The organism is Streptomyces sp. NPDC002490, assembly GCF_040296045.1.
GTDB lineage: Bacteria > Actinomycetota > Actinomycetes > Streptomycetales > Streptomycetaceae > Streptomyces.
This window is the reverse complement of record NZ_JBEOWM010000048.1, coordinates 1-43,079: the sequence shown is the minus strand read 5'-3', so window position 1 is coordinate 43,079 and position 43,079 is coordinate 1. Positions and strand designations below refer to the sequence as shown.

Here is a 43,079-nt window from a genome sequence, read left to right as displayed (position 1 = left end):
GCATTCACGATCATGCCCAACCACCTCCGTACCTACGTACACCTTGCGTTGGATTGCCTGCTTATGTTCAGCGAGTAGACACCCCGCCCGGCGACGCCCCACATGGACGCTTGTCTGAGGGGTGGTCCGTCATCACCGGGAAGGGGGCGGTACGGAGTCCCCGACCGTTCGCGTCAGGGACCCACCAGACGGTTCACCAGGTCGCCGATGCCCTCGACGCTGACCTGGATCTCGTCACCGGCGCGCAGGAACACCGGGGGTTTGCGGGCCACTCCGACTCCGGCGGGCGAACCGGTGCTCATGACGTCACCCGGCGCGAAGCTGAAGAACTGCGACAGGTACGCGATGAGTTCGGGGATGCTGGTGAGCATGTCCGAGGTGTGGCCGCGCTGCATCACCTTCCCGTTCAGGGTGGTCGTGATCGCGAGGTCACCCGGATCGGCGATCTCGTCCGCCGTGACGACGACGGGACCCATCGGGCAGAAGCTGGGGTACTGCTTGCCGAGCAGCATCGTGGTCCAGGCCCAACGGCCCTCTTCGGGAGTGGTGGCTGCGGCGAGCTTCGGAATGTCGTCACGGGCGGACACGTCGTTGATGATCGTGTACCCGCCGACGTAGTCCATGGCCTCCTCGGCCGTGACCGCGTGGCATTCGCGGCCGAAGACGACGCAGAACTCGCCTTCGAAGTCGACCTTGTCCGGCGCGGAGGCGGGGATGACGATGGAGGCACCGGTTCCGGTCGGCATCGGGGACTTCACGAACCAGGCGGGCTTCTCGGGCGGTTCCTCACCCATCTCCTCCAGGTGGGAACGGTAGTTCGCTCCTGCGGCAACGGTCTGGACTCGCTCGCCGAGGGGCGCCAGCAGGGTGATCGGCTCGCGCACCACCCATCCCCGGTCCGCCGCGTGCTGGGGCTCGGCGCCGACGCGCACCAGCACGGCACGCACGGAATCCTGGTAGTCGCTCCCGCGGCGGAAGAGGTCGGCGACGGAGGAGGGCACAGCGACACCGTGCGCGTCCAGGACGCGGGACAGGTCGACCACACCGAGGCCCTGGACCTCGGCACCGGGAGCAGAGCGGCCGAAGGGGTCCAGATAACTGACGAGACGCATGAGTGTTTCTCCAGGATGAACGGGGTGGCACGGACCGTGCCGTGGACTGAACGCGGGCGGGCTCGACTACGGCGTGTTCGAAGGGGGGTGGGGAACGGGCGGGAGAACGGGCAGTGGACAGCAGCGGATGCGGCGCGGTAGCCGAGGCGGTGCGCCGCGATCCGCCGGTGCCTGGGTGAGCGGCCCTGGGTTCCCACTGGTCTTCCGGGGCTCCCGCTTCAGCGGAAGCTCTCCGGCGGGAAGCTGCCCCATTCGTCGGCCGCACGGGGGTCGCCGCCCGACCAACGCAGGGGGAAGTAGTTGTCGTCGTCGAGGATGATCTCCTCCTCCGAGGAGAACTCGAAGATGTGTCCGAGGTGATCGCGGAAGTAGACGGCGATGTTGTGGCCGGGACCGTGGCGCACCGGACCCCAGACGATTTCCACGTCGTCGTCCTTGGTGAACGCCTCGGCGGCTTCGAGGACGGCCGACCGGTCCTTGACGGTGAACTGCACGTGGTGCAGTCCGTCGACTTCGGCCTTCGCCAGCGCCAGGCAGTGGTACAGCCTGCCGCCACGGAAGAACGCCATCAGGGGGGTGGCGTCGGGCAGTTGGATCTGCGAACTCTCGAAGAGGCCCAGGGTGCCCTTCACGTACTCGATCTCACGCTCCATGTCGACGGTGCGTACGACGACGTGGTCCGAGGCGATCGGGGCGGGTACCGCGGTGGGGCGGCGGGTCGACGCCGCGACCGGAACCTCCGGGGCGTGGCCGACCCGGAGTTCGATCGGGTGGCCTGCCGGGGTCTTGAAACGGAGACTGGGGCCGGGGTGGAACTCCGAGGTCTCCTCGTTCCTGGTCACGGTGACGCCGGCCCGGGTGAGCATGGCTGCCGCCTCCGCGAGGACGGTGTCGTCGGGGACGATGTAGGAGATGGCCTCCAGGCCGCTCGTACCGGGCGCGTAGACCAGTGAGTAGGCGTCGGGGCCGTGGCCGGCCAGGTAGTGGCGGCCGTTCTCGTCGTGACCGGCGTGCCGGAAGCCGAGGTGTCTCACGGCGAAGTCGGCCGAGGCGGCGGGGTCGGGGCTGAAGAGGGCGACGTGGCCGGTGCGGTGGATGCCCAGCCCCTTCCGTTGTTCCGTGGGTTCTCCCACGGCCGGGATCGGGATGGCTCCTGCAAGGTTGTCTATGGACATCGAGGTGTTCCCATCAGTCGTGGTCAAGTACTCCGGGGCGCTAGGCGGGCGGGAGGGCCCGTGGACTCGTCAGCCCCCCGCGCTGACCAGGTCGGGCCCGGTGGCGAGGGTCTTGGCGGATGCGGATTCCAGGACCCGGATGACCGCGGCGATGTCGACTTCGCCGTAGTCCTGCGCACATGCCTCGGCGCAGATCTTGTAGACGACGCTCAGCACCGGCATCGCCGCGCCCACTTCGTCCGCCGTGGCCATGATGGAGTCCATCACGTCGATCATGCTCGCGGCCGTTCCGCTGACGGGGTGGAACCTGCCCTCCGCCATCATGGGCGCGCGGACTCCGAACATCACCGAGGACGCCGCGGACGGCTTGATCGTGTCAACCACCACGTGCGGGTCCAGGCCCATCGCGGTGCCGAGGGCAAGGGCTTCGGCGGCTATCGCCACGTGGGTGGCGACCAGCGTGTTGGCGACGAACTTCATCTTCGAGCCGGTGCCGAACTCCCCCGTGTAGACGATGGACCCCAGGGCGCCGAGCGCGGGACGGACGCTGTCGAAGGCGTCCGCGTCCCCGCTGCCGAACACCACTCCACGGCGCTCGGAGACCATGGGAGGGGTGCCGCTGACCGGGGCGTCGAGCATGGTGATGCCGTGAGCGGCGAGCCTGTCGCGTGCGGATTCCTTGCGGCTGAGCGGCATCGCTCCGATGTCGACCACGAGCAGGTCGGACCGACCGGCCGCGAGCAACCCCTGCTCGCCGTCGATGACGTCGTCGAGCGCGTCCGCGGAGGTGACGCAGGTGTAGATGACGTCGGCGCGTTCGGCCACGTCCTTCGGCGAGGAGGCGGCTCTGCCGCCGATCGCCTCGAAGTCCGCCATGGAACTGCGCCGGTAGCCCCACACGGTGTATCCGTCGTTGATGAGGTTCGCCGCGAAGGGCAGGCCGATCTTGCCGGGTGCGACCAGGCCGACGGTGAGGTGCGAGTTGGGGATTATCACGAGACGTCCTCCTGAGGGCGCGCCGTTGGCGCGGCTTCGGGGTGGTGGGTGATCAGCGGAGGTGGTGGGTACGGTCCGAGAGGTCGACGGCGAGGTCGATGCGGCCCTGGTGCACCTGCCACTCCTCGACCCGGAACCTGCGTGCGCCACTGCTGTGGAAGGGGTCACCGGCGGCGAGGAGGGACGCCTCGTCGACGTTCGCGGCCCGGACGATCAGCATGCCGGCGCTGCCGGGACGTCCCGACGCGTCGAGGAACGGCCCCGACATGAAGAGCGCTCCCCGCTTCTCCAGTCCGGTGAGGTACTCCAGGTGCGCCGGGATCTGGGCGGGGAGTTCCTCCGGTCGCCGGCCGGCCTCGGAGAAGATCACGAAGAAGTGCTTCTGCTGCGGCTCCGCGGGGTGCTGCGGGGGGCGGCTCGGTGTGGTCATCGTTGTGTTGCCCTTCTCTGAGGTCGGCCGTGCCGTCTGCACGGTGCGGGCGGTCGTGCGCCCCGAGCCGCCACCGTGTCGACGGACGGGGCACGGGACCTGGTCGCAGGCACCCGGGCCGAGGTCCGGCGGGGGTCGTGTCCCGAGGGGGCGCGGGCGTCGGGAGGCGCCGGTCAGTGATCGCCCTCGGGCGGCATGGGGGCCCAGCCCGGTGAGATGCCGGCCTTCTCCAGCAGTGCTGCGGCGGCGTCGGCGGCCCGTCCCGTGAGGTCCGCGATGTCCACGCCGAGGAGTTCGCCGTCGCGTTTGACGGCCTTGCCGGCGACGAAGACGGTGTCGACGGTCTGCCGGCTCGCGTGGTGCACGATCGAGGCCACCGGGTCGAGGACCGGGGCCATGGAGATGTGGTCGGTGCGGATCATGACGATGTCGGCCTGCTTGCCGGGGGTCAGGCTTCCGGTGACGCTCTCCATGCCGAGGGCGCGGGCGCCCTCGATGGTCGCGAACTCCAGCACGTCGCGGGCGGAGACGTTGAGCTGCCACGGGTTGGCGGAGTCCTCCTCCATCGACCGTTGGTTGGCCAGCCCGCGCGGTACCGCGAGTGCGAAGCGCATCGCCGTGAACGGGTCGCCGCCGACGGCCATGCAGGTGTCGATGCCGATGTTGGGTCTGATGCCGGCCCTGAGCAGTTGGACGATCGGCGGCCAGCCGTGCCCCATCCCGGCTTCGTCCTCGGGGGTGACCGAGGCGGACACCCCCGCGTCCGCCATCAGCCGGAACTCCTCCTCGGTGAGGAAGTTGCAGTGCCCGAAGATCAGGTCGTCACCGAGCAGGCCCTCCTTGTGCAACCTGGTCACGTGGGGCCGGTCGGCGATGTCGAGCACGCCCATGCCGATGTGGGTGTTGATCCGCAGCCCGAGCTCCCGGCCGAGGGCGAGGTCGGCCCGTACGACGTCCATGGTCGCGTTGTCCGGGCCGCGGACCGCGAAGCCCATCGTGACCAGTCCCGAATCCGAGGAGAAGTACTGGCTGCGCACCCGCCGGATCTCGGCCTCGTTGCTCGGGGTGCTCTTGAACGGCGGCGACAGGAGCTCCAGGTGCTGCGCCAAGGTGCCGCCGTAGCCGAACACCGAGCGGATGCCGCTGTCCAGGAGTGCGCGTACGGCCTCGTCCGTGTGGTCGGGCGAGGTCTGGTTGTGCGAGTAGTCGTAGACGGCCGTGACCCCGGAGTCGAGTGCGTCGTACGCACCGAGCGAGGTGCCCAGCGCCAGGTGTTCCGGCTCCATGTTCGGGCCGAGCACGCTGAACATCGTCGTGAAGTACTGGGACAGGGACCAGTCCGTGGCCATGCCGCGCAGGAGCGACTGGTACAGGTGTCGGTGCGAGTCGATGAAGCCGGGGACCAGGATGTGCCGGGAGGCGTCGATGACCTCGGCACTGCCTTCTGCGATCTCCAGGTCGGTACCCACCGCGGCGATGCGACCGTCTTCGATGAGCAGGTCCCCGACGAGATCACCCACCGCGGGGTCCATCGACACGATCCGCCCGCCGCGCAGCAGTGTGCGCGTAGCAGGTCCCTCGGACGGCTCGGGCAGTGATCGGGCGGAGTTCGAGCTCGGACTCAATGTGGACATGTCCCTCTCCCCTTGGCGATATTGGGCCCTATGGGCGAAACGAGCCCTTCGGCCTCCCCTGGGCGACGCGTCCACGATGGAATGCGCCACATCGCCATGTCAACCTCTACGTCAAAATCTCGACGCCCAAGTCAAGTCGACATCTCGACCAGATTTGACATGTTCGTCAATAATTAGACACGAAGGCTGGACCTCGGGGGTGCCGTCGCTTAGATTGCGGAACATGGCGAACCAAGCGGCGGAACGACCCCGCGACATGCAGGTGGACGGACTCGTCCCCCACCCGGCCGCGACCGCAGCCGGGTACCGGGCCGCAGGCTTCTGGTCGGGCCGGTCCCTACCGACGGAGCTGGTGGCCGCCGCGGCCGCACACGCGGACCGTACGGCGCTGATCACTCCCGAAGGCAGCAGCACGTACCGGGAACTCTTCGACGCCGCGCGGAACTTCGCGACGGGTCTGCTGGAGTCGACCGGGCTGCGCCCCGGGGACGCCGTGATGTTCCAGATGGGCAACGTCACCGAGACCGTCGTCTCCTACCTCGGTTGCCTGCTGGCCGGGACAAAACCGGTCTGCACCCTCCCCCAGCACGGGGTGAGGGAGGTGGGCGTCCTGGCCCGGCACATCGGCGCACGCGGCCTCGTCCTGCAGTCCGACTTCGGGCGCGGCCTGCTGCCCGACAACGCCCGCTCGCTCCTGGCCGAGGGCACCGTGGAGTTCGCCGTCGTGGCACGCGGGGAGGCCTTCGAAGGAGCGGTGGCGTACGAGGACCTACTCGCGGCGGGAGCGGCAGCCGGCTCCGCGGAGCTGCCGTACCACCAGGACGAATCCGACCAGATCGCGGTCTTCCAACTCTCCGGGGGTACGACCGGGCTGCCGAAGGTCGCTCCGCGGCTGCACGAGGAGTACGCGTACAACGCCCGGGCATGGGCGGCTGCGCTGGGGTGGGGCCCGGGCACCGTGGCGCTCTACGCCCTGCCGATCATGCACAACGCCGGAATCTCGGTGGCGCTGCAACCCGCCCTGCTCAGCGGCGCGACCCTGGCCCTCGCGCCCTCGGCGGACATCGGCACCCTGCTCGACCTCATCGCAACCACCCGCCCCAGCGTGATACCGCTCGTGCCGCCGGCCCTGGCGATCCGACTGTTGGAGGCACCCGCCAGCAAGACCGCCGACTTCTCCTCCGTCAAGGACTTCATCGTCGGCGGGCAGAAGCTGGCCGAGGAAGTGGCCCACCGACTGCGCGACGAGTTGGGCATCGCCGTACGGCAGAAGTTCGGCATGGCCGAGGGCATGTTCCTGGTCACCCCTGCGCAGGCCGGGGAAGCCGTACGCCACCACACGGTCGGCACACCGCTCTCCCCTGCGGACGAGGTCCGCATCCTGACCCCCGGAGGCGACGCCGAAGTTCCCGACGGGGAGATCGGCGAGCTGTGCGTCCGGGGGCCGTACACCATCCGCGGCTACTACCGGGCTGCCCGGCACAACGCGAGTGCGTTCACCGACGACGGCTTCTACCGCACGGGCGACCTCGCCAGACGGCACACCATCGACGGGCTGACCTGCTACTCCATCGACGGCCGCATCAAGGACGTGATCAACCGCGGGGTGGAGAAGATCCACGCCGAGGAGGTCGAAGAGCTCATCATGCGCCACCACGACGTCTCCAACGCCGCCCTGGTCGCCATGCCGGACGAGGTCCTCGGTGAGCGCGGGTGCGCCTACCTGGTCATGGAAGCCCGCGCCAGGCCGCTGACCGTGGAGTCCCTGGGCGTCTTCCTGCTGGCCCAGGGGCTGGCGAAGTACAAGCTCCCCGAACGGGTGGAGGTGCTCCCCGGGCTGCCGCTGTCCAACATCGGCAAGGTCTCCAAGAAGACCCTGCGAGAGGACATCGAGGGCAAGCTCGCCCGCGAGGCCGGGTCGCGGGCCACGCCGGGTTCCACCTCGACGTGATGAACGCTCCCACCCGGGGTGGGTGCGGGCCACCGCGGTCGTGCGGTTGTCGCGCGAGTGAATCTATCGACGCTCATGCCCGTCCTCTGGCTATCATCATCACATGACGAATTCGCCAGGAGGGAGTCGGACCGAAGCCGCGCAGGGGCCGGCGCCGAAGGCCCCGTGCGCCCCTCGCCGAAGCACGGCACGACACGCTCTCGTCACCCGCGACGTCTTGGAGAAGGCGACGCTCCTCTTCGCGGAGAACGGATACGAGACGACCACGCTCCGGGACGTCGCCAAGGCGGTGGGCGTCACGCGCACGGCTCTCTACCACTACGTGACCAGCAAGGAAGAACTGCTGGCGATGCTCGTGGAGCAGATGAGCCTGAACCTGGCGAAGGCCCTGGCCGAACTGCGCGCGAGGGAGGACCTCACCCCGGAAGGGAAGCTCCGCCAACTGGTCGACAGCCTCGTCCGGCAACGAGCTGAATCACCGCATCAGTTCCGCGTCCACGACCAGACGGAGTCCGCGCTGTCCGAACCCCTGCGCACACGGCACCGACAGGCGCGACGCGACGTACTCGCCGCACTCTCCGGCGTGATCGAGGAAGGCGTCGCCAGAGGGGAGTTCAAGCCGCTCGACCCCAAGGTGGCGGCGTTCAGCGTCCTGGGCATGTGCAACTGGGTCGCCTGGTGGTACCGACCGGGAGCGGATTACGACATCGACACCGTGACCCGTCAGATCAGCCAGTCCGCCATCGACATGGTGATCGTCGCGGACGCCCCCCGCACGCCCGCGGATTCCGCGCGGACCGCACTGGCCATGGCCCGGTCCAGTCTCGACGCGTTGGAGCGTCTGCTCCCGAGCGAGGGCTGACGCCCGCAGCTTTCCTCGAACCGGCCACCGCACGACGAGGAGGCCCCCTGCATCGCGATGCAGGGGGCCTCCTCGTCGTCCGCCCTGCTGCACCCGGCTTGCCCCTCGCGCTCGCGGAGGGGCGCCCTCCTGTCGCCCGTGGGGGAACGGGCAGTGCGCCGCCCCCCGGCCACACCGGCGCGCCTGCGGCAGCACGGCACCCGGCGAAGACGCGCAGGGGCCGATACCGACTCCCTCGCACGGGGCGGGATGTTCGAACGTCACGAGTCGTACGGCCGACCGCCTCGGGCCGGGCCGGGCCGCATCGGCCCGGCCACCGCCGTGCCTCCGCACCTGCGGGCAACCACTCTTGACAATCTGACACGTGCGTCGAAAAATAGTTACACAAGTCAATTCTAGGGAAGTGGACCATGCCTGGACGCATCAAGATCGGCCTCGTGGTACCCAGTTCGAACGTGACGGTCGAGACCGAGATGCCGCAGCTCCTGAACCGCCACCCCGAAGCCGACTTCTCGTTCCACTCCAGCCGTATGCGCATGCACACGGTCTCGCCCGAACAACTGCGGGCGATGAACGCCCAGCGGGAACGTTGCGTGCTGGAACTGGGTGACGCCGGAGTCGACGCCATCCTGTACGCGTGCCTGGTCGCGGTGATGGTGGGCGGCCCCGGTGAGCACCAGCGGGTGGAATCGTCGATCGCGGAGCAGCTGTCCGCCGGAGGCGCCAGCGCTGCGGTCCTCTCCAGCGCCGGAGCACTCTCCGAGGGGCTGCGTGCGATGGGCGCGCGTCGGATCGCCCTGGTCACCCCGTACATGCGCCCCCTGGCCGAACAGGTCGTGGCCTATCTGGAGGCCGAGGGGTTCCACGTCGCCGACTGGCGGGCCCTCGGGGTCGAGGACAACGAGCAGGTGGGCCGCATTCCGGCGGAACGGGTGATGGAGGCCGCACGTGACCTGGACCTGGACGGGGTCGACGCCCTGGTGATATCGGCCTGTGTCCAGATGCCCTCCTTGGACCTCGTACAACCCGCCGAGGAGGAATTCGGCATCCCGGTCGTCTCCGCCGCCACCGCCGGCGCCTACACCTTGCTCAAGGAGCTCGGGTTGACCGTCGACATCCCCTCCGCGGGGAGCCTGCTCCGGGCGGACCGACCGGCGACCCACTGATCACTCATGAACCATCCACCACGAGTTGCGAGGAGGTCGGACATGAGCCGGCCGGAACACCGGGTCAAGGGCGTCGACCACACCGCATTCCCCACCTTCGACCCCGTGGCCACCGTGCACTTCTACCGCGACGTACTGAAGTTCCCGGTAGTGCATTCGATCTGCGCGGCAGGTTGGGGCCCCGAGCGTCACCCCGACTTCATCCACTTCTTCTTCGACATCGGCAACGATGACCGCATCGCCTTCTTCTACTACTTCGGGTTCGAGCCCCCCGTGGGGGCCGGTACCGCGGGTGACGTCTACGCGAGGTTCGCCGAGGACGTACCCGTGTTCTTCATCAACTCCCGGCACCTCGCCATCCACGTCGAGGACGAAGAAGACCTGCTGGAGTACCGCCGCCGCCTCGACGAGTCGCGGTGGCCGGTGGAGATGCAGGTCATGCACGAGACGATCGAGTCGATCTACACGCACGATCCGAACGGCTACATGGTCGAGATCACCCGCTCGCTGCGGCCGATCACACCGCAAGAGGACCTGGACGCGGCGCTCACCGTCGACGCCCTCCTCGACGTGGCCTCGGGTCCCGAGCCCAGCATGGACAAACTGCTCAGCCGCAAAGCCGAGTTGATCGTCGAGCGCGCCGCGCAGTGGGAGGGCTCCCACGCCGACGAGGGGAAGGAGCTGAGCAGGAGGTGAGCGCGTTCTTCGTCCTAGACGTACCGGAGAACAGGACGATCCCCGAGGTCGCCGCGCGGGACACCGCAGTGACCGTGGAACGGGTCGGCCCGTACTACCGCATCAGCTCTCCCCACGTCATCGTCGTCGATCGGCGCGCCACCGGGTGCCGTCACGCCGTGTGGTACAGCGCGGTCGCCGGGCTTGAGGACTCACGCATCGTCCAACAGGACAAGGACGCGCTGCGGGTGGGGGCACGGTGAGCACCTCCGAACGGCTCGGTGCCGGCCGGTTCGTCACCGCCGGCGCGATCCCCGACACCGCCGTCCCGTCACTGCACGAACTGACCACGGCCGACGGTGCGACGGTCACGGGGGTGCTGCGCACGATCCCCGGGGCACGCACCGTCGTCTGCCTGATGCACCCGCGCCAGGACTTCACCCACCACGTGATGGTTCCCGAACTCCTGTCACGGGGAGCAGCCGTCTGGACCCAGACGACCCGTTCCGTCAACAACGACGTGAGGCTGCTGCACGAACAGGCCGTACTCGACATGGCCGCCGGTCAGGTCTTCCTCCGCAGCCGCTTCGACCACGTCGTCACCCTCGGACACTCGGGCGGTGGCCCCCTGTCGGCGCTCTACCACCAGCAGGCCGGCCTGCTCCCCGCTCGACGCATCGCGCACACACCCGCGGGCCGTGCGGTCGACCTGGCCGGTGCGGAGTTGCCGATCCCCGACGCTGCCGTGTTCATGGCTCCCCACGTGGGACAAGGAGCCCTTCTCCAGCGGCTGATCGATCCCTCGGTGTCGGACGAGGGCGACCCCATGTCGGTCGATCCGGACCTGGACCCGTACAACCCGGCCAACGGCTTCGTGAAGGCCCCGCACAGTTCTGCCTACGCACCCGAGTTCGTGACCCGCTACCGGGCCGCGCAGCGCCTGCGCGTCGAGCGCATCGACGCCCGAGCCCGGGAGATGGCGGCCGACGCCGCTGCCGCACGCAGGCGCTTCAAGGCGAGCGGAGCGACCGGCGACCGCCGGCGCGCGCTCGCCCCGAGGTTCGTCACCGTGTACCGGACGGACGCGGATCTGCGTAACGTCGACCTGTCGTTGGATCCCAACGAACGGCCCTACGGGTCCCTGTTCGGCAGCCGTCCGGACGTCATCAACTACGGCCTGCTGGGTTTCGGTCGCCACTCCACTCCCGAAGCGTGGCTGTCCACGTGGTCCGCGACCTCGACGAACGCGGACTTCCTGCGGTGTGCGCCGGGGGTCACCGCTCCGACCCTGTTGGTCGAACTCACCGGGGACCAGGCGTCCTACCCCCGGGACGCCGAGGCGATGGTCTCGGGCTTCGGCTCGGCCGACGTCACCCACCGGCGCATCAGGGGCCTGCACTTCGGCGGCGCCCTCGTACCGGGGGAACCGACCGGAAGCAGCCTGGCCGCCGACTCGATCGGCGATTGGCTCGCCGAGCGCTTTCCGCTCGCCGACTGAGCCGTCGGACGACGGTCTGACTGCCGGGGTGGGGCCGTCGCGGCACGTGCACCACCGAGCAGGACTCGCCCGTGGCGCGTGTCGCCACAGCGCGACCACGCCGCACCGGACGTGCCCCGCCGTCCCGGCCGGCCCGGTACGGGCGCCCCGCCGGAATCCTCCGGCAGGGCGCCTCCGTCTCACGCCCTCTCGCCCGCACTTCGAGACCATCGGGACGGGGTCGTGGCCGGTGGCAGCCCGAGCAAGGATGTGGGGTCCCCATCTCGACTCAATCTGATTATCCGTCAGCAAAGTCAGCATTGGGTTTGCCCAACCCAGCCACGAACAGCCAGACCCGGGACCGAAGGCAGCCCGCCCGAGCCCCGCCGGATGGGACGTCCGCCCCGGTCGGATCCCTCCGCCAGGGCGGTACGGCCACACGAGGAAACCAGACGTCACCCACGCCCGTCAGTTGGGGCTGGTCGAGCTCTTGGCCGACGGGCCCGCGGTGGAGATCCTGGCCGATGCCGGCTACCAGGGTCTGGGCGCCCAGACCGGTGGCCGGGTGGTGACACCGCCGCACCGCAAGTTCAAGAAGAACGCCCCGGACTGGTACGAAGAGATTCACGAACGCCGGCGCAAGGCGCACTCCTCGCGCCGTATCCGGGTCGAGCACGGCATCGCCCACGTGAAGCCGTGCCCGCGACGAGCCATTCATCCAGCAGGGGGACGGTCGCGGTGATCTGCGAACACGGCGACGTGCTCGCCCCAGAACCGGAGCACATGCTCCGCCACCTCTTCGGCCGCAGCGGGCGCCATGGCCCATCGCAGAGGGTTCCTCAGCATCTCGGTCAAGGACTCGAGGGCGCGGCCGGCTGACGAAGTCGACTTGCCGTCGAGGAGGCGTCCGAGCGTGACGAACCCGTTGAGGAGCATGTCCGTTGTCAGGTCGGGTGCCCATGGCCGGGTCGGGGCGAGTGTCCCTTGCAACCGCCCGTGCTCCCACCGGTTAACGGACTGTTTCACCGCGCGATGCAACAGCGCTGCACGCCCTGTAGGGAGGTCGGTGTCCGGTGCGTTCGCGCAACCGAGAGCAAGCAGAGCGGCGAGCAGCGGCACCGCGAGCAGATGCTTGTGCTCCTTCTTCGCGTCCTTGATCCAGGCACGTCGTGTTGCCAGGAAGGCCGCTCGGTCCGGCTCGGGATCCGTGCCTCGGCACAGGCGACGAGGACGCTGTCGATAGTCGCGTCGAGATCCTGTGGAGGCGCAAGTTCGACGCGGGGCAGCCCGAGCCGGGTTGCGGCCCCTTGCGCGTTCGCCCGGGTCGTCACCACGAACCCGCAGGAGGGGTGCAGTGATGTGAGGATCCCTTCGAGCTGCTGCGCGACCCAAGGGGCTCGTGCCCCGCATTCGTCGAGCCCGTCGCAGAGGACGAGCGCGCGCCCTTGGCCAATCTCTTCCCGTAGGTACGCGGCGAGCGGTGCACAGTCCGTGTCCGACACGGTGTTCACCACGGCGTCGCCGATCAGGCTGTTGATGGTCAGGCGTCCCGGCTGCCCCTTCAGCGGGCGCGGCAGCAACACGGGGATCGGAACTGGAGAATCGGCGCGGCTGGCACAGTGGGCTGCGATCTCCCGCACCGCCACCGATTTCCCCGAGCCTGGTTGCCCCACGACGAGCATGCGGCGCCAGCGCCTCAGCGTGGGGAGGAGGAAGGGGGAGGCACGATTGGCCTCCACGTCGATCTGAAGGCCGCCGATGAGGTTGTCCACGACGAGGGGCGGAAGGTCATCGGCGAGCAGGCTGAGGTCGATCCGCCCAGCCTCCGCCACGAGCCTGGTGTGGTACGTATCAACGGCGTTCCGGCGAGAGGCCAGGCGCATCGCCACCGAGCCTCCCGGGTCCGGGAGCACGGTCACCCCGGCGACAGTCAGGGCGCCGACCCACTCCTCGGCGGAACTCCCGAGCGCCTCGCCCGCCTGCCGGTGGAAGAAGTCGGCCAAGACACTCACGGCATGGTGTCCCCGCTCGTCCGCAACGACAAGGTCCATCAGGGCGGCCAGGAGATCTCGGTGTGATGCCGGCCCGGTCGCGCCGGGCAGGTGAATGACACGCGCCCGGTCGAGGACGAGCCTGCGAACCCGCGAGGGAAGCCGGTTTGTGAGGGGAGCGAGGGCTTCGGACTCCTCACCGGTCTCCATGCTCAGACCCGCACGGTGGCGTCGCAGAGCCCGGTCGAGGTTCTTCACCGGCCCGACGAGTTCCTCGCCTGCGATGACCAGAAGATCGTCGGGACCGAGTGTCCGGACCTGCCCCACCCACCCCGTCAACGTCTCCTTCAGCGGACGCCCCCGGTCGATCTTGCGCTTCGCGGAGACATACGCGCGACGCCCTCGGAAAAGGTGACACGAATGTCGTCGGTCGGGTCGCTGGTCTCGAAGTCCAGCCAGACGGGCCACACCCCTGCGGGCACGTCCAAGCCTGGCACCGGGCGGCCACGGAGCCCGTGCACGGCCAAGTGCACAGCCAGCTCACACCGGAAGACACTGCCAACTTCTCCAGCCCGCCCCGCGCTGCTCAACCCGACTGCCCCGCCCATCCGACTCAATGGCTTGCCCCGGGCCTCCGGCGGAGCACCGCCCCATGGTAAAGCGTCACATCGAGGGGCAAAGAGGGTTCGCATCCAGGTGCCTGAGCTCGCGTTGGTCACCTGCCGGTGATCACGCCACCGCCCGCCCCTTTCCCCTCCCTCCCCGGGGCGAACCGGCCATGGGCCTGTGCCATCCCACCGCAACTCGACCCGCCGTGCAGTGAGCGGTGTGCATCGTGAAACTGCACGTCAGGTGGGCTGGTGTGCGTAGGTGTCGGGACGCTCGGCCAGGTCCGGGGCGGTAGTCCAGCGACAAGATCAACGGTCATCAGCGGGCGACTTCCTGGTTTGTCAGCACCAGCAGGGCCCGCACCAGCGTGGTCGCCCACCTCGGATCCGTGCGGACCTTGCCCAGCACGCGCCAGTTCTTCAGGTGCGCGAAGCCGTGCTTGACCGGGGCGCGTACTGCGGCCAGTGCCTTGCTGGAGAGCTTCTGGGCACGGGTCAGGGGCCGGTTCCGGGCGGCCTTGTAGCCGGTGATCACCACCGGGTCGTCGTCCGGGCCGCTGTCGTCGAGGCCGACGGAGCCCAGGTCGCCGATGGCCGTGGCCGCGTAACAGGTCGGCGAGCCAGTGACTTCGTCACGTACGCCTCGAAGCACTGACCCTGCGGACGCACGCGCCCCGCCCCTGCGACGACCGGTGCGGGGCGTGCCACCGTCCGGCCCGAAACATCAACACAGGTCGCACAAGCGGACTGACGTCCCACCCGGATTGACAACTACTGGCCCGCTGACCAGTGGCGTGCGCGCACGGTCCCGTCGGCGCTTTCCCTGTACAGGAGCGGCGCCGGCCTCACCCCTTCGCCGCTTCCCACAGCAACCACGCGACAATGATCACGGGGACGCCGATCGACGCCCAGAGCAGCGGCTCGATGAGCAGTTCCGAGAGGCTCACGGATTTGCGGTAGTGCCGCCACGCCTGAAACGGCGAGAGCTGCCGGCGTATGACAACCGGTTCGAATCCGAGAGTTCTCAGCTCCTCCACCAGACAACCGTCGCGAGGGGTGAACGCGCCAACGGTCGTGTTCTGTCCTCGAAGCACCACCCTCGGCACCTCGGACGCCCCGGTCAGCGCGGGCAGACGCACTGCCTGCAACAGCACCACCTCATCGAACTCCGATACCGGAATCACCCGGCGGCGCCGCAAGACGTACCGGAGAGTGATCGATCCCCCGTCGATGTCGGCTTCCACGAAATTCGAGCAGAGCGGAACGCCGACGATCATGGCGACCGCCACGACCAGTGCGAGCACCATCGGGGCGACGGACCCGTCTGACCAAGCGCCGAGCGACAGCCACATGAGACCGAACCACGCCAGGCAGACGACGAACACGGCGCATACCACCGCGAGGAACACCCGGCCGGCTCGAATCGACATCCGTCACTCACCCCTTGTCCAACAAACCTGAACCGTCCCCGGGTGCCGCTCCCGTGCGGGTCCGGACATCGGGACATGTCCGTCACGATGCTAATGCCCGGGCGAGGGCAACCGGCGGACCACATCCAGGAAGAAGGGGGTGCTGATCAGCGGGTCGGGAATGACGTCAACGCGAGATCCCACTGATCAGCCGCGTGATGGAGCTCAGCCGTATCCATCTGCACCTCTACGGAGTACTGGTAGAGGCCCGCTGCGTCATCGCCCCGCTGTCACGGAGGCGCCCACCCGGATGTCTACAGGCCGGGGTGAGGATCCGGATGCCGCCTCACCGGCGGTGGCACGACCTCGCCGAGACCGTAGTCACGGATCAGGTCCAGAGAACTCTCACCTGTTTACTGACTTTCCGTCACACCTCTTTCTCTGATAGTCACTTCACCCGGGGGCGCGGGGTCCAGGACGCGGGACCACTGCGCGTCCGGCGGGTGCCGCGAGGAGGACGCACATGAGCACCACCACACGCCACGATGTCATCGCCGCCGAACAGCAGGCCGTTGATCACGCGTACGACTGAGCGGTGTGCATCGTGAAGTTGCAGGTCGCGGCTCTGGCGTGCGGGCGTCTTTCCGTGCTCGCGCTGGTCGGCGGCCGGTGTCCACGATGAAGATCGTCTGACTGCTTGGCCGGGGTTGTTCCTGGATTCTGCTACGTCTGTCGCGAGGGTCCGCCTACGATCCGTCGCCGTGCCGGGACGTCACCGGATCGCGGGGAGGGAACAGGGATGTCCGGGCTGGACCGGAGCACGGCGCGTCGGAGCGAGCTGGACACGCTCGCCGAGGAGCTGGGCAAGCGGCTTCGGGAGGTGGAGGCGGAGCGAGAGGAGCTGGTGATCGCCGAGCGGGTGCTGCAGCGGCTGGCCAAACAGAGCCGGGTGCAGGCGGAGGACGCCGTGGCGATGGCTCCGGTGAAAGTGCAGGTGGCGGGGCGTGCGGTGCTGTTGATCCCGCACCGCGGCGATGACCCGGACGAGACCGCGCTGCCTGGTGACTACCGCAGGATTCTGACGATCGTGCGGGTCGCCGATGGTCCGGTGCAGGTCAGGGCGGTCGGCGAGGAGCTGGGGCTTGAGGTGGCAGTGCGCGGGAAGCTGGAGCCGCTGCGGGCGAAGATGACCAAGCTCGCCGATCGTGGCTGGCTGCACAAACGGCCTGATGGGCGGTTCACTGCACGCCGGTAGCCATGCCGGGACGGGGACGATAGAGGCGTAACCAGCGGGCTCCCAGCGGCAGTTGAGTTTGGTGTGAAGAAAAACAACGGTTCCGCCGAGGGCCCTGACGGTCTTGCCTACACCGCCCGCCTGCCACTGTCGAGTGCCACCCTGAACTGGCTCGCCGACCTGTTACGCGGCCACTTCAAGAAGATCGGCTCCAGGTGGCGGGCCCTGCCCGCCGGGAAGATCGCCGGCATCGTGCTGGCCGTACTGCGCTGTGACCAGCGGCCCGGCGACCTGGCCGGCGGCAACGGGGTGCACCGCACCACCGTCACCCGCTGGGTACGCGAAGTCGTGGGCCTGCTGGCCGCCCGCGCCCCGCGCCTGGACCGCGCCCTGAAGAAGATCGCCCGAAAGGGTGGCGGAGTCGTACTGCTGGACGGCTCGGTGATATGCACCGGCGGCGCACCGGCGCCGAGAACCGCAAGAACTACTCGGGCAAGAACAAATGCCACGGCCTGCTCGTGATCGCGCTCACCGACGACCGGGGCCGACTGCTGTGGGTCTCCGCGGCCCGGCCCGGGCGGACCTCGGAGATCACCGCCTGCCGACACGACAAGCTCACCGCCCACCTGCGGACCGCAGGGCTCGGGGCCATCGCCGACCTGGGCTTCGTCGGCCTCGACGACAGCGGCCCGGACGACGACCCGGTGGTGATCACCGGCTACAAGGCCGCCCGGAACCGGCCCCTGACCCGTGCCCAGAAGCTCTCCAGCAAGGCACTGGCCGCAGTACGCGCCCCGGTCGAGCACGGCTTCGCGCACCTGAAGAACTGGCGCGTGCTGGGCAAGGTCCGCACGGATCCGAGGTGGGCGACCACGCTGGTGCGGGCTTCCTCAGCGAACTCGTCTACGGTCCCCTCCTTCGCGGCCGGTCCCGCATCACCTGGGCCCAGGCCATCGACCTCACCGAGGCCGTTGTCGCCCGCGACGACGCCTTCCTCCACCTGACCGCACCCCCACAGGTCATCCAGCAACGGCTGGCACAGCGGGACGGCGAGTCCACGGACCTGTCCGAGATCACCGCCCTCGTGACCAGCCACCACCGCGTCTTCGACGCCCTCGCCACCTACTGCCCCGTCGAGACCATCGACACCACCAGCATGGCACTCCCCTCGGCGCGCCGGACATCACCCGTTCCCCAGCAGGCGCCTCCCGGGTCTCACTAGGCTGCGGCGAACAACGCCGTCACCGCCCCGGAGGACCCCGTGGACATCCGCACCGCCCAGAAGCTGGCCTGGGAGAACAAGCTCGCCAAGGGCTTCAACACCACGGACACCGCGCTGGAGTTCGGCCTGCTCACCGCCGAGATCGGCGAGGCGTTCACCGCCTGGCGCAAGCACCTCCCCGACCTCGGCGAAGAACTCGCCGACGTCTTCCTCTACCTCGTGGCGGTCGCCGAGATGAACGACATCGACCTGGACGAAGAGGTGGCTCGGAAGATCGACAAGAACACCCGGCGGGTCTACGAGAGGAATGCCCACGGTGCACTGATCCGGACCAGCGGCGGGTGACCACACCGCACGGTGAAACCACCCTTCCCGAGGCAGAAACCGGGACTCCCGCACGACGGGCTCCGAGCACGGCGAATTGGAGGGACTCCACAGAGCAAGGACGAAGCCAGCCGGTGGCGCCCCACGGGGAGTCCCGCACGCCACCGGCTCCACTGCGACTCCTCGCGCACCCGCTCCACCGGAGGGGCGACGGAGGCGGCAACCCAACCGAGGATGGCGGGTGCCTCACTCCGACTCCGTCTGATCACTCGTCAGTAAAGTCAGCATTGGGTCAGCATTGGGTTTACCTAACCCAGCCACAGACAGCCATACACGGGACTGGTGACAGCCTGGCCGAGACCCACGGAAGCGGGCGTCCCCCTGCGCGGACCACTCCGCCAGGGCGGCGCAGCCGCGTGAGGAAACCAGACTGCGCCGCCCCCCTAGAACACCAGATCAGCCCGTCCGCCCGCGCTTCTTCAGCTGCCCCGGCGGGAGTTCGGGCGCGGGCAGCGGGGCACCGGCGTACCCCTTCACCTCGCCGAAGCGGGTGCCCTCCATCCAGTCCCGGCGCGCCTGCGCGATGTCCTCGTGGGACCTTCCGACGAAGTTCCACCACATGACGAGTTCCTCGGCGAACGGTTCGCCGCCCAGGAGCATGAGCCCCGCATCGGACTCGGCGCGCAGCGGCAGCTCGGACCGGCCGCAGCCGAGGTAGAGCATGGAGCCGGGCAGGACGGGGACACCGTCCACGCGGGCTTCGCCGGACATGGACAGGACGGCGTACTCGAAGTCGGGGTCCAGCGGGAGGCGGACGTCGGCGCCGCGGGTGAGTGCGAGATCGGCGCCGACGATGGGGGTGTACGCGGTGCCGGGGGAGACGGAGCCGTCGAGGTCCCCGAGCAGGACCGTGGCGGTGAGGCCGGGGGCCGTGACGGTCGGCAGCGCCGCGTGGTGCTCGAAGTGCGGTTCGACGTGCCGGTGGGCGTCGGGCAGGGCGACCCAGAGCTGCGCGCCGTGCAGGAAGCGCGCATGTGACCTGGGGGACTCCTCCGAGTGGCTGATCGCCCTTCCCGAGGTCATCAGGCCCAGTTCGCGCGGGCGGATCGTCTGGAGGCTGCCGGTGCTGTCCCGGTGCAGCACCTCGCCCTCGTGCAGCCAGCTCACCGTCTGGAGACCGATGTGGGGGTGCGGCGGAACCTGCATGCCCGGCTCGTCCGCGATGTCGTCCGGACCGTAGTGGTCGACGAAGGCCCAGGCCCCCACCATGCGTCGGCCCAGATTGGGCAGCAGCCGACGGACCTCGGTGGACTCACCGAGTTGGACGCGCCGGGGGCTCAACAGTTCCCGTACCGGTTCCGCCACGACGAAACCCCTCCCACCGCACAGGGTGGGCACCGCCTCACGATCAAGGTTGCTCATACCGGACAACCTAACCCCGCGGCCCCCGGAGCGTCAGGCCCGCTCCCCCGGTGGAATATCCGGGTGCCGGACCCGGTTGGGCCAGTCGACGGGTCGCTACGGCGACGACCACCACGGCGACATCGAGCGAGGTCACGGTGAGCACGACGTACTACGAGTTCGGAACGGCGGCGGACCGCTGGGACCGGGCCCGGATGTTCTTCGACTCCAAGGAGTACCTGACGGCCGCGCGCATCCTGTCGGGGCTGGTGGAGGAGGAGCCGGAGCAGGTCGCGCCGCGGCTGTTGCTGGCGCGCGCCTACTACCACTCCGCCCAGCTCGGCCGGGCAGAGGAGCAGCTGCGCGCGGTCCTGGAGCGGGACCCCGTGGAGGGATACGCCCGGCTGATGCTGGGCCGCACCCTGGAGCGCCAGGGCCGGGACGCCGAGGCCGCTTTGCACCTGCGGATGGCCGCCGCGTTCGCCGGCGATTTCCCGGCCGCGCCGTCCGCCGGTACGGCGGCGGGCGACGCACGGGGCCGGTAGGGCCGACGCGGGCGTGGGATCCGCCCGCCCGAGCACGGGTTCGCCGTCGCATCCGCGTGGTGCGGCGGCGACGTGCGTGAGCAGGGTGCCTCGCGTGGGCCGCCGCGGTGCGTACCGGCCGTCCGCTCCCCGAGCGCTCCTGTTCGATTGACAGCCCAAACCCCACCGAACTACCTTGCCGCAAGGTAACTCACCGTGGGGGCGCCATGACGCACGGCACGGGAAGGGGCGGGGGGTCGGCACCGCCCGGGGGCGCCGCAGCACCGTCGCGGCGGCAGTGGCTGGGGTTGGTGACCGTCTCCCTCGGAGTGGCCCTGATCGTCGTGGACATCACGATCGTCAATGTGATCCTCGCGCCGATCATCGACGACCTGGACACCACCTCGGTCCAGGCGCAGTGGGTCCAGGAGTCCTACGCGATCTCCTTCGCCGCGCTCCTCCTGGTCACCGGCCGGCTCACCGATCTGTGCGGGGCCCGGCGCGTCCTCCTCGCCGGGTTGGCGGTGTTCGGCCTGACGAGCATCGCGGCGGCGCTCGCCCCGGGCGGGGGTCCGCTGGTGCTGGCCCGTTTCGTCCAGGGCGTGGGCGGTGCGCTGGTCCTGCCCTCGTCGCTGGCCCTGGTGAACGCCCACTTCACCGGGCGGGCCCGGGGCCGGGCGTTCGCGGTGTGGGGTTCCACGATCGGGGCGGCGGCAGCGGTGGGGCCGCTGCTGGGCGGCTGGCTCGCCGGTCTCTCCTGGCGCTGGGCCTTCGGGATGAACGTACCGGTGGTCGTGCTGGTCGCCTTCGGCGTCCTGTCGTGCCTGCCGGCCTCGCCGCGCAGCGAGGGGCGCGTGGACGCACCGAGCGGCGTCCTGTCGGCCGTCGCCCTGGGATCGCTCGCCTTCGCCTTGATCGAGGGGCGCACGCACGGGTGGCTGCTCACCACCGCACCGTTCGAGGTCGCGGGCTGGTCGTGGAGCTCCGGCCCCTCACCCGCGGGCGTCGCGTTCCTGGTGTCCGGGCTGGCGGTCCTGGTGTTCTGGCGACGGCAGCGGGCCCTGCTGCGTCATGCCGAGGAGCCGTTGACGGACGTCCGGCTGTTCGCCATCCCCTCGTTCCGCAACGGCAACGTCGTCACGCTCGTGGTCGGGCTCGGGGAGTTCGGCATCCTCGCGGTGCTTCCGCTCTGGTTGCAGTTCGCCCTCGGCCACACCGCGTTCGAGGCCGGGCTGTTCCTCGCGGTGATCGCGGTCGGGAGCCTGCTGGCGAGCGGCGCCAGCTTCTCGACCTCCGCGTCACCGCTCGCGTTGGTGCGGCTCGGGCTGGCCGCGGAGGTCTTGGGGCTGGTCGCCCTGGGGCTGACGGCCTCGGTGGACACCGGGTGGTGGGTGATCGCGAGTTGCCTGTTCGGGTACGGGATCGGGGTCGGTTTCGCCACCGCCCAGGTGACCAACATCGCCCTGGTGGACGTTCCGGAACGCAGCGTAGGGCAGGGGTCGGGCATCCAGGGCGCGGCACGCGAGCTGGGGGCGGCGCTGGGCATCGCGGTGCTCACCACGCTCTTCTTCACCGCCATGACGTCCGGACTGCGCGACCGTCTCCGTGCGCAGGGGCTGCCGCCACCGGAGGCCGAGGGACTCAGTTCGGCGGTGACGGAGAGCGCGGGGGCGTCGGTTCCCGTCCTCGCGGGCGACCTGCGGACCGCGGAGGCCGGGCGGGCCGCGCAGGAGGCGATGACGGCGGGGGTGGAGGTGTCCGGGTACCTCTGCGCGGGGCTGTTGGTGCTGGCCCTGCTGGCCACGGTGTTCGTGGCGCCGAAGACGGCGGCGGGCACGGCGCGGGGCGCACCGGCCGGGGTGGCGGGGGCGGCGCCCGATCGGCGTTGAGCCGTCGGCGCCGGGCCGCCCCGGGCGCCGACGAAGGGTGCCTGCCGCCTCCCCTCAGCGGAGGTTGTCGCCCCAGCCGCCCTGGGCCATGGTCTGGAAGGCCCATCGGCCGTTCCGCTTGATCAGGACGTCGGCGTACCGGAGCTGCCGGGCGGTACCGCCCGCCGTCATGGTGGAGTCGGAGAAGACGATCACCATCGCCGCGCTCAGGAAGACCGGGGTGCGGACGGACTCGAAGGTGATGTCCTCGGTGCCGTCGCCCATGACGTGCGTCATGGTGTCCACGTACTGCTGGCGGTCCCACTGGGCGCTGGCGCCTTCGGAGGCGGAGTCGTCGCTGACGAGGTTGAGCGGGAAGACCGCGAGATCGGCCATGGCCTCGACGTCCCGGCGTGCGGCTGCCGCGTCGTACTCGGCGAACCACGCGTGGACGCCGGCGTGATCGTCGGTGGTCGCCGCGTATCCGGCATCGGGCAACTGGATCATCGGTGGCACTCTCCCTAGGGGCTCATCAAATTTGACTATGCGTACGGTACCCCCGAGCGAGGAATTAATCAAACTTGATTAGTCAGTTGCGGTGCAGCTCACCGGGCCCGGGGGTCCCGACCCGACCCGCGCCGACCTCAGGGCTACGATGCGTGCGACGCACATGCGTTCGCGAAAGGGGTCGTTCCGTGGTGCTGGGCGTGGTGCTGCTGGTGTCCCTGGGCGTTCTGGTCGTGGGGACCGTCTGGTTGCTGTCCTCCTGGCGTCCCTCGCCCCGGTGGGCCCGTCGACGGGGACGCGCTTGCCCCGGATGCGGCGGCGGACGCGTACGGACCGTGGTCAGCGACGACCGGCTGAACGGGCTGCTGGAGTGCCGCGCCTGCCACCGGGCCTGGGATCCGACCGACCACCAGGGCTGACCGGGCCCGGGCCGGCCCCGCCGGCCGGCATCCGGAGCGACTTGCCGCATCGGCAAACCGACTCGTGTTCCCGGCACGGCTTCTGCACGATCAGCAGTACGACCGCGCGGGCCGCCCGGGACGCACCGCGCACCGATGCCGCGAGGAGAGTGCATGTCAGGGCACACCACGGAGCTCACCCACCGTCTGGTCCCGTCGCCGGGAGGCCGCATCCACCTCGTGGAGCAGGGCACCGGCCCCCTGGTGCTCCTCCTCCACGGCTTCCCCGAATCCTGGTACTCCTGGCGTCACCAGCTGCCCGCGCTCGCGGCTGCGGGCTACCGCGCGGTCGCGGTGGACGTCCGCGGGTACGGCCGTTCCAGCAAGCCGGCCCCGGTCGAGGCGTACCGGATGCTCGACCTGGTCGACGACGGCGTGGCGGTGGTGCACGGTCTGGGCGAGGAGTCGGCGGTGGTCGTCGGCCACGACTGGGGGGCGACGATCGCCGCGCACTCCGCCCTGATCCGGCCGGACGTCTTCCACGCGGTGGGGCTGCTGAGCGTGCCCTACACACCGCCGGGCGGCCCCCGCCCCAGCGAGGCGTTCGCCGCGATGGGCGGCGAGGAGGAGTTCTACGCCGCGTACTTCCAGCAGCCCGGGCGGGCCGAAGCCGAGATCGAGCCCGATGTCCGCGGCTGGCTCGCGGGGCTCTACGCCGCTCTGTCCGCCGACACCATGCCCGGGCCCGGGGCGCCCGATCCGCACTTCGTCAGAAGGTCGGGGACGATGCGCGAACGCTTCCCGGTCGATCGGCTGCCGAGCTGGCTCGACGGGGACGACCTGGACTTCTACGCCGCCGAGTTCGAGCGCACCGGCTGGGGCGGAGCCCTCAACCGCTATCGGAACATGGACCGCGACTGGGAGGAGCTCGCCGCCTTCCGGGGCGCGCCGCTCACCCAGCCCTCCCTGTTCATCGGCGGCGCCCTGGACGCCTCCACGACCTGGTTGGCCGACGCCATCGACGCCTACCCCGCCACCCTGCCGGGCCTGATCGCCTCGCACGTCCTCGACGGCTGCGGCCACTGGGTGCAGCAGGAACGTCCCACGGAGGTCAACCGGTTGCTGACCGACTGGCTCGCCGCCCTACCGTCCCGACCGGGAGCACCCGCCGCCGGGAAGTGACCGGCGTCCCGTTCCGCCCCGTCCGGGTGTGGGAGGCGCCCCGTCACGACAGCAGCGTCCTCCGGTCCGCGGGGAGTTGCCCGGGGCGACCGGCCCACGGGACACAACTGCCCCCTCCGCCCGGGTCCGACGTCCCGGGCGGAGGGGTGTGCCCTCCCCCTCCCCCGGCTGACCGGACCCGAGGTGCCCGCGCCGACCACGCGTCCGAGTTCGGCGGCGGATGACGGCACCGCACGGGCCGCCGCGCGGTCGGCTCAGTCCTGCCCCACCTGGGTGAGCCCGTGGTCGCCCACCCGGTCCTGGACGTCGCGGAGGAACACCCGCAGCAGGGCGGCCAGGTCCTGTTGCTGTGCGGGGGTGAGCCCGGCGAGCAGTTCGGCTTCCCGGCGCAGCACCCGGTCGACGGTGATCTCGACCAGTTCGTGGCCGGCCGCGGTCAGCGTGACGAGGACGGTACGGGGGCGGGTCCCGGCCGGCGCCCGGTTGATCAGCCCCTCGCGCTCGGCCCGGGCGACGCGTTGGGAGACGGCTCCCGCCGTCACCAGGGAACGGCGGGCGAGTTCACGCGTGCTGAGGGTGTAGGGCGGTCCGCTCCGGCGCAGGACGCTCAGCAGGTCGAGGGTGGCGGCGTCCACTCCCGCACGGGCCAGCACCCTGCGCCGGTCGTCCCCGAGCAGTTTCGCCAACTGCCAGACGGGGGTGACGATCCCGATGGACGCCACCGGAGTGCCGGGGCGCTCCCGTTCCCAGGCGGCGGCGATGTCCTCCGCGGTGTCCGGGGCCTCGGGGGCCTGGTGGGTCGGCTCCGGTGCCCCATCGGATGTTCCGGTCATGACCTCTCGCTCCCCGGTGTTAGATTTAGATCTAAATATAGCTCGGACCATACCAGCACGAGGAGTTCCCATGACTCGCGACATCCTGGTGACCGGCGGCGGCACGGGCATCGGCCGCGCCGTCGCACGACACTTCGCGGAGGCGGGCGACCGGGTGGTCGTCACCGGTCGTCGACCCGAACCCCTGGCCGCCACCGCACGGGAGATCGGCGCCCGAGCGGTGGTGTGCGACCACACCGACCCCGGGGCACTCGCCGCGCTCCTCGCGGAGTTGCCCGCCACGATCGACGTCCTGGTCAACAACGCCGGCGGCAACACCGACTTCGACGATGCCGGACCGGACGCCGGGGCGGAGGGCACCGAGGCGGACCTGGCTTCCTGCGCACGGGCCTACCGGGCGAACCTGGACGCCAACCTCCTCACCGCGGTGCTGACCACCCGGGCGGTCGCCGACCGGCTCGCCGCGGGGGGCTCGGTGGTGCAGATCGGTTCCATCGCCGCCGACCAGGGGGCGGGTTCCTACGGCGCCGCGAAAGCGGCACTGGCCGCCTGGAACGTGGACGTCGCGACGGAACTTGGAGCCCGGGACGTCACCGCCAACGTGGTCTCCCCCGGGTACACCGGGGAGACGGAGTTCTTCCGCGACCGACTCAGCGCCACCCGCAGGGAGCAGCTGGTCGCCGCGACCGCGATCGGACGGGCCGGCGCCCCCGAGGACATCGCCGCCGCCGTCGCCTTCCTCGCCTCCCCCGGGGCACGCCACCTCACCGGTCAGGTCCTCCAGGTGAACGGGGGTGCCCACCGGACGCGTTGACGGTCCGTGGCACGGGTCCGCCCGTCGGTCCCGTGCCGACCGGGACCGGGGTTCGCGCCCCGGGTCGCGTCAGCCGAGGAGTGCCCGGGTGAGTTCGTCGGAGCACCGCGCCAGGTGGTCCATGTCGGTCCGGTAGTGGACGTGGTGCCCGGCGGCCAGGTGCCCGGCGAACGCCGCGCTGCCGGCGGCGGCCTGCGCCTTCATGTGGGCCACCAGGTGTTCGAGCCGGGCGATCGCCGTGTCGACGAGGGCGGTGCGGTCCTCCTCGGCCAGCCCGTAGGCGTCCGCGAAGAGCCGCAGCCGTCGAGCCTGCTCGGCCGTCGACACCGCGCCCTCTTCGGGCGCCACGGTCAGGGGAGCGAAGCGGTAGGCGGCGTAGGCCACGTCCCAGATCCTCGGCCCCGGGTGTGCGGTGTCGAAGTCGATGAGGGCCACCGGCAAGCCTTGGCGGAACACCGTGTTGTAGGGCGCCACGTCACCGTGGCACATCACCTCGGCGGGCGCGCGGGGGGCGAAGTACCAGTGGGCGCCGGCAGGCGCCCGGTACCCCGTGGTGGCGTCGTGGAAGGCGCGGAGCAGGCGGCCCGCGGCGACCAGCCGCGCGTCGCCGTGCCGTCCGGCCGGTGGTGGGGCGCCGACCTCTCCGGGAACGAAGTCCAGCACCTCCCGGCCCTGCCCGTCCAGGCCGTGCGCCTCGGGCGCGCCGGTGAAGCCCACGGCGGCGAGGTGGGCCAACAGGGCGTGCACCGTCGGGGTCCAGGGGCCGGTCGGGCGGCGGACGGTGTCCCCCACGCGCACGACGTGGTTCACCCCGCCCCCGGTCAGGATCTCCTCCTCCACGCCTCAACGCTCCCCGCGGGCGAGGAGTCCGTCCAGCAGGTGGTCCAGGGTGTCGGCCACCTCCGCACGGGTGGCCGCCGGGTCGTCGGAGTGGGCGACCAACAACGCCGCCTCGTCGAGGGCGCCGAGGAGCACGTGGGCCAGGGGCGCCACCGGTCTGCGGCCCAGGGCGCCGTTCGCCATCGCCGCTTCCAGCGCCGCCGCGATCACCCCGAGCCCGTGTTCCTGTCCGATCTCCCGCCAGCGGCGCCAACCGAGCACCCCCGGGGCGTCCAGCAGGAGGATCCGCTCCACGTCCGGCTCGGCGAAGGCGTCCAGGAAGGCGCGTGCGCCCGCCTTCAACGCCACGACCGGATCCACGGCGTCCGCCATGACCCCTCCGGCGATCCGCTCGGTCAGCTCGGCCTCGACCGTCTGCACCGTGGCGTCGAAGAGGTCGGCCTTGTCCCGGAACTGGTGGTAGAGCGCCCCGCGGGTCACTCCGGCCGCCCGGACGATCTCCTCGGTCCCCACGTCCGCGTAGCCGCGCTCGGCGAACAGCTCCCGGGCCGCGGCGACGAGCGCCGCCCGGGTCTCCCGGGAACGCCGTGCGTGTTTGTTGCCGGCCGATTCCATCCCGCCCCCCTTGTGTTCCGTACAGTCTGCACCCATCCTACGTACATACAGTCTGTATGTAATCGACGCAGGGGGCTTCCGACATGCCACGACTCACGCTCGACCAGGGAACCGTCCAGTACCGTGACACCGGCGACGGCGAACCGGTGCTCCTGCTGCACGGCTACCTGATGAACGGCAGGCTCTGGGAGCCGGTCGTCGACCGGTTGGCCCCGGACTTCCGCTGCATCGTCCCCGACCTGCCCCTCGGCGCCCACCGCGTTCCGCTGAACCGCGGCACCGACCTCAGCCCGGCGGGGATCGCCCGGCTGGTGGCCGACCTGCTCGCCGCGCTCGACCTGCGGCGGGTGACCCTGGTCGGCAACGACTTCGGCACGGCCGTCGCCCAGATCGTCGCCGCCCGCCACCCCGAGCGGATCGGTCGGCTCGTCCTCACCAGCGGCGAGTGCTTCGACAACTGCCCACCCGTCTGGTTCCGGCCGCTCGTGCCGGCCGCCCGGGTCCCCGGCCTGCTCGGCCTGTCCTTCCGGTCGCTCCGACTGCGCGCCGTGCGCCGACTCCCCTTCGCTTACGGGTTGTTGACCAAGGGCGCACTGCCCCACGACATGATCGACGAGTGGACGGACGCCTTCTTCGGTGATGCCGGGGTACGACGGGACTGCGCCGAGGTCACCCGACACCTGGACCCCGCTCCCCTGTTCGACGCCGCCGAGCGACTGGCCTCGTTCGACCGTCCCGCCCTGGTGGCCTTCGCCCGCGAGGACCGGATCTTCCCCTTCGCCCACGGCGAGCGGTTGGCGGCCCTGATCCCCGGCGCCCGCCTGGAGGCCGTGCCCGACAGCCACACCTGGGTCATGCGCGACCAACCCGAGGTGACCCGGCTGATCCGGGAGTTCATCCGCGCCACCCCCGCGGGGACGCCCCCCAAGGACGGTGGTCTCCTCCCGCGCGGGTGAGCGCGCGCCCGCCCCGACGGGTGGACGCGCGGGGTCATCCGTCCCGGTCCCCCCGGAAGGGGGCGCGGGACTCCATGAGCGGTTGGATGCGCGTCCCGAACCGCTCCACGCCTTCGAGGAAGTCGTCGAAGACGAGGATGACCCCGCGCACTCCGGGAACCCCGCCGATCCGGTCGAGCATCCGCGCGACGGTCCGGTAGGCCCCGACAAGGGTGCCCATGTTGAGGTTCACGGCGCCCTCGGGGAGCACCACGGTCTTCGCGGTGGAGGACGCGTCGGCGTGTTCGTCCCCGGCCGTCTGCGCCGCCACGTACCGCAGCGCCGCGTGGTCGGCGTGGTCGTGGTAGTCCCGCCACTTCGCCTGCGCGGCTTCGTCGGTCTCGTCCGCGATGATCATGAACAGTGCGAAGGCGCCGACGTCACGGCCGCTCTCGCGGGCGTGTCCGGCGAGCGCCGCGGTGGCCGCCGAGAGCGCCAGGGGGGTGTTGACTCCGCTGCCCAGGATGAAGTTGCCGTCGGCGTGCTCGGCCGCGAACCTCGTTCCCGCACCGCTCTGCCCGGCGGCGAGCACGTGGATGCGTCCGCTCGCCGGTCGGGGCGACAGGACGCAGTCGTCCATGGCGTAGAACGCGCCCCGGAAGTTGCTCCTGCCCTCGCTCCACAACTGCTTCAGCACGGTGACGTACTCGGCCGCCCGGGCGTAGCGGTCGACGAAGTGGGCGTCCCCGGGCCACAGGCCCATCTGCGCGTACTCGGCGGGCGCCCAACCGGTGACGATGTTGACGCCGGCCCGCCCCGGAGCGATCGCGTCGATGGTGGCGGCCATCCGGGCGGCGATCGCCGGCGGCAGGGCGAGGACGGGCGCGGAGGCGTACAGCCTGATCCGCTCCGTCACGGCGGCCAGGGCCGCGGTGAGGGTGAACGAGTCGAGGGCGTGGTCCCAGAACCCCGTCTCGCCGCCGAAGCCCCGGAGCTTGATCATCGACAGTGCGAAGTCCAGCCCGTGCGCTTCGGCCCGTTGCACGACCGTCTTGTTCAGATCGTAGGTCGGCATGTACTGCGGAGAGCTCTTCGAGATGAGCCACCCGTTGTTGCCGACCGGCAGGAAGACCCCGATCTCCATCCCGTTGCTCCGTCCGCGGTGCGCCGCCGGTGGTCGCGCGTGCGGGGCGCGGCGCCGCTCCCCGCTCAGTACAGTCCTTCGGGGGACGAGTTGGTCGTCTGGAGGGGGCGGACGTTGGCGACGCCGTCGCTCGGCCACCGGTCGGAGCGGTGGCACAGCGCCTGGTCGCGCTCCAGGACGTTGGGGAGGAACAGGTCCTCGTGCAGCACGGTGAGTCGCACTCGGCCCACCGTCCCGGGAGCGACCGGGGTCGACCGGTCGGACTTGTCGACCACCGCCATGGTGACCTGGGGGTAGTTCGGCACGTAACTGATCAGTTCCCCGTCCTCCTCCACGTCCAGGCAGGCCGCGTTGCCGAGGGTGTTGCCGTAGGTCAGGCCGCAGATCCCGCCTCGGAGGGCGCTCCTGAAGGTCCGGTACATGTCGCCGTTGATCTGGGTACCGCTCAGGCGCACCCCGTCGAGGGCGGCGACCTCCTCGGGGTGGCGCTGTCGGAGCGTCTGGAACAGGGCGGGCGTGGTGTTGAGGTACTGCACCCGGGCCTGCCGGAGCACGTCCGTGATCTGCTCGACCAGGTGGGTGGTGTAGTCCCCGACCTCGGCCAGGCGGCCGGACCGGATGAGGCGTTTGACCCACCGCGGGTCCATGTCCACCGCGTACACCTGCCCGGCGTGCAGCTCCGAGACCTCCCAGGTCCCGTGGCCGATCAGGTGCGGCCCGGTGGGGGTGGCCTGCAACCAGGTCCGGCCGGGTGCGAAGCCCTCCCGGACGAAGGACCAGCGGCGCCAGGCCGCCCGGTGCAACAGCATGTCGGGGGTGTAGAACACCCGGCAGGGCGTGCCGGTGGTGCCGCCCGTGTCCCAGACCCGGCCGGCGAGCGGGCGGGGGACGGACAGCGGTACGAGGTTCGCGGGGTCCTCCTCGCGCAGCCTGTCCAAGGGGAACGGGCCGAAGGCGCCGAGTTGGTCGTACCGGGTGATGTCACGGGGGTCGAAGTCCAGTCGGTGGACCTGCCCGAGCCAGTAGGGGCTCCCCGTCTCCGGGTCGAAGTGCCGCCCGAGGACCCTGCGGGTCCATGCGTCCAGGTCGGTGTCCAGCCATTTCGCGATCAGGGAGTCCGGGTCGTCCCGGGCCGGGGCGGTCATGACGGCACCGGGCCGCTGGTGAGGTCGATGCCGAGGTCGTAGGCGGTGCCCAGTGCCTGCTCGATGTGTTCGGGCCGCTCGATGTGCACCACGGGGAAGGGGAAGGCGAGGATTCCCTCCGGGATCGAAGGGCCCATCACCAAGCCGAGCTGCACGCCCTGTTCCTTCATCCCGCTGTAGACGTCGACCAGGCTGATGGGGTCCGTGGAGTTGCGTTGGAAGAGGTCCCTGACGTCGTCCCCGGACCGCAGCACCTTGGGTTCCAGGCAGGAGAGCAGGGGGACCTCGGGGTCGGTGAAGGACATGGCGTCGATGCGCCGGGCCATGAAGTCGCGGTAGGGCTTGCGCAGCGGCGTGTGCACCGCGATGGTGCGCCCGGGGAGCGGGACCACCGTTCCCTGTGGGAGCTCGGCGGCGAGTTCGTTCAGGGCCTCGGCCCGGCCGGCCAGCATCAGGATGCGCTGGGTGCCGTCGACGGTGGGGCCGAAGTCCCCGGCCAGGTGGATGCCGGGGACGCCCTCGCCGGGGTGGGAGGGGGCACCGTCGCCGAGGGCGCCGAAGGCGATGGCGATGCCCTGCTTCGGCGCGTCGGCCGCCGGTTCCGGAACGTCACGGGACCCGGCGAGCATCTGGAAGAGTTGCTGCCGTTCCACGGCCCCGGCCAGACAACTGGCGGCCATCGCCCCGAGGCTCAGACCACCGATGGCGGTGGGGCGCAGGTGGAAGGTGGCGAGGACGTCGTGCACGCCGATCGCGAGGGCGGCCTCGCGCACGGTACCCACGCTCTGCCGCTCCTCCTGGGCGGTCGGGAGGTCGTCCTCCAGGATCTGACTCACCGTCAGGCCGGTCCAGTCCGCCACCTGCTCGTACCAACTGCGCACCACCGGATACGCGCGGTAGAGCTCCAGGCCGTGAGGCTCCGTCCCTACGCCGCCGCCGAAGAGGTACCCCAAGCCCATGACAGCTCCCGTGATGTGAGGCCGGAAAAGAGGGGGCAGTGCGCCTCAACCGTAGTGCAGGGGCACGGGAAATGTCAGCAGAAGGAGGACCTCTTTCCGTTACCGCGACGCGGGGGTCCGGTCCGTCTCACGGCACGATACCGATACGATATTCCCGCATGGGAGGATCTGCCCCAGGCGCCATGGGGGAACATTCTCGATAATCACGGCGAAGATCACCTGGCTTTGAGTCGGTGTTGTCACGCCATTTACCTTTACCTTACTCAAGGAATTCCGGAAGAACGCGGGGTGGCCATACGCCGACGCTCAGCACTCCGAGGGAGTGCGCACGGGAGACCAGGGCGGTCCGGTTCGAGACCTGGAATTGACGCATCAACAATCCGATGCGGTACTCGACGCCCTGACGGCTCAGATAGAGCGAGGCGGCCAGTCGGACGGTCGGAGTGCCGACCGCGACGCCTTCCAGGATACAGACGTCCAGGGCGGTCAGGCGTTTGACGCCCGGCCCGCCGGCGACGCCCGCTCCTGCGACGCCCCCGTCACCGGAGCCGCGGCGCGGCGGCTCCACAGTGGATTCGGTCCCCTCAGAGGCGGATACCAGCACCAACCTCAACACCCGCTTCCCCTGTTGTCCATTGCCTCGCGCACAGCGCAGGGACGCCGAGGTGATCGTTCTGCACGCGATCGCCTCCCACCGACTGCCCGGCGGGAACGACCGGCAGGGAACGCCCCACGATCGAACGCCACCGATGTGCGTCGCGCCGGATGCGCGGCTCCCGCGGTCCACGTTCCGCGGTGGGGGTGGGCGGAAGCCTCGGCGCCTGAGAACGCTGCCCACGAGGAGGGCAGTCATGCCCCGCTCGTTCATTCCTTTCCCTGATCTGTACCCCGGCAACAAACAAGTGGCTCGATTTCGTCGAACACTCCTTCGCACCGAAGGCGGACGGGCGCCTTGCCCGTGATCATGCGGCACACCGCACACCACGAAAACGGGTCGCCAATGCCTCCGGGGCCGCAGCGGGGACATGACCCGACGCACGCCGCGAGGGGGCAACGACCCTCATTCGGATGCGAAGGGGGAGGGAACTCGGTTCGTTGCCGGATACGCGATCCCATAACCTTGAATCGATCTCCACCGTCAGACTCTAGGAGGACATCTAGATATAACAGGATTTGATTGACCGACACACCACTGCCAATGATGCTGAAGGCATCATTGGCCACCGGTCGTGTGACGAAGAAGGATTCCCCGTGAAATTCCTGCTACTTGGCCCGCTCTCCATCCGGTCGAACGCGCGCGAGGTGCACGTGTCGGCTCCGAGGCAGCGCGTGGTCATGGCGGCGCTCCTCCTCAACGCCAATCGGGTGATCTCGGTCGACCGACTCGCGGAGTACGTCTGGGACGGCGCCGCACCGCGGAGCGCCCCCGCGACCGTCCGCACCTATGTCATGCGCCTGCGGCAGGCCCTGGGCGAGCACGCCTCCGCCAGGATCCTCACCCGGGCACCCGGATACCTCCTGGAGATCAACGAACACGAGAGCGACCTGGGACAGTTCACGGCGCACCGCCGACGTGCGGCGGAACTGGCCGAGCACGGAGACCTGGAGGGCTCCTCCGCCGAACTGGCCGAGGCCCTCGCCCTCTGGCGCGAGGAGCCGCTGTCGGACGTCCCGTCCCGGACCCTGCGTGACGTCGAGGGTCGGTACCTCCAGGAACTGCGCTTGCAGACCATGGAGCTGAGGTTCGACGCGGAACTCGCCCTGCTGCGGCACGCCGAACTCGTCCCGGAGCTCTGGCGGCTGGTCAGGAAGTACCCGCTCCGCGAGGCCCTGGTGGGCAAGCTCATGCTGGCGCTGTTCCGCTCGGGTCGGCAGTCGGAGGCACTGGACCTCTACCAGCGCACCCGCGCCCAACTCGTCGAGCAGCTCGGTGCCGAGCCGAGCGCGGATCTGCGCGAAGTCCAGCGGCACATCCTGTCGGCCCACGACCGGCCGCGCCCCACGGCCCCGACGGCGAGCCCCCCGGCCGCCGTCACCACGGCGGCCGCCCCGGGGTGGAACGGTTCCGGCCGTCCGAGCCCGGCCCAACTCCCCTCCGTGCCGTCCCTGCTGCCGGCGCGCTCGGGCCTCCTGGCCCGGCTGGAACGTCTCCTCCGCAGCTCCGCACAGCCCACGGGAACGGTGCCGACCGCGGTGGTGACCGGTCGCGGCGGGGTCGGCAAGAGCACCCTGGCCCTGCACGCCGCCCACGCGCTGCGCAACAGCTCGGTGCACGGCCAGCTCTACGCCGACCTCGGTAGCGGGTCCCACCCGCTGACCCCGCGTACCGTGTTGCCGCGGTTCCTGGCCGACCTCGGGGTCCCCCGTGACGAGATCCCGCCGGAGGAGTGCGAACGGGTGAACCTCTACCGCTCGCTCACCACGGGTCGCCGCATGCTGGTCGTGCTCGACAACGCGCACAGCACCGCGCAGATACGGCCGTTGATACCCGGCAGCGGGGGCAACCGGTTGTTGGTCACCAGCCGACGAAGACTGGCCGACCTCGAAGGCGCGCACACCCTGCTCGTCCCCCAGTTGGATGAGGACGCGGCACTGGACCTGCTGGGCAGCATCATCGGGCCGACCAGGGCCGGCGCCGAGCCGTGGGCCGCCCGCACGGTGCTGGCCATCTGCTCGGGTCTCCCGTTGGCCATCCGGATCGTCGGCACCCGACTGCTGGAACGCCCGCACTGGAGCACCGGGAGCTTCGCCCGCCGACTCGTCGAGGCACCACGCCTGTTGGACGAGTTGCGCACCGACGACCTCGACGTCCGCCGCGGGCTCGACGTCGACCACGACGGGCTGCGGTTGACGACCTCGGGCGGCGTCCACCCGGCCGAGGTGTTCACCCTCCTCGGGACCACCGGGGCGCGCTCCTTCTCCGCCACCAGCGTCGCGGAACTGCTCGGCCGTTCCACGGCCGAGGCGGAGGAAGCCCTGGACGCCCTGGTCCGCGCCCATCTGCTGGGCCCGCCGACGGCGGGCGCCTACCGATTGGACGCGCTGGCGCACGCCTACGCCGGCGAGCGGGCGCAAGCACACTGCCCGTCGCCGTCCGGTCGCACGTCCGTCCGCGTCGGGTGAGGGTGCGCCGCCCGGCCACCCCACCCCGACGGCCCATCCCCTTCGAGAGGACGCCCCTGCCATGGCCCACCAGACGTCAGCCACCCCCGATCTGCTCGCCTACGTGCGCGAGGTCTCCCTCCGCGATGACGACCTGCTCAGGGAACTGCGGGAGGTCACCGCGGAGTTACCCGGGGGGACCGCCATGCAGGTGATGGCGGAGGAGGGCCAACTGCTGGCCCTGTTGGTGGGGCTGACCGGAGCGGGGGCGGTGCTGGAGATCGGCACCTTCACCGGCTACAGCACCTTGTGCATGGCCCGCGCGCTCCCGGCGGACGGGCTGCTGGTGTCCTGCGACATCGACGACAGATGGCCGTCCGTCGGCGCCGACTTCTGGAAGCGCGCCGGGGTCGACTCACGGATCGACCTCCGGATCGGGGACGCGGCCGCCACCCTGGACGCGCTGCTGGCGGAGCGCGGCCCGGGCGGCTTCGACCTGGTGTTCATCGACGCGGACAAGGCCAACTACGTCCGCTACTACGAGGCGTCACTGGCGCTGGTGCGCCCCGGCGGCCTGGTCGTGGTCGACAACACCCTGTTCTTCGGCCGGGTCGTCGACCCGAACGCGGTGGACCCGGACACCGCCGCGGTCAGGGAGCTCAACCGGCTGCTGCACCAGGATCCTCGGGTGGAGGTGTCGCTGTTGGTGATGGCCGACGGCATCACGCTCGCCCGCAAGCGCTGAACGAGGAGAGCCGAACGGCGGAAACGGTGCCGGAAGGGGGCGGGCCCCCTTCCGGCACCGTTCGTCGGGCGACGGTGCCCCGCGGTCAGTTCCGGGCCGTGGCGGGCTCGCGCACCCGGGCGGTCAGCACGGACCCTCCCCCGCCGCCGGTGCCCCCAGATCGGGTGCGTCCAGGGTCATGGTGGTGGACGCCTCGCGGGGCTGCGGGCTCAGGTGCAGCCTCTGGAGTCCCGCGGGCGCGTCCGCCAGGGGCGCGGCGCAGGGGCACGTCTCCTCCTCGAAGCCCGAGAAGCGGTAGGCGATCTCCATCATCCGATTGCGGTCGGTGGCCCGGAAGTCGGCCACCAGGTGCACCCCGGCCCGGACCGCCGCACCGGCCAGCCAGTTCAGCAGGGTCGAACCGGCGCCGTAGGCGACCACCCGGCAGGAGGTCGCCAGCAGTTTGAGGTGCCAGAGCCCCGGGTGCCGCTCCAGCAGCAGCACGCCGACCGCGCCGTGCGGTCCGAACCGGTCCGCCATGGTGACCACCAGGACCTCGTGCCCCGGATCGTCGATCAGATTGCGCAGCACCGCGTCCGGGTAGTGCACCCCGGTCGCGTTCATCTGGCTGGTGCGCAGGGTGAGTTCCTCGACCCGGGACAGCTCGTCGCCGGTGGCGCGCCCGATGCGCATCCTCAGGTCCAGGGAGCGCAGGAACGCCTCGTCGGGCCCCCGGGTCGCCGCCCGCTCCGCCTCCCGGCGGAAACCCGCCTGGTACATCTGTCGACGCCGACGGGAGTCGACGGTGCTGGTGGCGGGTGTGAACTCGGCGAGTTTGGGCAGTGCGAGGACCTGCTCGGCGGGGTAGCACCGCACTTCGGGCAGGTGGAAGGCGACCTCGGCGCGCTCGGCGGGCCGGTCGTCGACGAACGCGATGGTGGTGTGCGCGAAGCCCAGCCGGTCCGCGATCCGGCGCACCGACTCCGACTTGGCGCCCCAGCCGATCTCCGGCAGCACGAAGTACTCGGCGATGCCGAGGGCCTCCAACCGTGCCCAGGCGTGCTGGTGGTCGTTGCGGCTCGCCACCGACTGGAGGATGCCGCGGGAGTCGAGCTCGCTCACCACCTTCCGGACCTCGTCCGTCAGGCGCACCTCGCCGTCCTCCAGCAGGGTGCCCTGCCAGAGCGTCTCGTCCAGGTCCCAGACCAGGCACTTGACCGTCACGGTCGCGGACTCCTCCACCGCCCGGGCGGGCGCGGGCCCGGTCATGACGTCCCCGGGAGCGAGAGGGCGTGCTGTGCCAGCATCAGCCGGCACAGTTCGCTGCTGCCTTCGATGATCTCCATCAGCTTGGCGTCCCGGTAGGCCCTGGCCACCGGGTGTCCGTCCTGCGACCCGGCCGACGCGAGGACCTGCACGGCGGTCGCCGCGCCCCGGGCCGCCTGGGTCGCGCTGACGTGCTTGGCGAGTACCGCCGCGACCACCTGGTCCGGGGTGCCCTCGTCCCAGCAGCGGCTGGCGTGCTCGCACACCCGACGGGCCACCTGCTCGGCGGTGAAGAGGTCGGCGAGGTGCCCGGCGACGAGTTGGTGTTCGGACAGCGGCTTGCCGAACTGCTCGCGTTCGGCGGCGTGCGCGGTGGCCGCGGCGAGACAGGCCCGCAGGATGCCCACGCATCCCCAGGCCACGGACATCCGGCCGTAGGCCAGTGCGGTCGTCACCAACAGCGTCGGGGGCAGGCCGTGCCCGCCGAGGACGTGGTCGGCCGGCAGCCGGACCCCGTCGAGGTGCACGTCCGCGTGGCCGGCCGCCCGGCAGCCGAGCGGATCGGCGATCCGCTCGGTGCGGACGCCCGGTGCGTCGGCGGGCACCACGACGGCCACCGCACCGTCCTGGTAGCGGCCGACGATCAGCAGCAGGTCGGCGTAGTGGGCGGCGGTCACCCACTTCTTGTGGCCGTCCAGGACGACCGTGTCCCCGTCGCGGCGGACGGTCGTGGTCATCGCCGCGAGATCGCTGCCGGCCCCGGGCTCGCTGAAGCCGATCGCCGCCAACTCGCCCCCCGTGAGCCGGGGCAGGTAGGCGGCCGCCTGCTCCGGAGTGCCCAGGCGCTGCACGGTCCAGGCCGCCATGCCCTGGGAGGTCATCACGCTCCGCAGCGAGCTGCACAGGCCCCCCACATGGGCCGTGTACGCGCCGTTGAGCGTGCTGCTGAGGCCCCAGCCGCCGTACTCCTCGGGGACCTGGGCGCACAGTCGTCCCTCCGCGCCCAGGTCGTGGAGCAGGTCCAGCGGGAGCAGGCCGTCCCGGTCCCACTTCCCCGCCTGGTCCCCGACCCTGAGCGTGGCCTCGGCCAGGGCGCCGGCCAGGCCCTCACCCATCGACGCCCCCGGCGGCGGGCTGCCGGAGGCGGACCACCAGTTCGGCCATCTGCCGCACGGTGCGGAAGTTGTCCAGCCGCATGTCCGCGCCGCGGATGGCGATCCCGTAGCTCTTCTCCAGGTGTACCACCAGTTGCATGGCGAACAGGGAGGAGAGGCCGCCGGCCCGGAACAGGTCGGTGTCGGGCTCCCAGGGTTTCCCGGTGTGTCCCTCCAGGAACCCCAGCAGTTCCTTCTCCAGATCGTTGGTGCTCGGGACGTTCTCCGTGGTCATGGGCTGTCTCCTCGTCGGGGATCGCATCAGGTGTAGTCGTAGAAGCCGCGTCCGGACTTGCGGCCGAGCCGGCCCTCGCGGACCAGTCGGAGCAGCAACTCGCTGGGGCGGCAGCCGTCGTCGCCGGTCCTCTCGTGCAGCACCGTGAGGGAGTCGACGAGGTTGTCGATGCCGATCAGGTCGGCGGTGCGCAGCGGGCCGGTGGGGTGACCCAGGCAGCCCTGCATCAGGGCGTCGACGTCCTCGGCCGTCGCGGTGCCCGCCTGCACGACGCGCGCCGCGTCGTTGATCATGGGGTGCAGGATGCGGCTGGTCACGAAACCCGGTGCGTCCCTCACCACCACCGCCTTCCGCCGCAGTGCGCCGAGCAGCGCGACCGCCGCCGCCATGGTGGACTCCCCGGTCCGGCTGCCGCGGATCACCTCGGCGGTCCCGATCAGGTAAGGCGGGTTCATGAAGTGGGTGCCGACCAGTTCCTCCGGCCGCTCCAACGCCCCGGCCAGCTCGTCGACCGGGATCGAGGAGGTGTTGGTCACCAGCGGGGTCCCCGGGCGGACCAGCGCGGAGACCTCGGCCAGGACGTCGGACTTGGTCCGGGCGTTCTCAGTGACGGCCTCGATGACCGCGGTGGCGCCGGCCGCGGCCTTCAGCGAGGTGCCGGTGACCAGGGTGCCGGTGGGGGTGCCTTCGGGCAGGGCGGCCATCAGCGCGGCCAGCCGGAGTTCACCGTCGATCCGCTCCCGGGCCCGGTCGAGCCGTTCCCGGTCCAGGTCGACCAGGTGCACCGGCAGGCCGTGCCCGAGGGCCAGCACGGTGATGCCGACACCCATCACACCGGCGCCCAGCACGGTGAGCGCGTGCGACGGTTCCGGTTCCTCGCGTGGAGCGCTGGTCAACTGACTCTCCTTCGTCTTCACGGGCCTTCAGGTGGTGCGGAGGGTGTCGTCGAGCCAGTCGGCGACGGCCTTGCCGGTGGTCGCGACGTGTTCCTCCATGATCGAGAAGTGGTCCCCGGGGACATCGACGACGGCGTCGGCGGTCGCCCAGGAGGAACGCCAGTCGCCGGCTTCGGAGGAGGGTCGGCCCAGGGGCTCGGTCGCCCGCACCAGCAGCACCGGGGCGCGGACCGACGGTGGCTGCCAGGTGTCGAGCAGACGGAAGTAGCCGCCCATCGCGGTCAGCCTGGTCCCGTCCATCGGGGCCGCCCGCTCCTCGCGGGCGAACATCCCGCCCAACAGCACGTCGTTGAACTGGGTGATGCCCTCGTCGTCCGACAGGTAGGTGTCCAGCAGCACCACGGCCGCCGGGCCCCGGCCGCGCCGCTCCAACTCGGCGGCCACCCCGTGGGCGAGGGTGCCGCCCGAGGAGGAACCCACCAGCACCAGGGTCCGCCCGGACAACTCCCCCAACAGCGTCGCCGCCTGGAACTCCAGCAGCGCCGTCATATCGGCGGGCAGTTCCTCCTCGGGGGTGAAACCGGGCGCGTCCAGGGCGCTGACGGCGTAGTGGTCCCGGAAGGCCGACGCGAAGCGGGCGTACTGGTGGGCGCCGCCGAGCGCGACCACGGAACCGAAGCAGACGATCACCGGGGCTCCGTCGCGCTCGTTCAGGTGCAGCAGTCGCGGTCCCGTCCCGGCCGCGGCGAGGTCGTCCCCGCTGGGGAACGCGGGACGCAGGGCGGAGGCGTGCTTGAGCAGGGCGATGCCCTCGTCGGTCCGGCCGAGTTCGCACGCCCGGCGGAACAGCAGGCTCACCGGGTCGACGTCGACGCTGTCGAGGGGAGCGGCGGGTTTCGTCGTGGCCGTGGTCCGGGGAGCGGTTTCGGTCCGTGCCGCGGCGACCAGGTGTGCGGCGAGCCCGGCCGGCGTTCCGCTGTCGAACACCACCGAGGGCCGCAGCCGCAGGCCGGTGGCGGCGGTCAGCCGGTTCCGCAGCTCGATCGCGGTCAACGAGTCGAAGCCGAGGGAGAGGAACGGCACCGTCCCGGAGAGCGCTTCGGGGTCGGGGTGCCCGAGGACCTCGGCGGCCTGGGCGAGGACGAGTTCCCGCAGGATGGACGGGCGTTCCTCCTCGTCGGCGGCGTCGAGCCGGTGCCGCAGCGATGCGGCGGCCGTCGCCGTCGTGCTCCCGCCGCTCGTCGGGCGGCTCCGCACCAGCGAGCGCAGCAGCGGGTGCACCGGGCCCTCGCGGCGGGCAGTCAGGTCGAGGTGGGCGAGGACGGCGGGGACGCCGGATGCAGCCCCGTCCGCGCCCAGCACGGTGTCCAACAGGGCCATGGCCTCCGCGTCGGAGAGGCCGCGTGCCCCGCGCCGGTCGATCCGCCGCAGTTCCGCGTCGTCGAGTTCCGAGGTCATCCCGCTCTGCCGCGCCCAGAGGCCCCAGGCCAGGGACGTACCCGGCAGCCCGAGCCGCCGGCGTTCCGCGACGAGCGCGTCGACGGCCGCGTTGGCGGCGGAGTAGGACGCTTGGCCGGGGCTGCCCAGGACGCCGGCGGCCGAGGAGAAGACCACGAACGCGGAGAGGTCCGTGCCGCGCGTCAGCAGGTCCAGGTGCCAGAGGGCGTCGAGCTTGGGCCGCAGGACCGTCGCCATCCGCTCCCGGGTCATCCCCTGGAGCAGGCCGTCGTCGAGCGCTCCGGCGGTGTGCACCACGGCGCGGAGCGGATGTCGCGCCGGAATGTCCGCCAGGGCTGCGACCAGCTCCTGACGGTCCGACACGTCACAGCGCAGGGCCGTCAGCTCGGCTCCGGACGCGGCCAGCTCCGCCGTCAGCTCCGCCACACCGGGAGCGTCGGCGCCCCGGCGGCTCAGCATGCGCAGATGACGCACCCCGTGCTCGGTGGCCAGGTGGCGCGCCAGGACCGCGGCGAGCGCACCGCCCCCGCTCAGGAGCACGGTCCCCTCGGCCGGGCCGAACGACCCGACCGGTCGGGTCGCCGCCGGCGGGACGGAGGGACGCCGTAGCCGCGGCGCGTACAACAGGCCCGCGCGGAGGACCGCTTGTGGTTCGCCGGCGGCGAGGAGTCGGGCGAGCGCGTCCTCGACGCCGTCCGGATCGTCGAGGTCCAGCAGGACGAAGCGTTCGGGGTGTTCGAGCTGCGCGGCCCTGAGCAGGCCCCAGACGGTCGCCGCGCCGAGGTCCACCGGCTGCTGCTCCCCGGTGTCCGGGCCCGTCGCCCCCCGGGTGAGCACCACCAGCGGGGTGCGGGCCGCCGCCTCGTCGGCCAGCCACCCCTGCACGCGGGCGAGCACCGAGGCGGCGACCGCGTGCACCTCTGCCGGCCCGTCGTCGCGGGTCCCGGTGGACGGCGGGCAGAGCAGGAGCACGGCATCGGGCGCCGCGGCGGGTTCGACGACGGGGAACGCGGCCGGCAGCAGCCGCTCGTCCCGCGGGCCGAGCAGACCCCAGCGGACCGGAGGACGCGGATCGGTGGATGCGGGGAGCGGGGTCCAGCCGACGTGGAAGACGGAGTCCGAGGGCGTCCGCAACGAGGCGGTGGACGCCGCCCGCAGGGTGAGCGACTCGACCGTCGCCACGGTACGGCCCGTGGGTTCGCTGATCCGCACCGTCACGGCGTCGGGTCCGTCGGAGCTCAGCCGCACGCGGAGCACGGGCGCATCGGACGGCTCGATCGCGACCCGCTGCCAGGAGAACGGCAAGGGGACGCCGTTGCCGGGCTCCCCCGTTCCGAAGTCCCCGCGCACGCCGGTGGTCTGGAGGGCCGCGTCCAGCAGGACCGGGTGCACCGCGAAGCCGTCGCGCCCGGCACCGGGCACGCCCGGCGGTCGTGCCACCTCGGCGTGGACGATCCCGTCGTCGCTGCGCCACACGGCGCTCAGGCCCCGGAACGCCGGTCCGTAGTCGAGGCCCCGGGACACGAACAGCTCGTGGAGCTCCTCCACGTCCAGGGGAGCAGCGCCCGGCGGGGGCCACGCACCGGTCGGTGTCGCGTCGGCCGGTGGCTCCTGCGCCCGGAGCGTGCCCGTCGCGTGCCGGGTCCAGGGCCGATCGGGGTCGGTGCCGTCCTCGGGCCGGGAGTGGAACTCCACCGGCCGTTGCCCGGAGCCGTCCTCTGCCCCCACCAGGATCCGTAGGTGTACGGGGGCGCCGTCGGACAGCGGCAGCGGGGTGGCCAGGGTCAGTTCCTCCACCAGGCCGCAACCGAAGCGGCGGCCCACGTGCGCAGCCAGTTCCACGAAGGCCACGCCGGGCAGGACGACCGTGCCGGCCACCGCGTGGTCGGCGAGCCAGGGGTGGGTGGCCAGCGACAGGCGACCGGTGAAGAGGGTGCCCGCACCGTCCGGCAGATCGACCGCCGCGCCGAGCAACGGGTGCTCCGCCGCCTCCTGTCCGGTGGACACCGGGTCCCGGTCGGCCGGGAGGGCGTCGAGCCAGTAGCGGCTCCGTTGGAAGGCGTAGGTGGGCAGGTCCACCCGTCGGGCACCGGTCCCGGCGAAGAGTCGCTCCCAGTCGACCGGCAGGCCCCGGACGTGTGCTGCGGCGAGGGAGAGCTGTAGTCGGTGGAGTCCTCCTTCGCCGCGCCGGAGGGTGCCGAGGGCCCGCACCTCGGGAACGTTCGCGTCGGCGGCGGTCTCCTCGATCCCGTAGGCCAGCGAAGGGTGCGGGCTCGGCTCCACGAAGAACCGGAAACCCTCCCCCAACAGAGCCCGAGTCGCCTCCTCGAACCGCACCGTCTCCCGCAAATTCCGATACCAATACCCCGCATCCAACAACCCCGTGTCCAACCACCCACCCGTCACCGTCGAAAAAAACGGCACCTGACCAGAACGAGGCACAATCCCATCCAACTCAGCAAGCAACCGCTCACGAACCTCCTCCACATGCACCGAATGCGAGGCATAATCCACCTCAATCCGACGCACCCGCACCCCCTCACCCACCAACTCCTCCACCAACTCCCCAACCGCACCCACATCACCCGCCACCACCGTCGACAACGGACCATTCACCGCCGCCACCGACAACCCACCACCCCAACCAGCAATCCGCTCCACCACCTCCCCCACACCCAACGCCACCGACACCATCCCCCCACGACCCGACAACCCCCCCACCAACCGACTCCGCAACGCCACCACCCGCGCACCATCCTCCAACGACAACCCACCCGCCACACACGCCGCCGCCACCTCACCCTGCGAATGCC

Annotated in this window: 40 protein-coding genes and 1 pseudogene; 19 read left to right on the top strand and 22 right to left on the bottom strand. The window is 70.9% G+C overall.

Annotated elements, in window-relative coordinates:
* Positions 1-173 precede the first annotated feature (173 nt).
* The 5 genes from ABT092_RS25275 to ABT092_RS25255 form a co-directional block, all read right to left on the bottom strand.
* Entirely contained in the window at positions 174-1,112 is a 939-nt protein-coding gene (locus tag ABT092_RS25275) for a fumarylacetoacetate hydrolase family protein (protein WP_351247677.1), read from the bottom strand.
* A 218-nt stretch (positions 1,113-1,330) separates the two neighbouring features.
* Complete coding sequence (locus tag ABT092_RS25270) at positions 1,331-2,245, bottom strand: VOC family protein (RefSeq protein WP_351247675.1); 915 nt, start codon at positions 2,243-2,245, stop codon at positions 1,331-1,333.
* Positions 2,246-2,356: 111 nt separating this feature from the next.
* Positions 2,357-3,283: an NAD(P)-dependent oxidoreductase gene (locus ABT092_RS25265; RefSeq protein ID WP_351247673.1), complete on the bottom strand. Its 927-nt coding sequence runs from the start codon at positions 3,281-3,283 to the stop codon at positions 2,357-2,359.
* A gap of 52 nt (positions 3,284-3,335) precedes the next feature.
* A complete protein-coding gene (locus tag ABT092_RS25260; protein ID WP_351247671.1) occupies positions 3,336-3,713 on the bottom strand; it encodes a YciI family protein in 378 nt (125 codons plus the stop codon).
* Between the two features lie 173 nt (positions 3,714-3,886).
* The gene (locus tag ABT092_RS25255) at positions 3,887-5,347 is read right to left on the bottom strand and encodes an amidohydrolase family protein (RefSeq protein ID WP_351247669.1); all 1,461 of its coding nucleotides are present in this window, start codon (positions 5,345-5,347) and stop codon (positions 3,887-3,889) included.
* Between the two features lie 223 nt (positions 5,348-5,570).
* Between ABT092_RS25255 and ABT092_RS25250 the strand changes: the two genes are divergently transcribed.
* The 7 genes from ABT092_RS25250 (at position 5,571) to ABT092_RS25220 (ending at position 12,220) form a co-directional block, all read left to right on the top strand.
* Positions 5,571-7,298, top strand: a complete 1,728-nt coding sequence (locus ABT092_RS25250; RefSeq protein ID WP_351247667.1) for an AMP-binding protein — start codon at positions 5,571-5,573, stop codon at positions 7,296-7,298.
* A 217-nt stretch (positions 7,299-7,515) separates the two neighbouring features.
* Positions 7,516-8,160: a TetR/AcrR family transcriptional regulator gene (locus ABT092_RS25245; protein WP_351247665.1), complete on the top strand. Its 645-nt coding sequence runs from the start codon at positions 7,516-7,518 to the stop codon at positions 8,158-8,160.
* A 410-nt stretch (positions 8,161-8,570) separates the two neighbouring features.
* The gene (locus tag ABT092_RS25240) at positions 8,571-9,326 is read left to right on the top strand and encodes a maleate cis-trans isomerase family protein (RefSeq protein WP_351247663.1); all 756 of its coding nucleotides are present in this window, start codon (positions 8,571-8,573) and stop codon (positions 9,324-9,326) included.
* Between the two features lie 42 nt (positions 9,327-9,368).
* A complete protein-coding gene (locus ABT092_RS25235) occupies positions 9,369-10,022 on the top strand; it encodes a VOC family protein (RefSeq protein WP_351247661.1) in 654 nt (217 codons plus the stop codon).
* On the top strand, positions 10,019-10,264 hold the full coding sequence (locus ABT092_RS25230; RefSeq protein WP_351247659.1) for a hypothetical protein: 246 nt from the start codon (positions 10,019-10,021) through the stop codon (positions 10,262-10,264). Before ABT092_RS25235 ends, ABT092_RS25230 begins: the two co-directional genes overlap by 4 nt.
* Positions 10,261-11,499, top strand: a complete 1,239-nt coding sequence (locus ABT092_RS25225; RefSeq protein WP_351247657.1) for a hypothetical protein — start codon at positions 10,261-10,263, stop codon at positions 11,497-11,499. The genes ABT092_RS25230 and ABT092_RS25225 overlap by 4 nt, the downstream gene beginning before the upstream one ends.
* Before the next feature lie 451 nt (positions 11,500-11,950).
* On the top strand, positions 11,951-12,220 hold the full coding sequence (locus tag ABT092_RS25220; RefSeq protein WP_351247655.1) for a hypothetical protein: 270 nt from the start codon (positions 11,951-11,953) through the stop codon (positions 12,218-12,220).
* Positions 12,221-12,500: 280 nt separating this feature from the next.
* Here the strand turns inward: ABT092_RS25220 and ABT092_RS25215 are convergent, their stop codons facing one another.
* From ABT092_RS25215 to ABT092_RS25205, 3 genes are all read right to left on the bottom strand, one after another.
* The gene (locus ABT092_RS25215; RefSeq protein WP_351247653.1) at positions 12,501-13,796 is read right to left on the bottom strand and encodes an NACHT domain-containing protein; all 1,296 of its coding nucleotides are present in this window, start codon (positions 13,794-13,796) and stop codon (positions 12,501-12,503) included.
* A 600-nt stretch (positions 13,797-14,396) separates the two neighbouring features.
* Positions 14,397-14,729 (bottom strand): transposase family protein, encoded by a 333-nt coding sequence (locus tag ABT092_RS25210; protein ID WP_351247651.1) that lies wholly within the window; start codon positions 14,727-14,729, stop codon positions 14,397-14,399.
* Between the two features lie 193 nt (positions 14,730-14,922).
* A complete protein-coding gene (locus tag ABT092_RS25205; RefSeq protein ID WP_351247649.1) occupies positions 14,923-15,507 on the bottom strand; it encodes a hypothetical protein in 585 nt (194 codons plus the stop codon).
* Positions 15,508-16,285: 778 nt separating this feature from the next.
* Between ABT092_RS25205 and ABT092_RS25200 the strand changes: the two genes are divergently transcribed.
* The 4 genes and pseudogenes from ABT092_RS25200 to ABT092_RS25185 all read left to right on the top strand — a co-directional run bounded on the left by ABT092_RS25200 (position 16,286) and on the right by ABT092_RS25185 (position 18,287).
* Entirely contained in the window at positions 16,286-16,741 is a 456-nt protein-coding gene (locus tag ABT092_RS25200; RefSeq protein WP_351247647.1) for a hypothetical protein, read from the top strand.
* Positions 16,742-16,804: 63 nt separating this feature from the next.
* Positions 16,805-17,607: pseudogene (locus tag ABT092_RS25195) on the top strand (transposase family protein); the annotation flags it as partial.
* A 197-nt stretch (positions 17,608-17,804) separates the two neighbouring features.
* Positions 17,805-17,942: a hypothetical protein gene (locus ABT092_RS25190; RefSeq protein ID WP_351247645.1), complete on the top strand. Its 138-nt coding sequence runs from the start codon at positions 17,805-17,807 to the stop codon at positions 17,940-17,942.
* Positions 17,943-17,981: 39 nt separating this feature from the next.
* Positions 17,982-18,287, top strand: a complete 306-nt coding sequence (locus tag ABT092_RS25185; protein WP_351247643.1) for a MazG nucleotide pyrophosphohydrolase domain-containing protein — start codon at positions 17,982-17,984, stop codon at positions 18,285-18,287.
* Positions 18,288-18,722: 435 nt separating this feature from the next.
* Here ABT092_RS25185 and ABT092_RS25180 read toward each other — a convergent pair whose 3' ends face one another.
* Positions 18,723-19,688, bottom strand: a complete 966-nt coding sequence (locus tag ABT092_RS25180; RefSeq protein ID WP_351247641.1) for a pirin family protein — start codon at positions 19,686-19,688, stop codon at positions 18,723-18,725.
* A gap of 137 nt (positions 19,689-19,825) precedes the next feature.
* On the opposite strand from ABT092_RS25180, the gene ABT092_RS25175 reads away from it, so the two are divergent.
* Both ABT092_RS25175 and ABT092_RS25170 read left to right on the top strand, forming a co-directional pair.
* Positions 19,826-20,212, top strand: coding sequence for a tetratricopeptide repeat protein (locus ABT092_RS25175; protein WP_351247639.1), 387 nt, complete (start codon positions 19,826-19,828; stop codon positions 20,210-20,212).
* A gap of 206 nt (positions 20,213-20,418) precedes the next feature.
* On the top strand, positions 20,419-22,080 hold the full coding sequence (locus tag ABT092_RS25170; RefSeq protein ID WP_351247637.1) for an MFS transporter: 1,662 nt from the start codon (positions 20,419-20,421) through the stop codon (positions 22,078-22,080).
* Positions 22,081-22,134: 54 nt separating this feature from the next.
* On the opposite strand, the gene ABT092_RS25165 is transcribed toward ABT092_RS25170, so the two are convergent.
* Positions 22,135-22,566 (bottom strand): nuclear transport factor 2 family protein, encoded by a 432-nt coding sequence (locus ABT092_RS25165; protein WP_351247635.1) that lies wholly within the window; start codon positions 22,564-22,566, stop codon positions 22,135-22,137.
* Positions 22,567-22,754: 188 nt separating this feature from the next.
* Between ABT092_RS25165 and ABT092_RS25160 the strand changes: the two genes are divergently transcribed.
* The gene (locus ABT092_RS25160) at positions 22,755-22,985 is read left to right on the top strand and encodes a hypothetical protein (protein WP_351247633.1); all 231 of its coding nucleotides are present in this window, start codon (positions 22,755-22,757) and stop codon (positions 22,983-22,985) included.
* 153 nt (positions 22,986-23,138) lie between these two features.
* Entirely contained in the window at positions 23,139-24,146 is a 1,008-nt protein-coding gene (locus tag ABT092_RS25155; RefSeq protein WP_351247631.1) for an alpha/beta fold hydrolase, read from the top strand.
* A 254-nt stretch (positions 24,147-24,400) separates the two neighbouring features.
* On the opposite strand, the gene ABT092_RS25150 is transcribed toward ABT092_RS25155, so the two are convergent.
* Complete coding sequence (locus ABT092_RS25150) at positions 24,401-24,979, bottom strand: MarR family winged helix-turn-helix transcriptional regulator (protein ID WP_351247629.1); 579 nt, start codon at positions 24,977-24,979, stop codon at positions 24,401-24,403.
* Between the two features lie 70 nt (positions 24,980-25,049).
* Between ABT092_RS25150 and ABT092_RS25145 the strand changes: the two genes are divergently transcribed.
* The gene (locus ABT092_RS25145) at positions 25,050-25,793 is read left to right on the top strand and encodes an SDR family NAD(P)-dependent oxidoreductase (protein ID WP_351247627.1); all 744 of its coding nucleotides are present in this window, start codon (positions 25,050-25,052) and stop codon (positions 25,791-25,793) included.
* Positions 25,794-25,862: 69 nt separating this feature from the next.
* Here ABT092_RS25145 and ABT092_RS25140 read toward each other — a convergent pair whose 3' ends face one another.
* Together ABT092_RS25140 and ABT092_RS25135 are read right to left on the bottom strand one after the other, a co-directional pair.
* Complete coding sequence (locus tag ABT092_RS25140) at positions 25,863-26,633, bottom strand: phosphotransferase (RefSeq protein WP_351247625.1); 771 nt, start codon at positions 26,631-26,633, stop codon at positions 25,863-25,865.
* A 3-nt stretch (positions 26,634-26,636) separates the two neighbouring features.
* Positions 26,637-27,248 (bottom strand): TetR/AcrR family transcriptional regulator, encoded by a 612-nt coding sequence (locus ABT092_RS25135; protein ID WP_351247623.1) that lies wholly within the window; start codon positions 27,246-27,248, stop codon positions 26,637-26,639.
* 83 nt (positions 27,249-27,331) lie between these two features.
* Between ABT092_RS25135 and ABT092_RS25130 the strand changes: the two genes are divergently transcribed.
* Positions 27,332-28,204, top strand: coding sequence for an alpha/beta fold hydrolase (locus ABT092_RS25130; RefSeq protein WP_351247620.1), 873 nt, complete (start codon positions 27,332-27,334; stop codon positions 28,202-28,204).
* A 34-nt stretch (positions 28,205-28,238) separates the two neighbouring features.
* On the opposite strand, the gene rutA is transcribed toward ABT092_RS25130, so the two are convergent.
* The 4 genes from rutA to ABT092_RS25110 all read right to left on the bottom strand — a co-directional run bounded on the left by rutA (position 28,239) and on the right by ABT092_RS25110 (position 31,999).
* Positions 28,239-29,327, bottom strand: coding sequence for a pyrimidine utilization protein A (gene rutA, locus ABT092_RS25125; protein ID WP_351247618.1), 1,089 nt, complete (start codon positions 29,325-29,327; stop codon positions 28,239-28,241).
* Positions 29,328-29,392: 65 nt separating this feature from the next.
* On the bottom strand, positions 29,393-30,472 hold the full coding sequence (locus ABT092_RS25120; protein WP_351247616.1) for an acyl-CoA synthetase family protein: 1,080 nt from the start codon (positions 30,470-30,472) through the stop codon (positions 29,393-29,395).
* Entirely contained in the window at positions 30,469-31,431 is a 963-nt protein-coding gene (locus tag ABT092_RS25115; RefSeq protein ID WP_351247614.1) for an ACP S-malonyltransferase, read from the bottom strand. The genes ABT092_RS25120 and ABT092_RS25115 overlap by 4 nt, the downstream gene beginning before the upstream one ends.
* Positions 31,432-31,690: 259 nt before the next feature.
* Positions 31,691-31,999 carry a LuxR family transcriptional regulator gene (locus tag ABT092_RS25110; RefSeq protein WP_351247612.1) on the bottom strand — a complete coding sequence of 103 codons (309 nt, stop codon included), beginning with the start codon at positions 31,997-31,999 and terminating at the stop codon, positions 31,691-31,693.
* A gap of 683 nt (positions 32,000-32,682) precedes the next feature.
* On the opposite strand from ABT092_RS25110, the gene ABT092_RS25105 reads away from it, so the two are divergent.
* Both ABT092_RS25105 and ABT092_RS25100 read left to right on the top strand, forming a co-directional pair.
* Positions 32,683-34,554 carry an AfsR/SARP family transcriptional regulator gene (locus ABT092_RS25105; RefSeq protein ID WP_351247610.1) on the top strand — a complete coding sequence of 624 codons (1,872 nt, stop codon included), beginning with the start codon at positions 32,683-32,685 and terminating at the stop codon, positions 34,552-34,554.
* Between the two features lie 61 nt (positions 34,555-34,615).
* Positions 34,616-35,278, top strand: a complete 663-nt coding sequence (locus ABT092_RS25100; RefSeq protein WP_351247608.1) for a class I SAM-dependent methyltransferase — start codon at positions 34,616-34,618, stop codon at positions 35,276-35,278.
* Between the two features lie 123 nt (positions 35,279-35,401).
* Here ABT092_RS25100 and ABT092_RS25095 read toward each other — a convergent pair whose 3' ends face one another.
* The 5 genes from ABT092_RS25095 to ABT092_RS25075 form a co-directional block, all read right to left on the bottom strand.
* Positions 35,402-36,526 (bottom strand): HAD-IIIC family phosphatase, encoded by a 1,125-nt coding sequence (locus ABT092_RS25095; protein ID WP_351247606.1) that lies wholly within the window; start codon positions 36,524-36,526, stop codon positions 35,402-35,404.
* Positions 36,523-37,638, bottom strand: coding sequence for an acyl-CoA dehydrogenase family protein (locus tag ABT092_RS25090; protein WP_351247604.1), 1,116 nt, complete (start codon positions 37,636-37,638; stop codon positions 36,523-36,525). Before ABT092_RS25090 ends, ABT092_RS25095 begins: the two co-directional genes overlap by 4 nt.
* Entirely contained in the window at positions 37,631-37,912 is a 282-nt protein-coding gene (locus tag ABT092_RS25085) for an acyl carrier protein (RefSeq protein ID WP_351247602.1), read from the bottom strand. Before ABT092_RS25085 ends, ABT092_RS25090 begins: the two co-directional genes overlap by 8 nt.
* A 26-nt stretch (positions 37,913-37,938) precedes the next feature.
* Positions 37,939-38,808 (bottom strand): 3-hydroxyacyl-CoA dehydrogenase family protein, encoded by an 870-nt coding sequence (locus ABT092_RS25080; RefSeq protein WP_351247600.1) that lies wholly within the window; start codon positions 38,806-38,808, stop codon positions 37,939-37,941.
* Between the two features lie 27 nt (positions 38,809-38,835).
* The coding region (locus tag ABT092_RS25075; protein ID WP_351247598.1) for an SDR family NAD(P)-dependent oxidoreductase at positions 38,836-43,079 on the bottom strand (4,244 nt) is incomplete at its 5' end.

Coding starts and splice junctions, on each gene's coding strand:
- ABT092_RS25275 (WP_351247677.1), bottom strand. CDS start 1,112: ATGCGTCTCGTCAGTTATCTGGACCCCTTCGGCCGCTCTGCTCCCGGT.
- ABT092_RS25260 (WP_351247671.1), bottom strand. CDS start 3,713: ATGACCACACCGAGCCGCCCCCCGCAGCACCCCGCGGAGCCGCAGCAG.
- ABT092_RS25255 (WP_351247669.1), bottom strand. CDS start 5,347: ATGTCCACATTGAGTCCGAGCTCGAACTCCGCCCGATCACTGCCCGAG.
- ABT092_RS25250 (WP_351247667.1), top strand. CDS start 5,571: ATGGCGAACCAAGCGGCGGAACGACCCCGCGACATGCAGGTGGACGGA.
- ABT092_RS25240 (WP_351247663.1), top strand. CDS start 8,571: ATGCCTGGACGCATCAAGATCGGCCTCGTGGTACCCAGTTCGAACGTG.
- ABT092_RS25235 (WP_351247661.1), top strand. CDS start 9,369: ATGAGCCGGCCGGAACACCGGGTCAAGGGCGTCGACCACACCGCATTC.
- ABT092_RS25205 (WP_351247649.1), bottom strand. CDS start 15,507: ATGTCGATTCGAGCCGGCCGGGTGTTCCTCGCGGTGGTATGCGCCGTG.
- ABT092_RS25200 (WP_351247647.1), top strand. CDS start 16,286: ATGTCCGGGCTGGACCGGAGCACGGCGCGTCGGAGCGAGCTGGACACG.
- ABT092_RS25180 (WP_351247641.1), bottom strand. CDS start 19,688: ATGAGCAACCTTGATCGTGAGGCGGTGCCCACCCTGTGCGGTGGGAGG.
- ABT092_RS25170 (WP_351247637.1), top strand. CDS start 20,419: ATGACGCACGGCACGGGAAGGGGCGGGGGGTCGGCACCGCCCGGGGGC.
- ABT092_RS25165 (WP_351247635.1), bottom strand. CDS start 22,566: ATGATCCAGTTGCCCGATGCCGGATACGCGGCGACCACCGACGATCAC.
- ABT092_RS25155 (WP_351247631.1), top strand. CDS start 23,139: ATGTCAGGGCACACCACGGAGCTCACCCACCGTCTGGTCCCGTCGCCG.
- ABT092_RS25150 (WP_351247629.1), bottom strand. CDS start 24,979: ATGACCGGAACATCCGATGGGGCACCGGAGCCGACCCACCAGGCCCCC.
- ABT092_RS25145 (WP_351247627.1), top strand. CDS start 25,050: ATGACTCGCGACATCCTGGTGACCGGCGGCGGCACGGGCATCGGCCGC.
- ABT092_RS25135 (WP_351247623.1), bottom strand. CDS start 27,248: ATGGAATCGGCCGGCAACAAACACGCACGGCGTTCCCGGGAGACCCGG.
- ABT092_RS25130 (WP_351247620.1), top strand. CDS start 27,332: ATGCCACGACTCACGCTCGACCAGGGAACCGTCCAGTACCGTGACACC.
- rutA (WP_351247618.1), bottom strand. CDS start 29,327: ATGGAGATCGGGGTCTTCCTGCCGGTCGGCAACAACGGGTGGCTCATC.
- ABT092_RS25120 (WP_351247616.1), bottom strand. CDS start 30,472: ATGACCGCCCCGGCCCGGGACGACCCGGACTCCCTGATCGCGAAATGG.
- ABT092_RS25115 (WP_351247614.1), bottom strand. CDS start 31,431: ATGGGCTTGGGGTACCTCTTCGGCGGCGGCGTAGGGACGGAGCCTCAC.
- ABT092_RS25100 (WP_351247608.1), top strand. CDS start 34,616: ATGGCCCACCAGACGTCAGCCACCCCCGATCTGCTCGCCTACGTGCGC.
- ABT092_RS25095 (WP_351247606.1), bottom strand. CDS start 36,526: ATGACCGGGCCCGCGCCCGCCCGGGCGGTGGAGGAGTCCGCGACCGTG.
- ABT092_RS25090 (WP_351247604.1), bottom strand. CDS start 37,638: ATGGGTGAGGGCCTGGCCGGCGCCCTGGCCGAGGCCACGCTCAGGGTC.
- ABT092_RS25085 (WP_351247602.1), bottom strand. CDS start 37,912: ATGACCACGGAGAACGTCCCGAGCACCAACGATCTGGAGAAGGAACTG.